Annotated in this window: 45 protein-coding genes and 1 pseudogene (1 of these 46 cut by a window edge); 22 read left to right on the top strand and 24 right to left on the bottom strand. The window is 70.8% G+C overall.

The window, feature by feature from the left end; genetic code table 11:
• Positions 1-93 precede the first annotated feature (93 nt).
• Positions 94-1284 (top strand): helix-turn-helix transcriptional regulator, encoded by a 1191-nt coding sequence (locus ACFMQL_RS18440; RefSeq protein ID WP_364059636.1) that lies wholly within the window; start codon positions 94-96, stop codon positions 1282-1284.
• A 121-nt stretch (positions 1285-1405) separates the two neighbouring features.
• On the top strand, positions 1406-1708 hold the full coding sequence (locus ACFMQL_RS18435; protein WP_378786220.1) for a hypothetical protein: 303 nt from the start codon (positions 1406-1408) through the stop codon (positions 1706-1708).
• Between the two features lie 71 nt (positions 1709-1779).
• Here the strand turns inward: ACFMQL_RS18435 and trpS are convergent, their stop codons facing one another.
• Complete coding sequence (trpS, locus tag ACFMQL_RS18430) at positions 1780-2778, bottom strand: tryptophan--tRNA ligase (RefSeq protein ID WP_364059630.1); 999 nt, start codon at positions 2776-2778, stop codon at positions 1780-1782.
• Positions 2779-2792: 14 nt separating this feature from the next.
• Positions 2793-4106: a hemolysin family protein gene (locus ACFMQL_RS18425; protein WP_364059627.1), complete on the bottom strand. Its 1314-nt coding sequence runs from the start codon at positions 4104-4106 to the stop codon at positions 2793-2795.
• 86 nt (positions 4107-4192) lie between these two features.
• On the opposite strand from ACFMQL_RS18425, the gene galE (ACFMQL_RS18420) reads away from it, so the two are divergent.
• Together galE (ACFMQL_RS18420) and ACFMQL_RS18415 are read left to right on the top strand one after the other, a co-directional pair.
• Positions 4193-5140, top strand: coding sequence for a UDP-glucose 4-epimerase GalE (galE, locus tag ACFMQL_RS18420; RefSeq protein WP_364059624.1), 948 nt, complete (start codon positions 4193-4195; stop codon positions 5138-5140).
• Between the two features lie 67 nt (positions 5141-5207).
• Positions 5208-5330 (top strand): hypothetical protein, encoded by a 123-nt coding sequence (locus tag ACFMQL_RS18415; RefSeq protein WP_364059621.1) that lies wholly within the window; start codon positions 5208-5210, stop codon positions 5328-5330.
• Positions 5331-5445: 115 nt separating this feature from the next.
• On the opposite strand, the gene ACFMQL_RS18410 is transcribed toward ACFMQL_RS18415, so the two are convergent.
• From ACFMQL_RS18410 to ACFMQL_RS18380, 7 genes are all read right to left on the bottom strand, one after another.
• Entirely contained in the window at positions 5446-6432 is a 987-nt protein-coding gene (locus ACFMQL_RS18410) for a malate dehydrogenase (protein WP_364059618.1), read from the bottom strand.
• A 58-nt stretch (positions 6433-6490) separates the two neighbouring features.
• Positions 6491-7201 carry a transporter substrate-binding domain-containing protein gene (locus ACFMQL_RS18405; RefSeq protein ID WP_378786216.1) on the bottom strand — a complete coding sequence of 237 codons (711 nt, stop codon included), beginning with the start codon at positions 7199-7201 and terminating at the stop codon, positions 6491-6493.
• Positions 7168-8718: a protein kinase gene (locus tag ACFMQL_RS18400; protein ID WP_378786214.1), complete on the bottom strand. Its 1551-nt coding sequence runs from the start codon at positions 8716-8718 to the stop codon at positions 7168-7170. The genes ACFMQL_RS18405 and ACFMQL_RS18400 overlap by 34 nt, the downstream gene beginning before the upstream one ends.
• Positions 8719-8933: 215 nt before the next feature.
• Positions 8934-9962 carry a polysaccharide deacetylase family protein gene (locus tag ACFMQL_RS18395; RefSeq protein ID WP_364068392.1) on the bottom strand — a complete coding sequence of 343 codons (1029 nt, stop codon included), beginning with the start codon at positions 9960-9962 and terminating at the stop codon, positions 8934-8936.
• Positions 9963-10171: 209 nt separating this feature from the next.
• Positions 10172-11389, bottom strand: coding sequence for an NADP-dependent isocitrate dehydrogenase (locus tag ACFMQL_RS18390; RefSeq protein WP_364068393.1), 1218 nt, complete (start codon positions 11387-11389; stop codon positions 10172-10174).
• Positions 11390-11442: 53 nt separating this feature from the next.
• Positions 11443-11742, bottom strand: a complete 300-nt coding sequence (locus ACFMQL_RS18385; RefSeq protein WP_364068395.1) for a DUF3017 domain-containing protein — start codon at positions 11740-11742, stop codon at positions 11443-11445.
• Positions 11739-12860, bottom strand: a complete 1122-nt coding sequence (locus tag ACFMQL_RS18380; RefSeq protein ID WP_364068397.1) for a citrate/2-methylcitrate synthase — start codon at positions 12858-12860, stop codon at positions 11739-11741. Before ACFMQL_RS18380 ends, ACFMQL_RS18385 begins: the two co-directional genes overlap by 4 nt.
• Positions 12861-13041: 181 nt before the next feature.
• Between ACFMQL_RS18380 and ACFMQL_RS18375 the strand changes: the two genes are divergently transcribed.
• Complete coding sequence (locus ACFMQL_RS18375) at positions 13042-13689, top strand: FHA domain-containing protein (RefSeq protein WP_345396031.1); 648 nt, start codon at positions 13042-13044, stop codon at positions 13687-13689.
• A 225-nt stretch (positions 13690-13914) separates the two neighbouring features.
• On the opposite strand, the gene ACFMQL_RS18370 is transcribed toward ACFMQL_RS18375, so the two are convergent.
• A complete protein-coding gene (locus ACFMQL_RS18370; protein WP_364068399.1) occupies positions 13915-15444 on the bottom strand; it encodes a family 10 glycosylhydrolase in 1530 nt (509 codons plus the stop codon).
• A gap of 85 nt (positions 15445-15529) precedes the next feature.
• Here ACFMQL_RS18370 and ACFMQL_RS18365 point away from each other — a divergent pair, with 85 nt between their 5' ends.
• Both ACFMQL_RS18365 and ACFMQL_RS18360 read left to right on the top strand, forming a co-directional pair.
• Positions 15530-16960 carry a glycoside hydrolase family 3 N-terminal domain-containing protein gene (locus tag ACFMQL_RS18365; RefSeq protein ID WP_364068401.1) on the top strand — a complete coding sequence of 477 codons (1431 nt, stop codon included), beginning with the start codon at positions 15530-15532 and terminating at the stop codon, positions 16958-16960.
• Positions 16957-17826 (top strand): MurR/RpiR family transcriptional regulator, encoded by an 870-nt coding sequence (locus ACFMQL_RS18360; RefSeq protein WP_364068403.1) that lies wholly within the window; start codon positions 16957-16959, stop codon positions 17824-17826. Before ACFMQL_RS18365 ends, ACFMQL_RS18360 begins: the two co-directional genes overlap by 4 nt.
• A 4-nt stretch (positions 17827-17830) precedes the next feature.
• Here the strand turns inward: ACFMQL_RS18360 and ACFMQL_RS18355 are convergent, their stop codons facing one another.
• The 3 genes from ACFMQL_RS18355 to ACFMQL_RS18345 form a co-directional block, all read right to left on the bottom strand.
• Positions 17831-19291, bottom strand: a complete 1461-nt coding sequence (locus tag ACFMQL_RS18355) for a benzaldehyde dehydrogenase (RefSeq protein ID WP_378786209.1) — start codon at positions 19289-19291, stop codon at positions 17831-17833.
• A gap of 21 nt (positions 19292-19312) precedes the next feature.
• A complete protein-coding gene (locus tag ACFMQL_RS18350; RefSeq protein WP_364068407.1) occupies positions 19313-20902 on the bottom strand; it encodes a thiamine pyrophosphate-dependent enzyme in 1590 nt (529 codons plus the stop codon).
• A gap of 509 nt (positions 20903-21411) precedes the next feature.
• Positions 21412-22263 carry a bifunctional methylenetetrahydrofolate dehydrogenase/methenyltetrahydrofolate cyclohydrolase gene (locus tag ACFMQL_RS18345; RefSeq protein WP_364068409.1) on the bottom strand — a complete coding sequence of 284 codons (852 nt, stop codon included), beginning with the start codon at positions 22261-22263 and terminating at the stop codon, positions 21412-21414.
• 222 nt (positions 22264-22485) lie between these two features.
• Between ACFMQL_RS18345 and ACFMQL_RS18340 the strand changes: the two genes are divergently transcribed.
• The 3 genes from ACFMQL_RS18340 (at position 22486) to ACFMQL_RS18330 (ending at position 29659) form a co-directional block, all read left to right on the top strand.
• Positions 22486-26988 carry an NEW3 domain-containing protein gene (locus ACFMQL_RS18340; protein ID WP_378786205.1) on the top strand — a complete coding sequence of 1501 codons (4503 nt, stop codon included), beginning with the start codon at positions 22486-22488 and terminating at the stop codon, positions 26986-26988.
• A gap of 641 nt (positions 26989-27629) precedes the next feature.
• Positions 27630-28502: a hypothetical protein gene (locus ACFMQL_RS18335; protein WP_378786203.1), complete on the top strand. Its 873-nt coding sequence runs from the start codon at positions 27630-27632 to the stop codon at positions 28500-28502.
• Positions 28502-29659: an ROK family protein gene (locus tag ACFMQL_RS18330; protein WP_364068415.1), complete on the top strand. Its 1158-nt coding sequence runs from the start codon at positions 28502-28504 to the stop codon at positions 29657-29659. The genes ACFMQL_RS18335 and ACFMQL_RS18330 overlap by 1 nt, the downstream gene beginning before the upstream one ends.
• A gap of 209 nt (positions 29660-29868) precedes the next feature.
• Here ACFMQL_RS18330 and ACFMQL_RS18325 read toward each other — a convergent pair whose 3' ends face one another.
• From ACFMQL_RS18325 to purN, 3 genes are all read right to left on the bottom strand, one after another.
• On the bottom strand, positions 29869-30048 hold the full coding sequence (locus ACFMQL_RS18325) for a hypothetical protein (RefSeq protein WP_364068417.1): 180 nt from the start codon (positions 30046-30048) through the stop codon (positions 29869-29871).
• 1148 nt (positions 30049-31196) lie between these two features.
• Entirely contained in the window at positions 31197-32738 is a 1542-nt protein-coding gene (gene purH / locus ACFMQL_RS18320) for a bifunctional phosphoribosylaminoimidazolecarboxamide formyltransferase/IMP cyclohydrolase (RefSeq protein WP_378786201.1), read from the bottom strand.
• Positions 32735-33364 (bottom strand): phosphoribosylglycinamide formyltransferase, encoded by a 630-nt coding sequence (gene purN, locus ACFMQL_RS18315; RefSeq protein ID WP_364068421.1) that lies wholly within the window; start codon positions 33362-33364, stop codon positions 32735-32737. The genes purH and purN overlap by 4 nt, the downstream gene beginning before the upstream one ends.
• Positions 33365-33439: 75 nt before the next feature.
• Here purN and ACFMQL_RS18310 point away from each other — a divergent pair, with 75 nt between their 5' ends.
• Positions 33440-33859: a hypothetical protein gene (locus ACFMQL_RS18310; RefSeq protein WP_378786198.1), complete on the top strand. Its 420-nt coding sequence runs from the start codon at positions 33440-33442 to the stop codon at positions 33857-33859.
• Positions 33860-34016: 157 nt separating this feature from the next.
• Here the strand turns inward: ACFMQL_RS18310 and ACFMQL_RS18305 are convergent, their stop codons facing one another.
• The 3 genes from ACFMQL_RS18305 to sucC all read right to left on the bottom strand — a co-directional run bounded on the left by ACFMQL_RS18305 (position 34017) and on the right by sucC (position 37881).
• Positions 34017-35654: a DUF6350 family protein gene (locus tag ACFMQL_RS18305; RefSeq protein ID WP_378786196.1), complete on the bottom strand. Its 1638-nt coding sequence runs from the start codon at positions 35652-35654 to the stop codon at positions 34017-34019.
• 166 nt (positions 35655-35820) lie between these two features.
• Entirely contained in the window at positions 35821-36696 is an 876-nt protein-coding gene (gene sucD, locus ACFMQL_RS18300; RefSeq protein WP_364068427.1) for a succinate--CoA ligase subunit alpha, read from the bottom strand.
• 3 nt (positions 36697-36699) lie between these two features.
• Positions 36700-37881, bottom strand: coding sequence for an ADP-forming succinate--CoA ligase subunit beta (gene sucC / locus ACFMQL_RS18295; protein ID WP_364068429.1), 1182 nt, complete (start codon positions 37879-37881; stop codon positions 36700-36702).
• A gap of 358 nt (positions 37882-38239) precedes the next feature.
• Between sucC and ACFMQL_RS18290 the strand changes: the two genes are divergently transcribed.
• A complete protein-coding gene (locus ACFMQL_RS18290; RefSeq protein ID WP_378786193.1) occupies positions 38240-39046 on the top strand; it encodes a hypothetical protein in 807 nt (268 codons plus the stop codon).
• 370 nt (positions 39047-39416) lie between these two features.
• Here ACFMQL_RS18290 and galE (ACFMQL_RS18285) read toward each other — a convergent pair whose 3' ends face one another.
• Positions 39417-40418, bottom strand: a complete 1002-nt coding sequence (galE, locus tag ACFMQL_RS18285) for a UDP-glucose 4-epimerase GalE (RefSeq protein ID WP_378786191.1) — start codon at positions 40416-40418, stop codon at positions 39417-39419.
• A 132-nt stretch (positions 40419-40550) separates the two neighbouring features.
• Between galE (ACFMQL_RS18285) and ACFMQL_RS18280 the strand changes: the two genes are divergently transcribed.
• The 4 genes from ACFMQL_RS18280 to ACFMQL_RS18265 all read left to right on the top strand — a co-directional run bounded on the left by ACFMQL_RS18280 (position 40551) and on the right by ACFMQL_RS18265 (position 45231).
• Positions 40551-42014, top strand: coding sequence for a glutamate--cysteine ligase (locus ACFMQL_RS18280; RefSeq protein ID WP_378786189.1), 1464 nt, complete (start codon positions 40551-40553; stop codon positions 42012-42014).
• Positions 42011-42667: a neutral zinc metallopeptidase gene (locus ACFMQL_RS18275; RefSeq protein ID WP_378786187.1), complete on the top strand. Its 657-nt coding sequence runs from the start codon at positions 42011-42013 to the stop codon at positions 42665-42667. Before ACFMQL_RS18280 ends, ACFMQL_RS18275 begins: the two co-directional genes overlap by 4 nt.
• 555 nt (positions 42668-43222) lie before the next feature.
• Complete coding sequence (locus ACFMQL_RS18270) at positions 43223-43507, top strand: WhiB family transcriptional regulator (RefSeq protein WP_378786185.1); 285 nt, start codon at positions 43223-43225, stop codon at positions 43505-43507.
• Between the two features lie 983 nt (positions 43508-44490).
• Positions 44491-45231, top strand: a complete 741-nt coding sequence (locus ACFMQL_RS18265; RefSeq protein ID WP_364068440.1) for a CPBP family intramembrane glutamic endopeptidase — start codon at positions 44491-44493, stop codon at positions 45229-45231.
• Between the two features lie 113 nt (positions 45232-45344).
• Here the strand turns inward: ACFMQL_RS18265 and ACFMQL_RS18260 are convergent, their stop codons facing one another.
• A complete protein-coding gene (locus ACFMQL_RS18260) occupies positions 45345-46064 on the bottom strand; it encodes a PIG-L deacetylase family protein (protein ID WP_364068442.1) in 720 nt (239 codons plus the stop codon).
• 124 nt (positions 46065-46188) lie between these two features.
• Here ACFMQL_RS18260 and pcrA point away from each other — a divergent pair, with 124 nt between their 5' ends.
• Positions 46189-48417, top strand: a complete 2229-nt coding sequence (gene pcrA / locus ACFMQL_RS18255; protein WP_378790175.1) for a DNA helicase PcrA — start codon at positions 46189-46191, stop codon at positions 48415-48417.
• Between the two features lie 250 nt (positions 48418-48667).
• On the opposite strand, the gene ACFMQL_RS18250 is transcribed toward pcrA, so the two are convergent.
• The 3 genes from ACFMQL_RS18250 to ACFMQL_RS18240 form a co-directional block, all read right to left on the bottom strand.
• A complete protein-coding gene (locus ACFMQL_RS18250; RefSeq protein WP_364068444.1) occupies positions 48668-49669 on the bottom strand; it encodes a L,D-transpeptidase in 1002 nt (333 codons plus the stop codon).
• A 1104-nt stretch (positions 49670-50773) separates the two neighbouring features.
• Entirely contained in the window at positions 50774-51406 is a 633-nt protein-coding gene (locus ACFMQL_RS18245; RefSeq protein WP_364068446.1) for a response regulator transcription factor, read from the bottom strand.
• Positions 51403-52611: a PspC domain-containing protein gene (locus ACFMQL_RS18240; protein WP_364068448.1), complete on the bottom strand. Its 1209-nt coding sequence runs from the start codon at positions 52609-52611 to the stop codon at positions 51403-51405. The genes ACFMQL_RS18245 and ACFMQL_RS18240 overlap by 4 nt, the downstream gene beginning before the upstream one ends.
• 17 nt (positions 52612-52628) lie before the next feature.
• On the opposite strand from ACFMQL_RS18240, the pseudogene ACFMQL_RS18235 reads away from it, so the two are divergent.
• The 5 genes and pseudogenes from ACFMQL_RS18235 to ACFMQL_RS18215 all read left to right on the top strand — a co-directional run.
• Positions 52629-52922 (top strand): annotated as a pseudogene (locus ACFMQL_RS18235) (PspC domain-containing protein); the annotation flags it as partial.
• Positions 52923-53440: 518 nt separating this feature from the next.
• Positions 53441-54898: a hypothetical protein gene (locus ACFMQL_RS18230; RefSeq protein ID WP_378786181.1), complete on the top strand. Its 1458-nt coding sequence runs from the start codon at positions 53441-53443 to the stop codon at positions 54896-54898.
• Complete coding sequence (locus ACFMQL_RS18225) at positions 54888-55094, top strand: hypothetical protein (RefSeq protein ID WP_364068451.1); 207 nt, start codon at positions 54888-54890, stop codon at positions 55092-55094. The genes ACFMQL_RS18230 and ACFMQL_RS18225 overlap by 11 nt, the downstream gene beginning before the upstream one ends.
• Positions 55095-55166: 72 nt before the next feature.
• On the top strand, positions 55167-55649 hold the full coding sequence (locus ACFMQL_RS18220) for a (2Fe-2S)-binding protein (RefSeq protein WP_364068453.1): 483 nt from the start codon (positions 55167-55169) through the stop codon (positions 55647-55649).
• Positions 55646-57418, top strand: the 5' portion of a protein-coding gene (locus ACFMQL_RS18215) for a xanthine dehydrogenase family protein molybdopterin-binding subunit (protein WP_378786178.1). Its footprint extends 576 nt past the window's final position; only the first 1773 of its 2349 coding nucleotides appear in the window; it begins with the start codon at positions 55646-55648; its stop codon lies off the right edge, out of view. The genes ACFMQL_RS18220 and ACFMQL_RS18215 overlap by 4 nt, the downstream gene beginning before the upstream one ends.

Genomic DNA, 57418 nt, shown 5'->3' with positions numbered 1-57418 from the left:
TATGTGCTCTGAGCAGGGCGGAAACCAGGACGTGCGGACTTCGCGCGCCCTAGCCTGTGCTGTGTTCCGACCGACCCAGGAGGCGTCACGCCCATGGCCGAAATCAGCACCGGGCACATGGTCAGGCTCCAGCGCGAGCGAAGGGGAATGAGCACCACCGCGCTGGCGACGCAGTCCGGCTGCACTCCCAGGCACATCGAGCTGATCGAGCACGGCAAGCGCACCCCGTCGCTCCCCCTGCTCAGAGAGATCGCCAAGGTGCTCGGCGTCCGTACGGCGGTGCTGCTCGGCGAGGCGCCGCGCGACTCGCACGAGCCCAGCAGGCCGCAGATCGGCGACATCGAGCGGGCCCTGTTCACCAGCCGCTCGCAGCGGCCCGACATCGAGCCGCCCGACGCCGAGCAGCTCTCAGAACGGGTGGCCGCCGCGCGCAACGCCTGGTTCACCTCCACGCGCCGCTACTCGATCCTCATGTCCGCGCTGCCGTCGCTGGTCACCGACGCCGAGAGCGTGGCGCTGGAGCGCACGCCGCGGGCCTGCGCGGCGGCGACGGACGCGTACCTGCTGGCCAGGGGCGTGCTCAAGCACCTGCGCAGGGTGGATCTCGCGCACCTCGCCGCCGACCGGGCCATGCGCTTCGCCGAGGAGTCGGAGGACCCGCTGATGACCGCGTGGGCGTACTGGAGCCTCGGCCAGTCGATGCTGTCGGACGACATGCACCAGATCGCCTACGACGTGGCCAGGCGCGGGCTCGAACTCCTCGAACCGCACGTCCCCGACGGCGACGAGCGGCACCTGAAGGCGCTGGGCGCGCTCCACCTGCTCGCCGCCATCGGCGAGGCCCGCAGGGGCGACGACGAGGCCGCCAAGGAGCGCCTGCGCGGCACCGCCGCCCGGCTGGCCGAGCGCGTGGACGACTCCTCCGACTGCTACGACCTCGCCTTCTTCGGCCCCACGAACGTCGCCATCCACATGGCCAGCATCGAGAACGACGTCGGCCGCCCCGAGAACGTGCTGCGCATCGCCGACGACATCGACCTGCGCCGCACGCCGTCCATCGAGCGGCGCACCGCCCACCTCGCCCAGGTCGCGCGCGCCTGCGAGGACCTCGGCGACGACGCGGCCAGCCTGCTCCACCTGCTGCGCATCGAGCGGGAGAGCCCCGAGGAGCTCGATCACAAGCTGTTGCTGCGGGAGATGGTCAGGTCGCTGGCGCGGCGGGCCCGCCCGTCATGGGCTCCCGAGGTGCGCCACCTGGCCGAGCGGCACGACATCACCGTCTGAACCCCCGCGAACCCCGCCGGATCGACCAGCCGGCCCGAACTCTCAGTTCGGTCCCTGCGAACGCGGAGATCTTTACCCCGAGTTCGTCACCGTCAGCCGCCGAGATGCCACGCTGCGTCCCATGACCAGAGCGCCGAGTGCCGATTTCGTCATGGACCACCTGCTCCAGGAGGCCGCGCGGGAGTTTCCTGGATGGTCGTTCGAACGCGACCGCTCGGGCTGGACCGCCACTCGCGACCAGACCCGCCTGCGCAGGCCCAGCCTGGCCGCCCTGCGCGCCATCCTGCGCCTGCACCGGGCCGTCCGGCACGACAGCACCCGTCCTGACAGCACCCGCCATGACAGCACCCGCCATGACGGCGCCCGTCTCGAAGGGGCCCGTCTCGAAGGGGCCCGCCGCGACAGCGAGCGCCCGCGCGTTTGACCGAGGGCCCGGCCGCGTCTCAAGCGGGCCGGGCCATCGAAACCGCAGAGCAGTCTGTCAGGGCAGGACTGTCAGACCAGGAAGCCGACGCGGTCGCGCACCTGCTCCATGGTCTGCTTGGCCACCGCCGACGCGCGCTCGGCGCCGATCGCGAGCAGCCGGTCGAGCTCCTTCTCGTCGGCGAGCAGCTTCTCCGTGCGCTCCCTGATCGGCGTGAACGTCTCGACCACCGCCTCGGCGACGTCCTTCTTGAACGTGCCGTAGCCCTGGCCCTCGTAGCGGGCCACCAGCTCGGGGATGGGCGTGCCGGTCAGCGCGGACTGGATGCGCAGCAGGTTGGAGATGCCCGGCTTGTTCTCCTCGTCGAAGAGCACCTCGGAGCCGGTGTCGGTGACCGCGCGCATGACCTTCTTGCGCAGCGGTCCCGGCTGCTCCAGCACGTCGAGGATGCCCGCGGGGCTGGAGGACGACTTCGACATCTTCGAGGTCGGGTCCTGGAGGTCGGTGATCTTCTCGACCTCCTTCAGGATGTGCGGCTCGGGCAGCGTGAACGTCTCGCCGAAGCGGTGGTTGAAGCGCTGCGCGAGGTCGCGGGTCAGCTCGAGGTGCTGCTTCTGGTCGGCGCCCACCGGCACCCGGTCGGCCTGGTAGAGCAGGATGTCGGCGGCCTGCAGGATCGGGTAGGTGAACAGACCCACGCTGGCCGCGCTCTCGCCGAACTTGGCCGCCTTGTCCTTGAACTGCGTCATCCTGCCGGCCTCGCCCATGCCGGTGAGGCAGATCAGGATCCACGCCAGCTCGGTGTGCTCGCGTACGTGCGACTGCACGAAAACCGTGGACTGCTCGGGGTCGAGACCGGCGGCGAAGAGCTGGGCGGCGGCCACGCGGGTGCGGCGGCGCAGCGCGGCGGGCTCGGTCGGCACCGTGATCGCGTGGAGATCGACCACGCAGTAGAACGCGTCGTGGGTCTCCTGCAACGTGACCCACTGACGGAGAGCACCCAGGTAGTTGCCCAGGTGGAATGAGTCCGCTGTGGGCTGGATGCCGGAGAGTACACGAGGTCTGGCCATAGCAGGCAATTGTGTCAGGAATCCTGCTCGGGTGCCGACTCGGCGGGCGGTCGGCGTTTCACTCTGACGCGAGCGATCCTGCGGCCGTCGAGCTCGGTCACGATCAGCTCGAAGCCGGAGAACTCCACGCGCTCCCCAATCTCCGGCATGTGGCCGAGCATGGCCATGACGAAGCCGGCCAGCGTCTCGTACGGGCCGTCCGGCAGGCGGATGCCGGTCTCGGTGGCGAAGTCGTTGAGGTTCGTCAGGCCGTCGATCTCGATCTCACCGGCGGGCAGGACGACGACCTCCTCCTCGATGTCGTACTCGTCCCTGATGTCGCCGATCAGCTCCTCGACCAGGTCCTCCATGGTGACGATGCCGGCCGTGCCGCCGTACTCGTCCACCACGATCGCGAGGTGCTGGCCCTCGTCGCGCATCTCGTTGAGCGTGGTGAGCAGGCGCTTGGACGCGGGCACGAACTTGACCGGCCTGATCGGCACCACGGCGCTGATCGGCTCGGTGCGCCCGATCAGCCCGGGATCCAGCAGATCGCGTACGTGGACGAAGCCCACCACCTCGTCGTACGACTCGCGGTAGACGGGGAACCGGGAGTGCGGCAGCGTCGCGGCCAGGCGGGCGGCCTCGTTCAGCGGCGTGTCGGCGTCCATGAACTCCACCTCCGTACGCGGCAGCATCACCTCCCTGAGCTGCCGTTTGCCGGCGGCGAAGACCTCGACGATGAGCTTGCGCTCGTCGGCGGTGAGGTCGGTGTGTCCCACCACCATGTCGCGCAGCTCCTCGGTGGTGACCTCCTCCCTGTCGGCCGCCGGGTTGCCGCCGAGCAGCCGGACCACGAGGTCGGTGGACTTCGACAGCATCCAGATGACCGGGCGCGACAGCGAGGCGATGCGGTCGAGGAACGGGGCGACGAAGAGCGAGAGCCCCTCGGTGCGCTGCAGCGCGAGGCGCTTGGGGGCCAGCTCGCCGAGGACCAGGGAGACGTACGAGATCGCCAGCGTCACCAGCACCAGCGCAAGCACCTCCGCCACGGCCTCCGGCACCCCCCAGCCCACCAGGACGGGCGCGAACTGCGCGGCGAGCCGGTCGGCACCGAACGCGGCCGACAGCATGGTGGCCACGGTCACCCCGATCTGCACGGCCGACAGGAACCTGTTGGGGTCCTGCGCCAGCTTGGCCACCCGCTCACCGCGCTTGCCCTGCTGGGAGAGCTTGCGGACCTGGCTGTCGCGCAGGGACACCATGGCGATCTCGGCGGCGGCGAAGAAGCCCCCGATCAGGATGAAGAGCAGGACCAGGGCGATGTTGGCCGCGACGGTGTCAAACATGGTGGTTGGCAGCGTACTCGCCGCCTTTCCGGCGTATGCTGAACCGCGAGCCTTACAAAATCAAACATATTTCCACAGGGGTACACATGAGGCTACTGGTCACCGGAGGGGCCGGATACATCGGCAGCGTCGTCGCGGCCCAGCTCATCGAGGCCGGGCACGAGGTGACCGTGCTCGACGACCTGTCCACCGGGCACGAGGACGCGGTGCCCGAGGGCGCCCGGTTCGTCCGCGCCGACATCGCCGAGGCCGGGCAGGCGCTCGACGGCGTTGACGCGGTGCTGCACTTCGCCGCCAAGTCGCTGGTCGGCGAGTCGGTGCAGCAGCCCGAGCGCTACTGGGCCAACAACCTGGGCGGCACGCTGGCGCTGCTCGACGCCATGCGGGAGCACGACGTGCACCGGATCGTGTTCTCCTCGACGGCGGCCACGTACGGCGAGCCCGAGCGCACGCCCATCGAGGAGACCGATCCCACGCGGCCCACCAACCCGTACGGCGCGACGAAGCTCGCCGTGGACAGCGCGCTCACCGCGTACGCCGAGCAGCGCGGCCTGGGCGCGGTGAGCCTGCGCTACTTCAACGTGGCCGGCGCCTACGGCCGCTACCGCGAGCGGCACGCGGTCGAGACCCACCTCATCCCCAACGTGCTCAAGGTCGCGACCGGCGAGCGGGAGTCGGTGAGCGTGTTCGGCACCGACTACCCCACGCCCGACGGCACCTGCATCCGCGACTACATCCACGTCGCCGACCTGGCCAGGGCCCACCTGCTGGCGCTTGACGCGGTCACGCCCGGCCGGCACGAGATCTACAACCTGGGCAACGGCACCGGCTTCTCCGTGCAGGAGGTCATCGACGTCTGCCGCGAGGTCACCGGCCACGAGATCCCCGCGGTGGTGGGCGAGCGGCGGCCCGGCGACCCGGCCGTGCTGGTGGCATCGTCCGCGAAAATCCAGCGTGAGCTGGGGTGGAAGGCCGAGCGGGCGGCGCTGCGCGACATCGTCGCCGACGCCTGGGGAGCGCTTTCTCGGAAATGACCCCTCGCGGGGGCGATCTGTGCTGTGATACCGAAATGTGAGGAGCTTTTCACCAAGGGTCACGAGGGTGCTCTTCGTCGCCCTCGTCGTGGTGGGCAGCCTCCTGACCGCCGCCGGCGTGGTCATCGCCACGCCGGAGCCCGTACCGGCCGCCGGCACGGTGCCGTGCGTCGAGGCGAGCCCTACATGACCGGCCCTTCATGACCGGCCCTTCATGACCGGCACGCACGCGACCGGCTCGAACGCGAACGCGCGCCCCCGCCGAGGCGGAAGGCGCGCGTGCCGCAGATGAAACCGGACGCTGCTCAGATGAGGCCGAGCTCCTTGACCGCCCGGCGCTCCTCCTCCAGCTCGCGCACGCTGGCGTCGATGCGCTCGCGGGAGAAGGCGTCGATCTCCAGGCCCTGGATGATCTCGTAACGGCCGTCCACCGCGCGCACCGGGAAGGACGAGATGAGGCCCTCCGGCACGCCGTAGGAGCCGTCGGACACCACGGCGGCCGAGGTCCACTCGGTGCCGTGGACCCAGTCGTAGACGTGGTCGATCGCGGCGTTGGCGGCGGAGGCGGCAGAGGACGCGCCGCGCGCCTCGATGATGGCCGCGCCGCGCTTGGCCACGGTCGGGATGAACGTGTCGCGCAGCCACTCCTCCTCGACCAGCTCGGCCGCGGTCTTGCCGCCGACCTCGGCGTGGAACAGGTCGGGGTACTGCGTCGCGGAGTGGTTGCCCCAGATCGTCATGTGCTTGATCTCGGTGACCGGCACCTGGAGCTTGGCCGCGAGCTGCGAGATCGCGCGGTTGTGGTCGAGGCGGGTCATCGCGGTGAAGCGCTCGGCCGGCACGTCGGGAGCGTGCTGCTGGGCGATGAGCGCGTTGGTGTTGGCCGGGTTGCCCACGACCAGGACCTTGATGTCGTCGGCGGCGTGGTCGTTGATCGCCTTGCCCTGCGGGCCGAAGATGCCGCCGTTGGCGCCGAGCAGGTCGCCGCGCTCCATGCCGGCCTTACGCGGCATGGCACCGACAAGCAGCGCGATGTTGGCACCGTCGAAGGCGACATTGGGGTCATCGGTGATCTCGATGCCGGACAGCAGCGGGAACGCGCAGTCGTCCAGCTCCATCGCGGTGCCCTCGGCAGCCTTCACCGCCGCCGGGATCTCCAGCAGGCTCAGCTTCACCGGCGTGTCGGCACCGAGCAGCTGCCCGGACGCGATGCGAAACAGCAATGCGTAGCCGATCTGGCCGGCGGCTCCGGTAACGGTCACCTTGACGGGCTCAGTGGCTGACGACGCCATGGCCTTCCCCTAACTCGCTGCGTGGTTCATTGACGTTCGGGATGTTACCCGCTCGTCATCAGCAGGTTTCCATCGCGGGCACCTTCAGCTCCTCGTTGAAGTCGACCTTGCTGAAATAGCTGGTCAGGAGCTGCTTGATGACGCCCTTGGCGTACATGTCGGCGATGATGCCGGACACGGCCTTGCAGGTCTTGACGTCGCCCTTCTTGATGCCGACCGCGTAGCGCTCGTTGCTGAGCTTGAGTCCGAGGACCTTGTAGCGGATGTTCTCGCGGGCCGCGAACCCGGCCAGGATGAGGTCCTCGCCGGGCACCGCGTCCACCTGGCCGGTGCGCAGCATGTCCATGCAGGCGGCGTAGTCGCTGGCCGCGACCGGCTTGACCGGCACGCGGTCCTGGACGACGCCGACCGACGGGGTGTTGGGCGCGCAGATGGCCTTGCCCTTCAGGTCGCCGATGTCGTCGATGTCGCCCTTGCGCACCAGGACGTCCTGGTGCGCAAGGTAGTACGGCCCGGCGAACTGCGTGTCGCTGTCGTCGATCGAGTACGTGGCCACGACGAGATCGACCCGCCCCTCGGCCAGCGCGGACGCGCGGTCGAAGCGGCCGACCCTGACGAACGTCGTCTGCCTCGCGCCCAGCTCCGCCGCGATGCGCTTGGCGACATCGACGTCGAAGCCCTGGAAGGAGTCGCCGTTCTGCAGCCCGATACCGGGAAGGTCGCCCTTGACACCGATCACGATCTTCCCGGTCTCGGCCACCTTGTCCACGACCGAGGTGTATCTGGTCTTCCCCCTGACCCCTTGCGCGGCGGCGTCGGGTCGGTCTGCTCACCGAAGGCCAGCGGGTTCCAGCCGTTCGCTAACAGGGCGAGCGCCGCGGCGGCGAGCAGCACGAGCACCGTGACCACCGCGATCCACAGCCGGGCCCGCCGACGCCGGGCGGGCGCGGCGGGCTCGACCGGCCCGTACGGCACCGCACCTCCGTCCGGCGGCGCCACGCCACCGGTGTGCCCGGGGCCGGTCGGCGGATGCTGAATCCCGGAGGCCGCGGTGGGAGCCGTGGGAAGCCCCGTGGGCGCGACGGCGTGCGGGCCGCTGTGCGGCACCGGCGTGCCGCCATGGGGGACCCCGGTCTGAGGTGTCCGGGCACCCGCCGGAGGCGCTGACGTGCCGCTCTGCGGGGCCTGGGCACCGGTCTGAGGCGCTGACGTGCCGGAATGGGTGCCGGACACCGCCTGCCCACCGGTACGGCCGCTCTGCGCGACCTGGGAGCCGGTGCGCGCGCCCGGCACGACGGAAGAGCCGGACGAAGACTGCGCCCCCGTCGCCCCGGTCGCCCCGGTCGCGCCCGTCGCGCCCGTCGCGCCCGGACGGTCGGTGATCGACTTCGCCGACACCCGCAGGAACGGCGTGGTGTCGTCGCTCGCCACCTCGGCGCCCTTGGTCAGCACCGCCGTCGAGGCACCCTTGGCCGAGGAGGACTGGCCGAGCAGCCGCAGCAGGATCTGGTCGGCGGACGGCCGGTCGGCGGGGTTCTTCGCCAGCGCCGAGCGCACCACGCTGCGCAGCGGCTCGTCCATCATGGTGACGTCGACTTCGTGGTTGAGTATGCGGTTGAGCACGACCGCGATCGACTTGCCCTCGAAGGCCACCTTCCCGGTGGCGGCGAACGCGATGGTCGCGCCCCACGAGAACACGTCGGTGTACGGCCCGATGTCGTCGCCGGCGATCTGCTCGGGCGCCATGTAGGCGGGCGTGCCGATGGCGCGGCTGGTGATCGTGCCGGTGGAGTCGATGATCCGGGCGATGCCGAAGTCGACCACGCGCGGCCCGTCGGCGGCGATCAGCACGTTGTCGGGCTTGAAGTCGCGGTGGATGATCGAGGCGTGGTGGATGGCGGTCAGCGCGGTGGCCGTGCCGATGGCCAGCCGGTCGAGCACGGTGCCGGTGAGCGGCCCGTCGGTCTCGACGATCTCGCGCAGCGGCCGGCCGTCGATGTACTCGCTCGCGATGTACGGCGTGTCGCCGTCGAGGTCGGCCTCGATCACCCGGGCCGTGCAGAACGACGCGACCCGCTGCGCCGCCTTCAGCTCCCTCGCAAAGCGCGAGCGCGCGATCTGGTCACCGCTGAACTTGACGTGCAGCAGCTTGATCGCGGCCCGCTCGCCCTGGCCGTTGACCCCCAGGTAGACGATGCCCTGCCCGCCCTCACCGATCCGTCCTGACAGCCGGAAGGACCCCAGCTCGGTGGGATCGCCGGCGACCAGCGGCGAGATCTGCGGCATTCGTCATCCCCACGTGTACTGAACCCATCGACGCAAACTTTACGACGCTCGGCAACTTCTCAGGGATCGGTTGAGGCTTAGGCACGTCACGGGTTCGCCTCTTTCCGGCCCCGGCGCGCACTGCCGGGAGCCGGGACGGGTGAAGCCGCGAAAAGCCGTCCGCCGCGGCCCGGGCACGGGCCGCGGCGGACGGCGGAAGGGCCGTACGGGACCGTTCAGTAGGGCAGGCTCCAGGCGGCGAACGCCTTGCGCAGCGAGGGCGCCTTGAACTTCGGATACGCCACCGTGCTCACGTCACCGTCGGAGGTGTAGCGCATGTCCGGGTTCTTCTTCAGCCAGTCGAGCCACGCCTCGGAGCAGAACTGCGCGCAGTCGCCCTTCTTCTCCATGACCTTGATCCTCGGGATGCCTGCCGGGTCGAACGCCTTGCTGAACGGCGACTGCGCCGGGGTGTAGCCGGCCAGGAACGCGCCGGCGTGCTTGTACGACTTGCCGCGCAGCGCCCACTGCTTCTTGTTCGGCTGGTTGCCGTACGGCAGGGCGATGGTGACCGGCTTGATGTACGACAGCTCCTGGATCTGCTTGCCGATGGTGCCGATCTGCTCCTCGACCTCCTTCTGCGAGCGGCCGCGCAGGTTGAGGTGGTCGCGGGTGTGGTTGCCGATGTCGAAGCCGTTGTCCTTGAGCCAGAGCAGCGCCTGCGCCTGCTCCTCGCGGACGGTCCTGCCGAACATGTCGCGCGTCACGTAGAAGGTGGCCTTCGGCTTCCAGCCCGGGTGCTTGGCGGCGACCTCTTTGAGTATCGCGACCGCGGTGTCCTTCTGGGGCACGCCGAGCGCGTTCAGCGTGAGCTGGGAGGGGGATGAGTCGTCGAACGTGAGCACCACGGGGTGCTTGCCCGCGGGGATGTCGATCTTGCCGGTGACCAGCTCGGCCGCCGAGATGGGCACGTAGTCCTCTTTCACCAGCCGTTCCAGGTCGGCCCTGAACTGCGCGGGCGTCCGGTCGTCGGTGGTCTGCGGCTTGGGCACGATACGGTGGAACATCAGCACCGGGATCTGCCCGAGCTCGTTGGCCTTGACCGCGGCGGCGCGCTTGATCTTGGCCGCCCTCTCCGCCTTGGCCTTGGCGACGGCGTCCACCTTGTTGCCGGCCATCTTGGCGGTCTCGGGCTGTGAGCCGCAGCCCGTCAGGATGGCGGCGGCGATGAGCGCCCCCAGCCCACTCAGAATTCGCAGTCGCATCCTAACCCCCCGAAACGCGTACGACTGTTCTGAGCTGGCTCTTACCCACGTGATCAACTACGCCACGCCGTCGCGGCGGTCAAGACCTGGGAAAACGCCGCGATCAAGGCCGCCAAGACACGCCCGGGGACATCGATGGCGAAGGGCCGGTGACAAGAGAACGGCCCCTGCCGGAGGGCAGAGGCCGTCGCGGAGAACGAAGGTCCTGTTCAGGCGGACATCTTCTTCTTGAGGTTCTCGTCCAGAGCGGCGAGGAATTCCTGCGTGGTGAGCCACTTGGCGTCGCCGCCGACGAGGAGCGCGAGGTCCTTGGTCATCTGGCCGCCCTCGACGGTCTCGATGCAGACCTGCTCGAGCTTCTCGGCGAACTCGGTGACCGCGGGGGTGTTGTCGAGCTTGCCGCGGTGGGCGAGGCCGCGGGTCCACGCGAAGATCGAGGCGATCGGGTTGGTGGAGGTGGGCTTGCCCTGCTGGTGCTGGCGGTAGTGGCGGGTCACGGTGCCGTGGGCGGCCTCGGCCTCGACGGTCTTGCCGTCGGGGGTCATCAGGACCGAGGTCATCAGGCCGAGGGAGCCGAAGCCCTGGGCGACGGTGTCGGACTGGACGTCGCCGTCGTAGTTCTTCGCGGCCCAGACGTAGCCGCCCTCCCACTTGAGCGCCGCGGCGACCATGTCGTCGATGAGGCGGTGCTCGTAGGTCAGGCCGGCCTTCTCGAACTCCTCCTTGAACTCGGTCTCGTAGACCTCGGCGAAGATGTCCTTGAAGCGGCCGTCGTACGCCTTGAGGATCGTGTTCTTCGTGGAGAGGTAGACCGGGTAGTTGCGGGCCAGGCCGTACCGCATGGAGGCGCGGGCGAAGTCGCGGATCGACTCGTCCAGGTTGTACATCGCCATCGCGACGCCGGGGCCGGGGAAGTCGTAGACGTCGAGCTCGATCGGCTCGGAGCCGTCCTTCGGCGTGTACGTCAGGGTCAGCGTGCCCTCGCCGGGGATCTTCAGGTCGGTGGCGCGGTACTGGTCACCGAAGGCGTGACGGCCGACCACGATGGGCTTCTTCCAGCCGGGCACGAGCCGGGGCACGTTGCTCATGATGATCGGCTCACGGAAGATCACGCCGCCGAGGATGTTGCGGATGGTCCCGTTGGGGGACTTCCACATCTTCTTGAGCCCGAACTCCTCGACCCGCGCCTCGTCCGGGGTGATGGTGGCGCACTTCACACCGACGCCGTACTTCTTGATGGCGTTCGCGGCGTCGATGGTGACCTGGTCGTCAGTCGCGTCTCGGTTCTCGATGCCGAGGTCGTAGTACTTCAGGTCGATGTCGAGGTAGGGAAGGATCAGCTGGTCCTTGATGAACTGCCAGATGATCCGGGTCATCTCGTCGCCGTCGAGCTCGACGACGGGGCCCTCCACCTTGATCTTGGGCATGCGAATGGTTCCCCTTCAATGAATGGATGCGTTGAGGCTATCGGACCGTCAGGTCACGGGGCGAAAAGGGACAGGATGATCGCTTTCAGCTCGTTGTTACCGAGCAGGAGCGAGGTCAGCACGAGTACGAATCCGGATACGGACATGGTTATGACGTCGACCTTCTTGCTCCTGATCGCGAGCTGACCGCCGTATCCGGCGAAGCGCAGAGCGCCGGCGATCATGATGACGGCCCCCAGCACGAACCCGCCCCAGCGCGGGTCGGCCATGAACATGGTGAGCACACCGGCGGCCGCACCCACCAGGATCAGCGGGTACGGCCCCCAGGTCTCGCGTTCGGTCCCGTTGCTCAACGCTCTTCTATCGGCTTCCACTTCTGGTCGGTCTCACCGATGTACTCACTGTCGGGGCGGATCAGCCGGTTGTCGGCGTGCTGCTCGATCACGTGAGCCGTCCAGCCGGACATGCGGCTGACGGAGAAGACCGGCGTGAACAGGTCTGTCGGAATGCCAAGGTAGTGGTAGACGGAGGCGGCGTAGAAATCGACGTTCGGATAAAGACCCTTGGCCTCGAAGACGACCTCCTCCATCTCCTTCGACATCCGGTAGTAGGTGTCGTCTCCGCTGGCCTCGGCGAGCTCGGCGGACATGCGGCGCAGGTGCGTGGCGCGGGGGTCCTCGGTCTTGTAGACGCGGTGGCCGAAGCCCATGATCTTCTCGCCGCGGGCGAGCTTGTCGCGTACGGCCTGGGCGACGCCGCTGGGCGAGATCGACTCCAGCGTCTTCATGACCTGCTCGTTCGCCCCGCCGTGCAGCGGGCCCTTGAGGGTGCCGATGGCGGCGACGATGGCGGAGTGCATGTCCGACAGCGTCGCGGCGCACACCCGGGCGGCGAACGTGGAGGCGTTCATGGTGTGGTCGGCGTGCAGCACCAGGCACTCGTCGAAGATCTCGACCTCGCGCGGGTCGGGGGTGCGGCCGGTGACCTGGAGCAGGAAGTTCGCGGCGATGCTCAGTGACGGGTCGGGGTCGGGGAGCTCGGCGCCGGTGCGTGCGGCGTGGTAGCGGGCCACGAGCAGCGGCTGCTGCGCCACCAGGCGGGCGGCCTTGCGCAGATTGGCCTCGTGTTCGACGGAGTCCTTGTCGGGGTCGTCGGCGCCGGCGAGGGAGACGAGGGAGCGCAGCGCCTCCATCGGTTTCTGTTTCTCGGCGATTTCGGCGATGTTCGCGGACACCAGGGCGCCCAGCTCGCGGCCCCGCGCCAGCTCCTCGCGGTAGGCGTCGAGCTCTGAGCGGGTGGGCAGCTTGCCACGTTGGAGCAGGTGTGCGGTCTCCTCGAACGTCGCGCGGCCGGCCAGATCGTGGATGTCGTATCCACGGTAGAAGAGGCGACCGGCCTTTCCGTCGATGTCGCTCAGCGCGGTGGACGCGGCGACGACATCGGCCAGACCTTTCGTGGGCTTGTCCGCCATGAGTGTTTCCTCCGCTTATCTCCGCCCGAAGTCTACCCGTGAGCAGGCAAAACCGGCTGTAAAGGTCCAGACCAATTTCACGACGGATTCTCCTTACGGCAAAGGCGATTCCGCATCCCCTCGGTTGGGTAAGCCGGAGCTGTAGTAATAGTTACGGCGGGCTACCTGGGGAGGAACTGCCGTGGAGGGGCCGTTCATACGCATCGAGGACACTGGCGAGGTGGTCCCGTTGCGCCCCGAGATCACGACGGTCGGAAGGGGCCGGGGTGTCGACATCCGGCTCACCGACCCCAGCGTGTCTCGACTCCATGCCGAGTTCGTCAGACGAGGACCGTACCTGTATGTCGTCGACCTGGGGCTGTCCAGGAACGGCACGCGGGTGAACGGCAGGCCGATCGCCCGGAGGGTCCTCGACGACGGCGACGTCGTGTCCTTCGGCGCGGCGCGTGGCCGGATCGGTGGAGTCCCCCGTGAGGACTTCACCCCGGAGGTCGAGCTGCGCAGGGCGGCGGCACCCGAGCTGACCAGGCGCGAGGTCGATGTGCTGACCTCGCTCTGCAGGCCGGCGCTGTCCGACGAGGCGTTCGTCGCTCCGGCGACGGCACGCGAGATCGCCGACGACCTGGTCGTGACCGAGGCCGCGGTCAAGCAGCATCTGCTGCGGCTCTACCAGAAGTTCAGGATTCCCGAGGGCACCAACCGGCGCACGCGCCTCGCCAACGAGGTCGTGGCGCTCGGTCTGGTCCGCCCGACCCCCGTGGTGCCACCGCAGAGGTCGTCGGGAGCCGCCCCCGAGCAGGCTTCGGCCGCCGGGCGCAGGGCTTCGTAGTCTCGGAGTCTCAGGATCGCGACCTTCCTTCGCGACCGGGGCCACGGCGAGGGGTTCCGGCAGCGTCGGAACCTGAACATCCGACACCGTGCCCCTTTTCCCAAGGGGCACGGGCGCGGGCATCGGCGTACGCCTGCGGGCAGGGGGCGCACGCCGCGGCCCGCCGCCGGCATGGCCGGCGACGTGGCCGGGCTCAGCGCGCCCTGAAACAGGGCGGACGCCGCGTCAGATCACCCGGAAGCCGTTGCTCGGCTTGCTGGTCCGGTTGGCCCGGTCCACCGCGAGCGCGTAGTAGTGGTGTCCGCGCCTGCCGTCGGGGTCTACCCAGCGGACCTGCCGGTCGCCCGGCACGATCGCGACCAGGTTGCGGGCGTCGTCGAAGGCGCCGGGGCCCGCGGGCCGGTCGAAGCGGAAGACGGCGTACAGGAAGGGCTCTTCCCTGCCGGTCGCCACCATCCGCACCTCGACCCCGCCGTGGCGGTGCAGCGCGTACGCCACCACCGGCCGCGACGGCGCCTTGCCGCGCGCGAGCCTGGGCAGCACGGGCGCGAGCGCGGGCCGCTGGTAGTGGTCGGCGACCGCGGTGGAGATGGAGCCGATCCTGTCCACCTTGACGTCGTTGGCGTTGTACCAGATGTCGCCGCTGATCTCGGGGTGGTCGCGGTTGAGCGTCAGGTGCCTGGACAGCTCGTCCGGCTGCTGCCACTCGGGCGCCTGCGCGGGATCGCCCGCCTTGTACGCCGCCTGCCCGATCCACAGCAGCGTCTCGGTGCCCGCGGCGACGTCGGCCCACCACGGCACGAGCTTGGAGTAGTCGGCCGGCGGCTGCCCGATGTACCAGTAGAGCTGCGGCGCGATGTAGTCGAGCCAGCCCTTCTTGACCCAGCCGCGGGTGTCGGCGTGCAGGTTGTCGTACGACTGGCCGCCGTTGGTGTCGGAGCCGAGCGGGTCGCTGGCCTTGTTGCGCCAGATGCCCGACGGGCTGATGCCCCAGGCGATCTCCGGCTTGGCCTCGAGCACGCGCTGCTGCATCTCCTGGACCATGAGGTCCACGTTGTTGCGCCGCCAGGCGGCGAGGTCGGGGAAGCCGGCCCCGTACTTGGCGAACTCCTCGGCGTCGTCGAAGTCAGTGGTGTTGGTCGGGTAGAAGTAGTCGTCGAAGTGCAGGCCGTCGATGTCGTAGCGGAGCACCGCGTCCATCATCGCGTCCTGGCAGAACTTCCTGACCTCGGGCATGCCGGGGTTGTAGTAGAGCTTGCCGCCGTAGGCCACGATCCAGTCCGGGTGCTTGCGCCCGGGGTGGTCGGGGTGCAGCTGCGCGGGGTCGGCCTGCATCGAGACGCGGTACGGGTTGAACCACGCGTGGAAGGCCAGGCCGCGCTTGTGCGTCTCCTCGACGGCGAACTTCAGCGGGTCGTAACCGGGGTCCTTGCCCTGCTCGCCGGTGAGGTACTGCGACCACGGCTCGTACGGTGACGGCCAGAACGCGTCGGCGGTGGGCCTGATCTGCACGAAGACCGAGTTGAGCTTGCGCTGCACGGCCACGTCCAGCCAGGCGAGGTATTCCGCCTTCTGCTGCTCGGCGCTGAGCCCCGGCTTCGACGGCCAGTTGATGTTGACCACCGACGCGATCCACATGCCGCGCATCTGGCGCAGCGGGGGCACGTACCCGGGCTGTGCGAAGGCCGGGAGGGGAACGGCCGATGCGGCGGCGGCGAGGGCGAGACCCTTCAGGAGAGTCCTTCTGCTGGGCATGGGGGGGCCTCTCGGAAGTGGTTGTATCGAAGGCGACGATGACAGAAAATTACCTTCAGATCAACAACCGTGAAGGAAAATGCCGATGAGCGGTGACCTGTACAGACTGGCGAGGACGGTGCTGCATCCGGGGTTCGAGGGGACCTCTGCTCCCGACTGGCTGCGCCGCGCGCTGGGCGAGGGTCTGGGCGGCGTGGTGCTGTTCGCCCGCAACGCCATCGGCGCCGGCCTGATACGCGAGCTCCGGGCCGAGAACCCTGACGTCGTCATCGCCATCGACGAGGAGGGCGGCACCGTTACCCGGCTGGAGGCGGAGGACGGCAGCTCCTTCCCCGGCAACCGGGCGCTCGGCGTGGTGGACGACGTGCGGCTCACCGAGCGGGTGGGCCGCCAGATCGGCAGGATGCTCGCCGACCTGGACATCACGCTCGACTACGCGCCCTCCGCGGATGTGAACGCCGACCCGGCCAACCCGGTGATCGGCGTTCGCTCGTTCGGGCCCACGGCCGAGCTGGTCTCCCGCCACACCGCCGCGTACGTGCGGGGCGTGCAGGGCGCGGGGGTGGCCGCCTGCGCCAAGCACTTCCCCGGGCACGGCGACACGGTCACCGACTCCCACCTGGCGCTGCCCACCGTGCACGCCTCGCGGGAGCTGATCCAGGAGCGCGACCTGCCGCCGTTCCGCGCCGCGATCGAGGCCGGGGTGCGCTCGATCATGTCCGGCCACCTGCTCGTCCCCGCGCTCGATCCGTCGCTGCCCGCGACGCTCAGCCGTACCGTGATGACCGAGCTCCTGAGGGGCGAGCTCGGTTTCGACGGGATGCTGGTCACCGACGCGATCGAGATGCGGGCGGTGGCCGCCATGTTCCCGCCGGGCGAGATCGCCGTGCGCGCGCTCGACGCCGGCGTGGACGCGATCTGCGCCGGGCTGATCGACGAGGACGGCCTGCGCGCGATCGTCGAGGCGATCGTCGCGGCCGTGCGCGAGGGCCGGCTGGCCGAGGACCGGCTGGCGCAGGCCGCCGCGCGAGTGCGGGAGCTGTCCTCCTGGTACGCGGGCCAGGCCGAGCTGCGCGCCAAGGTCCACGGCGACGTGGACGATGAGGTGGGCCTGGACGCCGCCCGCCGCGCGCTCACCACGACCGGCACCGGCAGGCTGGAGCGCCCCCCGCTGGTCGTCGAGGTCAACACCCGGCTCAACAGGGCCATCGACGCCGACACGCCGACCGGCGTCTCGGCAGCGCTGACCGCCCTGCTGCCGGGCACCGCGAGGATGCGGCTCGAGCAGGACGGCGAGCTGCCGCCGTTCGACGACCGGCCGGTGGTGCTGGTGGTGCACGACGCGGCCAGGCACCCCTGGGTGCGCGAGACGGTCGCCAGAGCCCAGGCCGCGCGGCCGGATGCGATCGTGGTGGACACGGGCGTGCCCGCACCTGCCGGATCCGGGACGCACGTTCACACGCACGGCGTCTCCCGGGTGTCGGCGCAGGCCGCGGCCGAGTGGCTGGTCCGATGAGCGTCGAACCGGCGAACCCCGTGGCGGCCGTACGCGCCGTCCTGCCCTCGCTCACCCCTGCCGCGCAGTCGATCGCCCGCCTCATCGTGGACGACCCCGGCCTCGTCGTGCGCAGCACCATCACCGAGTTCAGCGCCGTGTCGGGGACGAGCGAGGCGACGATCGTGCGCACCGCGCGGGCGCTCGGCTTCGCGGGCTACTCGCAGATGCGCTTCGCGCTGGCCGCCGCCGTCGCCAAGGAGCCGGAGCGCCTGGTGCCCGGCGACCTCGCGCCCGACGACCCGCTCACCGACGTGATCGCCAAGGTGGCGCGGGCCGAGTCCGAGGCGCTCGCCGACACCGCCGCCCAGCTCGACCCCGACCGGCTCGGCGAGGTCGTCAAGGCCATCTCGGAGGCGCGGCGCATCGACGTGTACGGCGTCGCCGCATCGGGCCTGGTGGCCGCCGACATGTCGCAGAAGCTGCTGCGGATCGGGCTGTCCAGCCACCCGTTCAGCGACGCCCACCTGGCGCTGACCAGCGCGGCCCTGCTGCGCGAAGGCGACGTCGTGGTGGCGGTGAGCTGCAGCGGCGAGACGCCCGACGTGCTGGTGCCGGCCCGCACCGCCTCGGAGGCGGGCGCGCTGGTGGTGGCCATCACCGACAACCCGCGCTCGTCGCTGGCGGGGCTGGCCGACCACACGCTGGTCTCGGCGGGCCGCGAGACGGCCTTCCGCCCGGCCGCGCTGGCCAGCCGGATCAGCCAGCTCCTCATCGTGGACTGCATCTTCGTCGGGCTGGCGCAGCGGCGGTACGAGACGGCGGAGGCCGCCATCCGCGTCACCCGTGAGGCGACCGACCGCTATCGCAGCCGGCAGTCCCGCTGACCGCTTAGAACGGATATTTCGCGATATCGCCCTGCATCGTGACCCACTGGGTCTCGGTGAAGGCGTCGAGGTTCGCGCGCGTACCGCCGAAGCGGCTGCCGGTGCCCGAGGCGCCCACGCCGCCGAACGGCGCCACGGCCTCGTCGTCCACGGTCTGGTCGTTGATGTGCACGATGCCGGTCGGCACCTGCTCGGCCAGCGCGAGGCCCTTCATGACGTCCTTGGTGAGGATGCCGAGCGACAGGCCGTACTCGGAGTCGGCCGCCAGCGCCGCCGCCTCCTCCAGGGTGGAGAACGTGGTGACCGGCGCGACCGGGCCGAACACCTCCTCGGCGTACGCGGGCGCCTGTCTCGGCACCTCGGCCAGCACCGTCGGACGGTAGAACAGCCCCTCGTACGAGCCGCCCGCCGCGAGCCTGGCCCCGGCCTCCACGCTCTCGGTGACCAGGCGGTGCACCCGGTCGCGCTGCCCGGCGTCGATGAGCGGGCCCAGCGCGACCTGCCCGGTGGCCGGGTCGCCGACCGGCAGGCCGTCGGCCTTGGCGGCCAGGCGCTCGACGTACTCGCGCGCCACCGACTCGTGCACGATGTGCCGCCCTGAGGTCATGCAGATCTGGCCCTGGTGGAAGAACGAGGCCCACGCGCCCGCCGAGACCGCCGCGTCCAGGTCGGCGTCGTCGAAGATCACTAACGCCGAGTTGCCGCCCAGCTCCAGGTGCACCCGCTTGAGCGCGCGGGCGGCCGCCTCGCCGACCTTGCGGCCGGCCGCCGTCGAGCCGGTGAAGGAGATGACGGGGACGTTCGGGTCGGCGACCAGCGCCTGCCCGGCCTCGGGGCCTCCGGGCAGCACATGCAGCAGCCCAGGCGGCAGGCCGGCCTCCTCGAAGACGCGGGCGATGGCGTATCCGCCGCAGACGGCGGTGCGCTGGTCCGGCTTGAACACCACCGCGTTGCCCAGCGCCAGCGCAGGGGCGACCGACCTGATGCCGAGGATGAGCGGGAAGTTGAACGGCGCGATCACCCCGACCACGCCGACCGGCACCCTGCGGGCGAAGCTGAGCCGCTTGCGCGCCGTGGGCAGCACCTCGCCGGCCGGCTGGCCGGCCAGCGCCGCCGCCTCGTAGCACTCCTGGGCGGCCACGTGCGTCTCGAACGCGGCCTTGCCCGGCACCCCGCCCGACTCCCTGACGATCCAGTCCTGGATCTCCTGGGCGTGCTCTTCGAACAGCCGCCCGGCGCGGCGCAGCAGCGCGGCACGCTCCTCGTACGGGGTCGCCGCCCAGGCTTGCTGCTCCCGCCCGGCCGTCTCGGCGGCGGCCGCCACGTCGCCGGCGCCGGCCGTGCCCGCCCGGCCGAGCTCGTTGCCGGTCGCGGGCTCGATGACGGGCGCCTCGCCGGCCCGTGACGCGGTCCAGCTCCCGTCGAAGATCATCCCGGTCCATGTCTTCGGGTCAAGGAACGTCATTGTCGCGCCTCCTCAGGGGCTTCAGGGCTGGAAACGCTCGTCCACCGCCACGGCCACGTCGAGCAGCAAGGGGCTGTCGCGGTCCGGCAGCACGGGCATGATGTCGTCGAGTACGGCGGTCAGCTCGGCGTGCGAGCCGACCTTGACGGCCGGGCAGCCGAGCGACCCCGCCAGCGCGGCCATGTCGATCTCGGTGAACGCGGGCCACGGCGCCTTGCCGCCACCGTGCCGCTCGGCCAGCCGGTCCATGATCGCGTACCTGCCGTTGGCGAGCACCACGAACAGCGCGCCGACGCGGTAGTGCGCGGCGCTCCACAGGGCGTGCAGGCCGTAGAGCGCGGAGCCGTCGCCGGTGACGGCCACCACGGGCCGGTCGGGCAGCGCCATCTTCAGTCCCACGGCGGCGGGCAGCGCGAACCCGAGCCCGCCCATCGCCGCCGACAGGAAGCCGAGCGAGCTCCTGGCGGGGACGAGGCGGTGCAGGTCGGGGCGGGCGGACGGGGTCTCCTCGATCAGCGCGGCGTCGGCGGGCAGCCGCGCCGCCAGCTCGCGCAGCACGTCGGCGGGCCGAAGGGGCCCTTCCGCCGTACCGACCTGCGGCTCTTCTGACGGCCTGCGCTCCAGGCGCGGGCGCTGCGGGAGCAGGGCGGCCAGGCGGGCGCAGACGGCGGACGGCGCGGCCAGGACCGCGAGGCCGGCCGGGCTGCGGTGGGCTTCTGCGGGGTCGTCGGTGACCAGCGCGACGGCGGTGCCCTGCGGCACCAGCGGCCCCGGCACGTACGGGTACTGGCGGAACACCGGCGCCCCCACGGCGAGCACCACGTCGTAGGCCGCGAGCACCTCGCGCAGCCTGGCCCTGTCGGCGGGCAGCACCCCGGCGTACTGGGGATGGTCCTGGGGGAACCCGGCCCGCCCGCCGAACGGCTCCTGGTGCACCGGGCAGCCCAGCCGCTCGGCCAGCTCCACGAGCGCGTCCCACCCCTCGCGGACGCCCGCGCCCGCCACGATCGCCGGCCTGCGCGCCCCGGACAGCAGCTCCAGCAGCGGGGCCAGCTCGGCGTCCGAGACCGCGGTGGGCCGCACCAGCCGGGCCGGGGCCGCGACGATCTCGCCGTCGAACGGCGCGGCCCAGTCGTCCATCGGCACCACGACCAGCGCGGGCCCCCGGTGGGTGCGCGCCTCGTGGACGGCCCTGGCGACCGCTCCCGGCACGTCCTGGGGACGTACGGGCTGATCCACCCGGACCGGGTAGTCACCGGCCAGCCCCGCGAGCCGCCCGGCCAGGAACGGCTCAAGCGCGAGGTGCCGCCGGTCCTGCTGGCCGACGAGGACGACCAGCGGCACCCGGTTCTCGCGCGCGGTCGCGAGCGCGCCGACGGCGTTGCCCAGCCCCGCCGTGGTGTGCAGGACGGCCGTCGCGGGCGCGTCGCGGCCGATCGCCCAGCCCGTCGCCATGCCGACCACCGAGCCCTCGTGCAGACCGAGCACGAAGCGCAGGTCGTCGGGGAGCCCGGTGAGCAGCGGCACCTCGGTCGAGCCCGGATTGCAGAACAGCGTGGTCAGCCCGTGGCGGCGCAGCACGTCGAACACGGCGTCCTTGACGGTGGTCATCGGTTCCCCCTCGCCCGCTGGATCCGCCGGTAGACGTGCCCGCGCAGCGCGCCGAAACGCGGCAGCGACCGGGTGGTGAGGATCGCGAGAGCGCGACGCACGGGCCGCTCCCCTTTCGTTCGCTCTGCGCACAGGTGTTCTCGTGCCGAACACCCCCGTATCGCGGAAGCTACGCTCCTGCAGGCCGCTGTCAAGGGGGCATCCCATGGCCGACCACGTGCAGTCGCTCACCCGCGGGCTCGCCGCGATCTCTCCACAGCACACGACGCTGCCATCGCCTCGCGCTCTGCCAGCAGTCCCGCCATGGCGGCGTGCCCCCGCCGCTTCTCCGGCGTCCGGCGCGTGCGCCGGGGCCGGAGAGCCGTCCGCGGGCATGACGAAGCCGGCGCCTCACGTGTGGCGGGGCGCCGGCTGGAACCGCCCGCTCACCGCTCCCGACGCGGCCGGCGCCCACAGGCGTTGGGACGCCGGCGTGAGCTCGGCGGGAGCCGCCAGAGGCGGCGCGGAGGTCAGGGGTTGAGGCGTTCGGCGGCTTCGACGACGTTGGCCAGGAGCAGGGCGCGGGTCATCGGGCCGACGCCGCCCGGGTTGGGCGTGAGGTAGCCGGCGACCTCCTCGACGTCAGCGGCGACGTCCCCGGCGATCTTGCCGTCCACCCGGGAGACCCCGACGTCGAGCACGGCGGCGCCGGGCTTGACCATGTCGCGGGTGATCAGCTCGGGCACGCCGGCCGCCGCCACCACGATGTCGGCGCGGCGCACGTGCGCGGCGAGGTCGCGGGTGCCGGTGTGGCAGAGGGTCACGGTGGCGTTCTCGCTGCGCCGGGTGAGCAGCAGCCCGAGCGAGCGGCCCACCGTGATGCCGCGCCCGACCACGGTGACCTCGGCGCCCTTGATCGGTACGCCGTACTCGCGAAGAAGCAGCACGATGCCGTGCGGGGTGCAGGGCAGCGGCGCGTCGACCATGTGGACGAGACGCCCCAGGTTGACCGGGTGCAGCCCGTCGGCGTCCTTGGCCGGGTCGATGCGCTCAAGCAGCGCCATCGTGTCGAGGTGCTTGGGCAGCGGAAGCTGGACGATGTAGCCGGTGCACTCCGGGGAGGCGTTGAGCTCGTCGATGGCCGCTTCGACGTCGGCCTGGGTCGCGGTGGCAGGCAGGTCGACGCGGATGGAGGCGATGCCCACCTCCGCGCAGTCGCGATGCTTGCCCGCGACGTAGATCTGGCTGCCGGGGTCGTCCCCCACCAGAATGGTGCCCAGGCCGGGCGTGATCCCGCGTTCCTTGAGCGCGGCCACCCGCTTGGTGAGATCTGCCTTGATCTTTGCGGCGGTGGCCTTGCCATCGAGTTTCACAGCGCTCATGCGGCAATCCTGTCATGCCCTCCGACCTCTCCCGCACCGCCCCGCACCCCTGTTGAGTCGTCCGTACGCGGTGCATCGGTTGCGATCATCGGCGGCCGGTTATCCACAGGCAGCAGGCAGCCGATCCCGGTTATCCACAGCCAACGGCTGACATCGTTGTCATAGATTCGGCGAAGGCTTAGTGTTTTCGGCGCCAGCATCACGCGCGCCCGGAGGTCCCCCTTGTCGTTCCGCCTCTTGTCCGCCGAGTCCACCGACCTGTTCGTCGGCTCGCCCGAGGAGCCGCACCAAGTCCTGCGCGTCACCGTGGCGGCGGGCGAGCGCGAGTCCTCGCTGGAGCTGCGCGGCGCCGGCGTGCGCCTCGCCGGTCCTGTGACGATCCCGGCCGCCGAGGGAGTCCACGAGGTCCCGCTGGCGGTGTCGGTCCCGCCGGGCACGACCGTGCCCTGCCTGCTCACCCTCGACGGCGAGTCGCTGGAAGTGGAGGTCACGGCCGAGGAGCCGGGCTGGACGATGTTCATGGTGTCCCACTTCCACTACGACCCGGTGTGGTGGAACACCCAGGCCGCCTACACCAGCCCGTGGGAGCTGCTGTCGGCCGACGCCACCACCAGGCCGCTCTGGGAGGGCAACGCGTTCGCCCTGGTCGAGGCCCACATCGACCTGGCGCTGCGCGACCCCGACTACCGCTTCGTGCTGGCCGAGGTCGACTATCTCAAGCCGTTCTTCGACACCCATCCCGAGCGCAGGGCCGACCTGCGCGCGCTCCTGGCCGAAGGCCGGGTCGAGCTGGTCGGCGGCACGTACAACGAGCCCAACACCAACCTCACCGGCGCCGAGACCACGATCCGCAACCTCGTCTACGGCATCGGCTACCAGCGCGACATCCTCGGCGGCGATCCGCGCACGGCGTGGCAGCTCGACGTGTTCGGCCACGACCCGCAGTTCCCCGGCTACCTCGCGGCGGCCGGGCTGACCGCGAGCGCGTGGGCGCGCGGGCCGTTCCACCAGTGGGGCCCGATCAGTAAGAACTTCAAAGAGGCCAAGAACGACGCGGCGCTGATGCAGTTCCCCAGCGAGTTCGAGTGGATCGCGCCGTCCGGGCAGGGCGTGCTGACCCACTACATGCCGGCCCACTACTCCGCGGGCTGGTGGATGGACTCCTCGGCCTCGCTCGACGAGGCCTGCAAGGCGGTCTACGACCTCTACCGCTCGCTCAAGCCGGTCGCCGCGACGAAGAACATCCTGCTTCCCGTCGGCACCGACTACACCCCGCCCAACAAGTGGGTGACCGACATCCACCGCACGTGGGCCGCCCGCTACGTCTGGCCCCGATTCGTCTGCGCCACGCCGCGCGACTTCCTCGACGCCGTACGCGCCGGGCTGTCGTCGTTCAGCCCGCAGACGCGGGACATGAACCCCATCTACACCGGCAAAGACGTCTCCTACATCGACACCAAGCAGGCACAGCGCGCGGCCGAGGTGGCGGCGCTGGACGCCGAGCGGCTGGCCACGTTCGCCCACCTGCTGGGGCTGGGCGGCTACCCGCACACGGCGCTCGACAAGGTGTGGCGGCAGCTCGCCTACGGCGCGCACCACGACGCCATCACCGGCTCCGAGTCCGACCAGGTCTACATCGACCTGCTGACCGGCTGGCGCGAGGCGTACGACCTGGCCGCCGAGGCCCGCGACAACGCGCTGTCGGCCCTGTCCGGCCAGATCGCGACCGAGGCGCCTGGAGTGGTGGTCGCCAACACGCTGCCGTTCACCCGCGACGGCCTGGCCTCGGCCGTCCTGCCCGAGGGTCACGTGCCCGCCGACGCGTCGGGCGCCCCGCTCCCGGCCGTGGCGGAGAACGGCACGCTCACGTTCCTGGCCCGCGACGTGCCCTCGGTGGGCTGGCGCACGTACGACGTGGTGCCCGGCACCCCCGAGACGTGGCAACCCGTCCCCGGCGTCACCATCGAGAACGACCGCTGGCAGGTCACCGCCGATCCCGCCAAGGGCGGCACGCTCGCCTCGATCCGCGACCGCGCCACCGGCCAGGAGCTCCTCACCGGCCCCGGCAACGAGCTGCGCCTCTACGACGAATACCCCCAGCATCCCGACATGGGCGAGGGTCCCTGGCACCTCATCCCGACCGGCCACGTCGTGGGCTCGTCGGAGGCGGCGTCCACCGGTGTCCGCGCCGAGGCCAGCCCGGTCGGTCAGCGGCTGATCGTCACGGGGCAGGTCGGCGAGATCACGTACGAGCAGGTCATCACCCTGCCGGCCGGCTCCGACCGCATCGACTTCACCACCCGCGTCATCGACCACACCGGCGCCGACCGGCTGCTGCGAGTGCGCTTCCCGGCCCGCGTGGAGGGGGCGCTGCCGGTGTCCGACGTCTCGGGCGCGGTGGTGGGGCGCGGCTTCGCGCTGCCCGACGTCGACACCGCCGAGCATCCGTGGACGCTCGACAACCCGGCCAACACCTGGTTCGGCCTCTCCGCCACCGCGAAGGTCGATCTGGGCGCGGCGGGCGCACGCGCGCTCGGCGTGGCCGAGGTCGTGGTGCCCGCCCTCGAGGACGCCCCGCAGGCCCGCGACCTGGTGGTGGCGCTGGCCAGGGCCGGCGTCACCGCGACCACGTCATCGGCCGCCGGCACCCGCTACGGCTGGCTCGACGTCGACTCCAACCTGCCCGACGTACGCCTCGTGCTGGGCGGCCCCGACACCAACCCGGTGGCCGCCGAGCTGCTCGCCAGGTCCGACGAGGCGTACGCCAAAGCGCTGAGCGAAGGGGCCGCCCGCGTCTGGATCCCCGCCGAGCGCCCGCTGGCCGAGACCTGGCAGCCCAGCGCCGACCTGCGCGACCTGCGCGCCCTCCCGGCCCTCATCGTCACCGACCCCATCGCCGACCTCGTGGCCGACCTGGCCGACGCGACCATCGAGGCCGTGTGCCCGCTGGGGGCCGAGCGGCTCGAAGACCGTACGGTGGCGCTGATCGCGTACGGGCTGCCCGGGTTCGCCGTCGATCCGTCCGGCGCCCTCCACCTGTCGCTCATGCGATCCTGCACCGGCTGGCCGTCCGGCATCTGGCTCGACCCGCCCCGCCGCACCACCCCCGACGGCTCCGCCTTCCAGCTCCAGCACTGGACGCACGAGTTCTCCTACTCCCTGGTCTCCGGGCCCGGCGACTGGCGCGCCCTGCGCCTGCCCGCCGCCGCCCAGGAACACATCACCCCGCTCCACACCCGCGTCCTCGACGCGCCCCAATCAGGCTCCCTGCCGCCCGTCCACTCCCTGCTCACCGTCTCTCCGGAGCGCGACGTCCTGCTGAGCACCCTCAAGGCCACCGGCAACCCGCACGCCCACGGCCTGTCCACCGCGGAGCAGGACGGGCTCGCCATCGCGGAGCAGGACGGGCTCGCCATCGCGGAGCGGGGCGGGCTCGACGAGCGGACCGGTGACGGGGCCGGGCAGGTGACCGGTGGCGGGGCCGGGCGCGAGACCGGCCAGGCGGGCGAGCGCGACTCCGCTCGTTCCTCGGCCCGTTCCTCGGTGACCATCCGCCTGATCGAGTCCACCGGCCTGGGCTCCCGCGCCGAGCTGACCTCCCCCGTGCTCCCCCTCGACACCCTCACCCCCGCCACCCTCCTCGAAGACCCCATCTCCCCCGCGTCCACGCCGACAGGGCTGCCCGGGGCTCCGGCCACCACCTTGGAGGCACCCGGGGCTCCGGCCACCACCTTGGGGGCACCCGGGGCTCCGGCCACCACCTTGGGGGCACCCGGGGCTCCGGCCACCGCCTCGGGGGCACCCGGGGCTCCGGCCACCACCTTGGGGGCACCCGGGGCTCCGGTCACCACCTCGGGGGCGAGCATCGAGCTGGGCGGGTTCGAGGTGGCCACGTACCTCGCCTCCGCCCCGCTCCCGCCCACGGCACCCGAGCTCGCCCGTACGACGGAGCAGGCCCAGCCCGTCTACAGCCGCTACTGGCTGCACAACAAGGGCCCGGCACCGCTCGGCTACCTGCCGGTCTCCATCGCCGTCTCGCCGGGCCTCGTGGAGTCGCCGGAAGGGCCGTTCGAGGTGGAGGTCGTCCTGGCCTCCCATCTCACGGACGCCCCCCACGAGGGCATCGTGGACATCCGCGTCCCGGAGGGCTGGACGGCCACCCCGTCGGCCCGCCCGTTCCGTCTCGCCCCCGGCGGGCACGTCCGCTTCCCCGTCACGGTGGCGCCGCCTGCCGAGCCCGCGCCCGGCCTGCACTTCATCGCCGCGCGCACCCGTACGAACGGGCAGCTCATCGAAGACATCACCACCGTGGCCATCGGCCCGGCCCCCGAGCTGCCGGTCTCCGGCGCGTGGCCCGAGCAGTCCGTCGCCACCAAGGGCACCACCTCTGACACGGCACGTCCCACGGGCCTGTCCGTCACCCCGGTCACCGGCGCCCTCACGCTGCGGCCGGGCGACCGGGCCCGGCTCACCTTGCGGCTCGCCAACACCACATCCGACGAGATCCGCGGCGAGGCCCAGCTGGCCTCTCCGTGGGGCACCTGGGCCATGCTTCCTGAGGTCATCCAGGGCTTCACCGTGGCGGCCGGGGCCACCACCGAGCTGTCGTTCCCGGTGGAGGTCCCCCGCGACCACGCGGCCGGCCACGCGTGGGCCCTGGCCAAGGTCATGTGGTTCGGCCGCTGCCAGTACGCACCGGCAGTACGGCTGGAGGTGACCCGATGACCCCGCCACACCGCCTGGACACGGACACCCGAACCCCGCCGGCCGTCGTGCCGTCAGGAGACGACACGACGACACCGGCCGGCGGGCTGGCCGGAGACGACACCACCACACCGAACAGCGGGCGGACCGAAGACGACACCACCACACCGAACAGCGGGTGGGCCGCTGACGACACCACCACACCGGCCGACGGGCCGACCAAAGACGGCACGACGTCGGTGATCGGCTGGGTGGATGGTCGCCCGGTCCCCCGCGAGCGCCTCGACGCTCGCCTCGCCGCTCTGCGGAACGGCCCCCTCAAGGCTGCCCTTCCCACGCCCGGCACCTCGGAGGACCGTCAGCTCGCCCGCTGGCTCACCCAGGTCATCCTCACCGAGATCCTGTGCGAGTCCACGGCAGCCGACCTCGGCCTGACCCCAGGACCGCAACCGACCTCCGCCTCCTCGCCACTGCCGACCTCGGCCTCCCCGTCAGCACCCGCCCCTGCCCTGGCCTCGCCGCCAGCACCCGCTCCAGCCCCGGCCTCGCCGCCAGCACCCGCTCCAGCCCCGGCCTCGCCGCCAGCCTCGCCGTCGGCGCCGGGCGCTGCCTTGGGAGACCCGGGCGTAAGGGGCGGGACGGAAGCCCTTACCCTCGATCGGGTGGCCGCAGTAGAACTTGGTTCGATCAACGCGGCTGCCTACAACGGCAGCCCCTGGGTGCGGGCCGTGTTCGAGCACGTCACGGCCACGGTGACCGTTCCTGAGGAATGGCGTCGTCCACCGGCTCCCGAACAACCGGCCCGTCACTACGTACGCCACCGCCTCTTCGACACCCTCGCGGAGGCGCAGGCGGCGACGCCGTCCGACCTCGAACCCCTCGGCCCGATCACGCTCGACTCCCTGCCCACCGCGATCGCCGAAGCCCTGCAGAGCCACCCGTACGACACCCTGGTCGGCCCCGTCCGCGACACCCTCGGCTGGCACGTGGCAACCGCCACACCCACGCCACCCCAGGCGAACGACCCTGCCCCTCAGGCGACCAGCCCCGCCTCCGAGACGACCAGCCCCGCCCCTCAGACGAACAGCCCCGCCTCCGAGACGACCGGCCCCGCCGCGCGGACGACTGGACCCACGGCCTTCACCCAAGCGGCCACCACTACGCCGCCGACCCCAATGTCCCCCTCCGCACCACCGACTCAGACAGTCCTCACCTCGTCACCGACCCGAACGGTCCCCGCCACGCCACCAATCCAGGCGGCCCACACCGCTGCACAGCCTCCGGCAGCCGTCGCCTCATCACCCTCCCCGGCGGCCGAGGCCACAGCGCAGCCCTACGTACCGGAAGGAACCGTGCAGACACTGACTCGACACACCTCCCGGCCGACCGGCCCCGACGCCGACCTGCTCGCCGCAGCTCGGCGGAAAGCGTTCGCGCGCTGGCTCGACGACATGCGGGCCAGGAAGGTCACCCTCGTACCCGGCCTGGAGCATCCCGGCGACCCTCGCCAGCCCGACAACCACCACAAACACTGATGAACTGCGTACTTGCCATTGACATCGGAGGGACCAAGCTCGCCGCCGCGCTGGTGGACGAGCAGGGGGCCATCCTGCGCTCCGCGACCCGGCCGACCCCGCGTACGGAGGTCATGTCGGCCCTCGCCGCCCTCATCGCGGAGGTGACGGCCGGCGGTCCCGAGCCGCAGGCGGTCGGCATCGGCTGTGCCGGCCCGCTGGACCTGGCGACCGGCACCGTGAGCCCTGTCAACATGCCGAGCTGGCGCGGGTTCCCGCTGCGAGACGAAGTGCACAAGCTCACCGGGCTGCCGACGCTGCTGGCGGGCGACGCGCAGTGCTTCGCGCTCGGGGAGCACTGGCTGGGCGCCGGACGCGGGTGTTCGTCGCTCTTGGGCATCGTGGTGTCGACCGGCATCGGCGGCGGTCTGGTCATCGACGGCGCCCCGCTCCTCGGCCCCACAGGCAATGCCGGGCATGTCGGGCATATGAGCATCGACCCGTACGGCGAACGCTGCGAGTGCGGCGGTCGTGGCTGCGTGGAGCGTTATGCCAGCGGGCCGAACATGACGCGCTGGGCCCTGGAGAACGGCTGGTCCCCCTCCCTGAACGGCTCCGCAGACTCCCCCGTCGACGAAGGCGTGCAAAGGGAAGGGCTCCCCGAGGCACGCGATCATGGCGGAGAGCGGCAGGCCCAGGGCGGAGAGGGGCAGGCCCAGGGCGGAGAGGGGCAGGCCCAGGGCGGAGAGGGGCAGGCCCGAGGCGGAGAGGGGCAGGCCCAGGGTGAGAAGAGCCGGGGTCAGGGCGGACGGAGGCAAGCCCAGGGTGAAGAGGGCCAGGCTCAGGGCGACGGGCAGCGGCCGGACGCGCGGGCGCTGGCTCGGGACGCCGCCGCCGGGGACGAGATCGCGGTCAAGGCGTTCGAGCGGGGTGCGAGGGCGCTGGCCGGCATGATCGCGTCCACGGCCGCCGCCGCCGAGGTCACGATGGTGGTGATCGGCGGCGGGGTGTCGGCGGCGGGCCCTGTGCTGTTCGATCCGCTGGAGCGGGCGCTCGATGACGTGGCCGGGCTCGCGTTCGTACGGGCTGTCCAGGTGAAGCAGAGCACGCTGGGGGTCCGCGCCGGGCTGGCCGGGGCCGCGAACCTGGCCTGGCAGGCACTCGCGTCAACGACCTGACCGGTGGACGGGCGTTCGCACCCCTCGGTGGTGTCGTTGTGCGTCTAGCGCAGCGCATCACGGCCGCGGGCACGAAGAGGGGTGCTCCGTCTACGGAGATCGCACCGAGGTGGGGTTCGAGTGCCGCTCGATGCCTACTCGGGCGAGTCGATGGGCTCGGGCGAGTCGATGGGCTCGGGCAGGTCGACGGGGCGTCTGCGCGGGGCCGTCTACTCGCGTTCGGCGAGCTGGGCTTCGCGGCGCTCGATGATGCGGCGGGTGTACGGGATGAGTTCCACGACGCGTCCGCCCAGGTATGCACCGATGAGGGCGAGCACCACGAGGACCACGGGGTTCGTGGCGAGGCCGTTCAGGGTGATGAATGCCTGCAGGAACGTGTCGAGGGCCATAGAGGAACTCCGAAGGACGGGTGGGGAGGAGGAGTTCAGGCTAACCGCCGTTAGCGACTGATCGCCAATTAAACGGATAAAAGCGACAAGATTGAGCAAAGTTCCTTGGCGCTCGTGGAGCGGTTCTCCCGGGTTCGCGCGTCGCCCCCGGCCCTGCTCTACTCCTCCGGCACTCAACGCACCCCACGTTCGGCGTCCCGAACGCTGAACGCGCCCGACGCGCGTTCGGGTTACGTCCCGACGTTCGGCGTCCCCACGGTGCGCGCCCGACGTTCGGCGTCCCGAACGCTGACGCACCCAACGCTCGGCGTCCCGCGGTGCGCGCATGACGTTCGGCGTTCCGACGCTGAACGCACCCAACGCTCGGCGTCCGTTCCGTGCACGCCCGACGTTCGGCGTTTCGACGCTGAACGCACCCAGCGTTCGGCGTCCCTTCGGTGAATGCGCCCGACGCGCCGCGCGCACCTCAGCGCTGAGACGTTCCGATACGCCAGAACGCGCCTTAGCGCCCGAGCCATACACGCGCCGCACAAGGCCAGCCGCGCCTGCACGCACCGGAGGCACTCACACACCGGACGCGCCTCACGCACCGGAGGCGCTCACGCACCAGGCGCCCACGCACGCCACGGCGCTCCACGCATCTGACCGCGCCGGAAGGCACCCGAACCACCTGCCCTCACGCCACGCGGCCCTGCGCGCCGCAGAGAAGCTAGACACTCCTGAGCTTGCTCCGTTTTGGCGGACACCGTCGTTGTGGTGGTCAGGTAGCGGCAATGGTCTCGTAGTCGGCGGGGCTGCGGTAGCCCAGGCTGCTGTGGAGGCGCTCACGCACCGGGCGGATCCCTGCACGCCACGGCGCAAGCCCCCGGACGTCACGGCCACGCCCAAGCCACCCACGCAAGCCCGAACGCCCGCACAGGCCCAAGCGACCCGCGCAGGCCCGGGGCGTCATGCGTATGCCCGGACGCCCGGCCAGGACCCGCTCGACCGGCACGCGGCGGGCGTGGACGGTCAGACGCGCGTCACGGTGGGGCATGACGCCTCCGAGCGGTGCAGATTCGACACCTTCACCACATCGGAGGCTTCTTCGATGATCAAGCCCCACTGTCAACAACGCTCGTGGTCAATACTCCAGCGGCGTTCGGCCGTCAGTGGAAGAAGTGGCGGGTGCCGGTGAAGTACAGGGTGACGCCGGCCTTCTCGGCCGCCTCGATGACCTCCGCGTCACGTACCGACCCACCGGGCTCCACGATCGCCCGTACGCCGGACTCAGCCAGCACCTCCAGCCCGTCCGGGAACGGGAAGAACGCGTCGGAGGCGGCGACGGAGCCCGCGACGCGCTCGCCGGCCCTGGTGACGGCGAGGCGGCAGGAGTCGACGCGGTTGACCTGGCCCATGCCGACGCCCACGGTGGCGCCGCCGCTGGCGAGGAGGATGGCGTTGGACTTCACCGAGCGGCAGGCCCGCCAGGCGAACTCGAGGTCGGCGAGCACCTCGGGCGAGGCGGGTGCGCCGGTCTTGAGCTCCCACTGGGCGGCGGAGTCGCCGGAGGCGTCGACGCGGTCGGTGGTCTGGACGAGCAGGCCGCCGTCGATCCTGCGGAACTCGGTGGCGTTGGCGGGGCCTTCGGGGCAGCGCAGCAGGCGGAGGTTCTTCTTGCCGCGCAGCACCTCAAGGGCCTCGGCGTCGAAGTCTGGCGCGATGACCACTTCGGTGAAGACGTCGAAGATCTGCCTGGCCAGCTCTTCGGTGACGGGCCGGTTGACGGCGATGACGCCGCCGTACGCGGAGACGGGGTCGCACGCGTGCGCCTTGCGGTGGGCGTCGGCCACGTCGGCGCCGATGGCGATGCCGCACGGGTTCTGGTGCTTGATGATGGCGACGCAGGGGTCGGAGAAGTCCCACGCGGCCCGCCAGGCGGCGTCGGCGTCGAGGTAGTTGTTGTAGGACATCTCCTTGCCGTGCAGCTGCTCGGCGCCTGCGAGCCCGCCCTCGCCCGCGGTGTAGAGTGCGGCGCGCTGGTGCGGGTTCTCGCCGTAGCGCAGGGTGGCCTTGCGCTCGTACGCGGACCCGGTGAAGCTCGGGAACTCCTCCTCGCCCGCGTACGTGCCGGCGAACCAGTTGGCCACGGCCACGTCGTAGGAGGCGGTGTGGGCGTAGGCGATGCCGGCGAGACGGCGGCGCTCGGTGAGCGTGAAGCCGCCCGCGTCGAGCGCGTTGCGGACATCGCCGTAGAAGGAGGGATCGACGACGACGGCGCAGGTGTTGTGGTTCTTGGCCGCGCCGCGGATCATCGCGGGCCCGCCGATGTCGATCTGTTCGACGCACTCGGCGTCGGACGCGCCGGAGGCCACCGTCTGCTGGAACGGGTAGAGGTTGACGACGACGAGCTGGAACGGGTCGATCTCCAGCTCTTCGAGCTGGGCGACGTGGTTCGGCTTGGTGACGTCGGCGAGCAGCCCGGCGTGTACGCGCGGGTGCAGCGTCTTGACCCGCCCGTCGAGGCACTCGGGGAACCCGGTGAGCTGCTCCACCTTCGTCACCGGGATGCCGTAGGAGGAGATCGCGGCGGCGGTGCCGCCGGTCGAGACGATCTCCACCCCGGCAGCGTCGAGGGCTCTGGCCAGCTCTTCGAGCCCGGACTTGTCGTATACGGCGATCAACGCGCGCCGGATGGCGATACGAGTCACGTGGTTTCCCCTCCTGTGTTGTTGCCGATGCGGACCATACGTCCGCTGACCGTCCAGCCCTCGCGGGCCATCCGGCCGACGGTTTCGACGAGCAGGCGCCGCTCGACCTGCTTGATGCGCTCGTGCAGGACCGCCTCGTCGTCGCCGGGAAGCACGGGCACGGCCGCCTGCGCCACGATGGGCCCGGTGTCGACGCCCTCGTCGGCGAGCATCACCGTGCAGCCGGTGATCTTGACGCCGTAGGCGAGCGCGTCGCGCACGCCGTGGGCCCCGGGGAACGACGGCAGCAGCGCCGGGTGGGTATTGAGCACGGGGAACGCGTCGAGGGTGGGCGCGCCCAAGATCTTCATGAAGCCCGCGGACACGACGAGGTCGGGCTCGTACGCGGCGATACGCGCCGCGATCGCGCGATCCCATTCATCTCGGGTCGCGTAATCACCCAATTTCTCGACAAAAGTCGGGACCTGCGCCCGTTCGGCCCTGACCAGCCCTTCTATGCCATCCCTGTCCGCACCTACCGCGACCACGCGGGCGCCGTACGACGGATCGGCGGAGGCGTCCAGCAGGGCCTGTAGGTTGGTTCCAGAGCCGGAGACGAGGACGACGAGCCGCCCAGCCTTAGACACGCACACTCCAAGTGAGGAAACAGGGTGGGGGTCACAGGGTATCTGTTCATCGTCCGGCGACGCAGAGGAGGTCAGGTGTCGACACCGGTGAAGGCACCGGCAGGCCAGCAGCCCGCGGAGTCAGCGGGCCGCCGAGCGATCTGGTTGGCCATCGCAGCGCTGGCCATGACGTTCATGCTGCCCCTTGCGGGCCTGGTCATGGCGTTGTTCGCGCTGATGGCGGGGATCCGGGCGCTGCCGTTGCTCAAGAGCGAGGGCAAGCCCACGGGCGTGGCGGTCGGCGGCATCACCGTCTCCTCGCTCGCGCTGGTGCTGTCGGCCATGGCCACGGCCATGCAGCTTTATCTCGCGGACGAATACGCCGCCTACCAGGAGTGCATGAAGGGCGCAGGCACGGTGGCCTCGCAGGGCGAGTGCTTCGCCGAGTTCAAGGAGGCGGCGCAGCGCAAGCTTCCCGCCGACGTCCTGCAGATGCTCGGGGCGATGCAGCCGTAACGTGCGCTCCAGGCGATGCGGCCGTGATGGCCGCTGGCCGTGACGGCCGCTGTTCGCGGTCCCAGCCGTACGTGCGCGAGTCGCGGTCCCAGCCGTACGTGCGCGAGTCGCGGTCCCAGCCGTACGTGCGTTAGTCGCGGTCCCATGCGTACGGGCGTTAGTCGCGGTCCCAGGCGTACGGGTCGACGTAGATCACGTGGCCTCCCTTGTCGTCCGACTCGTCCACGATGTCCTTGCGCGGCGGCCGGGGCACCGACGGGTCCGGCCCCGCGGGCCGCGGCCTGGCCTGGGCCAGCGTCTCGGCCTCCGCGGACGCGTGCTCGTCCTGCCAGTCGTCCCTGATGACGGGGATCTCCTGGGTGTCGGCCTCGGTGGCGTCGAGCCAGTGACCGGGCAGCGGGCGCGGGTCGCTCTCGGCGAGCCCGACCTTGCTCGCCGCCCTGGCCAGCGCGGCGCCGGCCTTCCGTACGGGAGCCGCGGCCTTGTCCAGCGGCTTCCTGGCCCGCTTGTTGAGCAGCAGCAGGTTCGTCACACCCGCGGAGATGCCGGCCGCCACGCCGACCTCCAGCGCCACCGACAGCGCCACCTCCCAGGGCGACGGCCCGACCGTGGCCAGCCGCGCGCCGCCGATCGGCCCGCCCGACAGCGCCGCGAGCACCCCGGCCACCAGCCCGCTGGTGATGCCGGTCAGGAACCCCCACAGCGGCGCCGCCTCGTACGACGGAGACGGCGAGATGCGAGCCACCATCACGCCCGCCACCGCGCCCGCCGCGAACGGCACCGCGATCACGGCCATCATCCACGCGGGCACCGGACCGCTCTCGGGCAGGGCGCCCAGCATCGGCAGGCTGGGCACGGTGCCGAGCTGCACGCCCGTGGGCGCGACCAGGGTGTCCGCGCCGATCGCGAACCCGGGCCCGGCGATGTAGGAGAACGCCCAGATGACGGCGTTCAGCAGGTAGAGCAGCTGGAGCAGGATGAGCAGCAGCCCGCCGACGAACCCCGGCGAGAGCACCTCCGACAGCTGCCTGACCTGGCCGAAGTTGAGCACGACAGCGAGCAGCACCAGCGCCAGCCCGGCCACCAGCAGCACCGCCGTGGCCACCGCCGTGCCGACGGTGAGGGCGCGGACGCGCTCGGGCAGCAGCCGCAGCATGACCCGCCACGGCCCGATCATCCTGGCCGTGGCCAGCGAACCGGCCAGGAACGCCAGCAGGAAGTGGCTGAGCAGCGCCTCGCCGATGAACGGCTGGGTGATCTCGTTCCTGGCCACGAGCGCGATCAGGCCGGCCAGCATCGCGTACGGGGCCGCCAGCGACACCCCCGCCTGCACGACGAGCACGAGCTGGGCCCGCCGCCGCGCGCCGGCCTGCTCCTTGGGGCTGTTCTTGGGCAGCCGGGCGGGCAGGCGCAGCCGCAGGTCGGCGTCGCGGGCCATCCACCGCGCCGCGCGGTAGAGCAGGATGGCGGGCAGGATCACCAGGCCGAGCGGCAGCAGACCGACCCGGCCGCCGGGAATCGCGAAGCCCGCGTGGTGCGCGGCCAGCCAGAGCTGCGCCGCCGTACGGAAGACTCCGGGCAGCCCGGCGCCCAGGGTGCCGCGCGGCGCGGCTATCCAGCCGACGAGCGTGAGCGTGGTGAGCACGGCGAGGCCGACACCGAGGGTGCAGGCGGCGGCCAGCATTCCCGACACCGGCAGCGGCCGCCGCGTCTCGTCGTCGTCGCTCGGGGCTCCGGGGAGCTTGCCGAGTACTGACCGGGGGGCAGTACGCAACTGGTCGAGGATCGCCGTCACAGTAGGCGATTTTCTCAATCTTTCCCGACCGAAGCTTGGTTGACGCGCCGGGCATCGCCTTGTTCTGTTCCGCCGTCGCTTCCGGCACAGGCGGCACCCGTCCGGCACCCGGACACGCGCAGGGCTTCGCATGGCGGCATACCACGCGAAGCCCTGTGGGAAACGATCAGCGAGCCTGCATGATCTCGCGCATGAGGCGGGCCGTCTCGGAGGGGGTCTTGCCGACGCGGACGCCGACCTTCTCCAGCGCCTCCTTCTTGGCCTGGGCGGTGCCGGCCGAGCCGGACACGATGGCGCCCGCGTGGCCCATCGTCTTGCCCTCGGGGGCGGTGAAGCCCGCGACGTAGGCGACGACCGGCTTGGTGACGTGCTGCTCGATGTAGGCGGCGGCCCGCTCCTCGGCGTCGCCGCCGATCTCGCCGATCATCACGATCGCGTCGGTGCCCGGATCCTCCTGGAACGCCTGCAGCGCATCGATGTGGGTGGTGCCGATGACCGGGTCACCGCCGATGCCGACGGCCGTGGAGAAGCCGAAGTCGCGCAGCTCGTACATGAGCTGGTAGGTCAGCGTGCCGGACTTCGAGACCAGGCCGATGCGGCCGGCCGTGGTGATGTCGGCGGGGATGATGCCGGCGTTGGAGGCGCCGGGCGAGGCGATGCCCGGGCAGTTGGGGCCGATGATGCGGGTCTTGTTGCCCTTGGCCACCGCGTACGCCCAGAACTCCGTCGAGTCGTGCACCGGCACGCCCTCGGTGATCACCACGCAGAGCGGGATCTCGGCGTCGATGGCCTCCTTCACCGCGTCCTTGGTGAACTTCGGCGGCACGAACACGACCGACACGTCCGCGCCGGTCTTCTCGATGGCCTCCTTGACCGTGCCGAACACGGGCAGGCCCTCGTGGACGGTGCCCGCCTTGCGGGCGTTCACGCCGCCCACGACCTTGGCGCCGGCGGCCAGCATGCGGCGGGTGTGCTTGGTGCCCTCACCACCGGTCATGCCCTGAACGATGATCTTGCTGTTCTCCGTCAACCAGATGGCCATGGGTCACGCACCTACCGCAGCGAGCTGGGCGGCGCGCTTGGCCGCCTCGTCCATCGTGTCAACCAGCTCGACGCCGGGAAGCGCGGCGTCGGCCAGGATCTGCCGCCCGAGCTGGGCGTTGTTGCCGTCGAGCCGGACCACCAGCGGGCGGGTCACGGCCTCGCCGCGGCTCTCCAGCAGCTTGAACGCCGCGACGATGCCGTTGGCGACCGCGTCGCAGGCGGTGATGCCGCCGAAGACGTTCACGAAAATCGACTTCACGTCGGGGTCGGAGAGGATGATCTCCAGGCCGGCCGCCATGACCTCGGCGGACGCGCCACCGCCGATGTCGAGGAAGTTCGCGGGCCTCGGCTTGCCGGGGAACTCCTCACCGGCGTAGGCCACCACGTCGAGCGTGGACATGACCAGGCCGGCGCCGTTGCCGATGATGCCGACGCTGCCGTCGAGCTTGACGTAGTTGAGGTCCTTCTCCTTGGCCCTGGCCTCGAGCGGGTCCTCGGCGGCCTTGTCGGCGAGCGCCTCGTGGTCGGGCTGGCGGAACGCGGCGTTGTCATCGAGCGTGACCTTGCCGTCGAGCGCCTTCACCTGGCCGTCGGCCGACAGGATCATCGGGTTGACCTCGACCAGCGTGGCGTCCTCGTCGACGAAGCAGCACCAGAGCTTCTCGATGAGCTCGGCGGCGCCGTCGAGGGCCTTCTCCGGCAGACCGCCGGCCACCGCGATCTCGCGGGCCTTGGCGCGGTCGACGCCGGTCAGCGCCGAGACGGGGACCTTGGCGACCTTCTCCGGCGTGGCGTGCGCGACCTCTTCGATGTCCATGCCGCCCGAGGCCGAGCAGATGGCGAGGAAGGTGCGGTTGGCCCGGTCGAGCAGGAAGGAGAAGTAGTATTCCTCGGCGATATCGCTGGCCTCTTCGACCAGTACCTTGTGGACCGTGTGGCCCTTGATGTCCATGCCCAGGATCGCCTGAGCCTTGGCCACGGCGTCGGCGGCGTCGTCGGCCACCTTCACACCGCCGGCCTTGCCCCGGCCGCCGGTCTTGACCTGGGCCTTGACGACAACGCGGCCGGTCAGCTGCTCGGCCGCCGACCGCACCTCCTCCACGTTGTGGGCGACGATGCCGCGTGGCACCGGGATGCCGTAGTCAGCGAAGAGCTCCTTCGCCTGATGTTCGAACAGGTCCACGAGGGTCCGTCCTTGCTTATCCGACTGATGTTCGACGGCCCGGGCATCTGTGCTGATGGTCGCGTGCGCTTCGCCGTGCGCGGCTTCGTTCCTCGCTCTGCTCTGTCACGGCGAGCTCCTACGCTCAGGGGTCGTGCCGGGCGTTTCCGCCAGTGAAGCCTAGCCCGAAGCTTGACCTGCCCAGGTCATCGGGTCGCGGTTCTTCCGCTATGTGACGGTGATCTCACTTCTTCAGGGCGGGCGTCAGATCTCAATTGCATCATTTAGCCGACATAAGACCCGCCGCGCGATATATCTTCGTGATCTTCCAATGTCAGGCTTGCTCCCCGCTCTTGCCTTAAATGCTGAAGGAAACTCTATGAAGCGAATTCTCGCGGGCCTGGCGCTGGCGTCGGCGGCCACGCTCGTGACCGCAACGCCCGCGCAGGCCGCGCCCGCGGACCCGGTGAAGGCGCTGAAGAAGCAGTACGCCGCCGGTAAGGGCGTGCGGATCTCCGAGTCCGCCGTCACCAAGGTCTCGGGCACGAAGACCGACGGAACCGTCACCACGAACGGCACCCTCGCTTTCGGCAAGTCCGGAATCGTGGCGTCGGACCTGCGTAGCGGCGGGAAAGGCGCGAGCTTGCTCAGTGCGGCGCCGCCGCGGTCGATCACGGTCGGTAAATACACGTACGCGCAAGGCGGGTTGTTCAGCCAGCAACTTCCCGACGGCAAGAAGTGGGTGCGCTACCCGAACACCGGCATCCCGCGCACCGGCAACCAGCCGCTGGACATCTTCCGGCCCAAGGTGCTCAAGGAGCTCGTGAGCGAGGCCAAGAGCGTCAAGGGCGGCTCGTACCGGGGAGCCATCACCTTCGGACGGCTCGCCAAGCTCTACGGCGAGAAGGTCGACAAGCGGCTCGGCAAGGTCGCCATCAGCTACGTGCTCGACGTCAACTCCAAGGGCCTGGTCAGCCGGCTGCGCAGCCAGTACGCGTTCGACTTCGGCCTGCTCGGCAAGACCACGTCCACCGTGAACACCCGCTACACCGGCTGGGGCAGCAAGGTCACGGTCAAGGCCCCGCCGGCGGACCAGGTCATCGACTACAGCGAGCTCGGCGAGGACAGCGGCGTGCCGCAGGAGATCCCTGACAGTTCGCTGGACGCGCTCAACCCGGTCGAGTAACGACCCCCTTGCGCCGGGTCCCGCTCTTCGCGGAGCCCGGCGTTACGTCTTGTGGGGCCCGCGTTACGCCTTGAGGGCCCGGCGTCAGGCCAACCGACCGCCTCCGAGAGGCCGTTCTGCCCTGCTCCGGCGCCCTTGCCGGGGCAGACCCCCACCCACACGGCCTCACCCAGTGCGTATGGCTTCGCCCTCGTCCGTACAGCTTCGCTCCGTCCGTACGGCCTCACCCCGACCCGCACAGGCGACCGCGCCCTGCCCCCCCCGGAAAGCTCACCAGCCGCCTCGTCGGGGCGACCGCACCCCCGTGCTTTCCAAGCAGCCTCACCAAGCCGGCCCGTACCGGCGACCCCGCCCCCGGCCGGAGGTTCCCTCACCCCGCCACGGCCTCCGCAGGGTCGGGGAGGCGGGTGGGGCGGAGGGCGGCCCATTGGAGGGAGTGGCGGATGCCGTCCTCCAGCGAGTAGCGGGCCTGCCACCCCAGCAGCTCACGAGCCCGGTCGCTGCGGGTGTAGGCGCCGGCCACGTCGCCGGGGCGCGCGGGCGCATCGACGGTCTCGATCGGCCGGTCCGCCACCCGGTTGAAGGCTTCCACCAGCTCGCGGACGGTGGTGCCGGCGCCGGTGCCGAGGTTGATCGCGCCGGTCTCCAGCGAGTCGAACCGCCGCAGCGCCGCCACGTGGGCCTCGGCGAGGTCCCAGACGTGGATGTAGTCGCGGATGCCGGTGCCGTCGCGGGTGGGGTAGCGGGTGCCGGTGATCTGGAACGGCACGCCCTCCTCGTACGCCTCGATCATCTTGCCCAGCGCGTGACTGGGCCGGCGGAGCTGCAGGCCGGTGCGCATGCGCGGGTCGGCCCCGACGGGGTTGAAGTAGCGCAACGACAGGATCTTGATGGGCCGGCTCGCGGCGATGTCGGCGAACATGCCCTCGCAGACCGCCTTCGTCCGCGCGTACGGGCTCTGCGGGGCGAGCGGCGACTCCTCGGTCACCGTGTGGTCGTCGCCCGCCTGGTAGATCGACGCCGAAGAGCTGAAGATCATGCGCGTGCATCCGTTGCGGATGAGGTGTTCGACGAGGTCGAGGCTCTTGGCGACGTTGGCGCGGTAGTAGCCGATGGGGTCGGACACGGAGTCGGGGACGACGATGAGCGCGGCGCAGTGGACGACGGCTGATATGTCGGGATGTTCGGCGAAAATCTTGTCGATGAGCGGCCCGTCGCTGATATCCCCCTCGTAGAACACCCGCCCCTCGGTGAACTCCCGCCGCCCCCTGACGAGGCTGTCGAGGATCACGGGGTCGATCCCCGCATCGAGGCACGCCGAGGCGATCGTGCTCCCGATGTAACCGGCGCCGCCGGTGATCAGTACGCGCATGCCTGAACCCTAGCCAGCCCCGCGACCCCCGCGAGCCGTCCTGTGGACAACACCGCCGAGCCTGTGGAAAACCGGCGTTCCTTTGCCTTCGCGGTATGGCCTAGTGGGCTTCGACGTGCGACATTTCGAGATATGGGCAGGGATGTGCCGGTCGTCGTGTTCAGCAGGGACGACCGCCGGCAATACCGGGAAAAGGTGCACCGCTGCCTCGACGTGTTCGCCACGATGCTGCGCGAGTCCCGTTTCGCGTTCGACCGCCCGCTCGCCGGCCTGGAGATCGAGCTGAACATCGTGGACGCGCGGGGCGAGGCAGCCATGCGCAACGCCGAGGTGCTCGCCGCCATCGCGCAGCCGGACTGGGCCACCGAGCTGGGGCAGTTCAACGTCGAGATCAACATCGAGCCCCAGGACCTGGCGGGTGACGGCGTCCCGAGTCTGGAGAACGACGTACGGGCCCGGCTCAACCACGCCGAGTCCCGGGCGCGTTCCGTGGGCGCGCACCTCGTACTGGTCGGAATCCTGCCCACGCTGCGCGAACAGGACATCGGCGAGGGCACGCTCTCGGCGAACCCCCGCTTCCGCCTGCTCAACGAGCAGATCTTCGCCGCCAGGGGCGAGGACCTGCACCTGCTCATCGAGGGCGTCGAACGGCTCGACACCCACGCCGACAGCGTCACCCCCGAGGCGGCGTGCACGAGCGTCCAGCTGCACCTCCAGGTCAGCCCCGACATGTTCGCCGCGCACTGGAACGCCGCCCAGGCCATCGCGGGCGCGCAGGTGGCGGTCGCGGCGAACTCGCCGTACCTGTTCGGCAAGGAACTGCACAGGGAGACCAGGATCGCGCTGTTCGAGCAGGCGACGGACACGCGGCCGGCGGAGCTGAAGGCGCAGGGCGTACGGCCGCGGGTGTGGTTCGGCGAACGGTGGATCACCAGCGTCTTCGACCTGTTCGAGGAGAACGTCAGCTACTACCCCGCGCTGCTGCCCCTGTGCGCGGACGAGGACCCGCGCGCTGAGCTGGAACGGGGCCGCACCCCAGAGCTGCACGAGCTGACCCTGCACAACGGCACCATCTACCGCTGGAACCGGCCGGTGTACGCGGTCGTTGACGGAGTACCGCATCTGCGCGTGGAGAACCGCGTGTTGCCAGCGGGGCCCTCCGTGGCCGACATCGCGGCCAACGCGGCGTTCTACTACGGGTTGATGCAGGTGCTGCCGTACGACGAGCGTCCGGTGTGGAGCCGGATGTCGTTCCAGGCGGCGGCGGACAATCTGGCCGCTGCCGCACGATACGGTCTTGACGCGCGGCTGTACTGGCCGGGAGTGGGCGAGGTGCCGGCCGCCGAGCTGATCTTGCGGCGGCTGCTGCCGCTGGCGCGTGAAGGGCTTGCCGAGTGGGGTGTGGACGGGGTCGTGGCGGACCGGTTGCTGGGGATCATCGAGGGGCGGTGCCTGACGGGGCGTACGGGGGCGAGCTGGCAGGTGGAGCAGGTGCGCGCGCGGGGCGGCGACAGGCACTCGGCGCTGCGGGCCATGACCTTGGAGTACATCGAACGCATGCACACCAACGAACCCGTGCACACGTGGGACGCGTGACGCCCGTGGCGCGCGCGCTGGTCGCCGCCGTCCTGACGCTGGTGCTGGTCGCGGTCTCCGGTTGCGGGGCGGTCCGCCGGTCGTCCACGGATCGGGCGGGGGACGACACGTTCGAGGGGGACGTACGGACGGCGCGCACGCTGACCGAGCAGTTCTGGCGGGCACAGTTCGAGGAGTCCGGGCGGATCTATCGGCCTATCGCTGACTTCATCCCCTACTCGGGGCGGTTCGGGCCGAGTTGCGGTGATGAGCCTGCCGTGCCCAACAACGCCTTCTACTGCCCGATCGGGCACTTCATCGCGTTCGACCAGGACTGGCTGGAGTCCTTGTGGAGCGAAATGGGGGACGGATCCGTCTATGTCATCATTCCGCATGAGTTCGGGCATGCCGTTCAGGCGCAGCTCCGGACCGGCTTCGAGCTGAACGTCCAGATGGAGCTGCAGGCCGACTGCTACGCGGGCGCCACCCTGGCCGGCCTGGTCAACTCGGGCGCCCTGGCCGCCGAGGAGGGCGACGAGGAGGAGCTGCTCCTCAGCCTCGCGGCGGCCGGCGACCCCACGGACGACTGGCTCGACCCGTCCGCCCATGGGACGGCGGAGCAGCGGCAGGCGTCGTTCGCCACCGGGTACCAGGAGGGCGTGGGCGCCTGCTGATCGGGCGGGTCGCGTCGCCGGACCCGCGGTCGGGCTGGGCCTTGCGCAGTGAGCTCAGATGGCGAGCGTCGCGTCGGCCGACATCACGGCGACGAACGTCACGTCGGTGTGTCAGGACCAGGCGACATGCGAGACGAACGTGACGACAGGGACACGCCACCAGGCCCTGGTAACACGCGACGCTCCAGCGGCCCCTGGTGTACAAGCGACGCGCAGCGGACCCGAGCGCACAAGCGACGCGCAGCGGACCCGCATGGACAAGCGACGCGGCAGCAGACCCAGGCTGCAGGAATCGACGATCGGCCTGATGACCATCGACGACATTGCGGAGGACCGTTGGGGCGCGGACGTCGCACCACCCGCGGTCTGGGATGCCCGCGGTCTCGGACGCCCGGGATATGGGACACCCGGGATCTGAAACGCCCGGGATCTGGGACACCCGGGATCTGAAACGCCCGGGATCTGGGACACCCAGGATCTGGAACGTCGGGTCTGCGACACCCGGGATCTGGGACGCATCACCACCTGGTCGTACACCACAGTTCAACCCACAGGATGATGCCGCCGATCTTCCTTTGGGCCTACCGTTGCTGCATGCCACTGGAGGAGATCGGCTGGTTGCGCAGGGGGGCGTGCCGCACCAGCGACCCTGACCTCTTCTTCCCCCTCGCCCCCACCCCCATACAGGAGGCCCAGGCCAAGGCGATCTGCGCCGGCTGCCAGGTGCTGGAGGAGTGCCGAGCATACGCATTAGACGCCGGAGAGGCGGAGGGCATCTGGGGCGGCCTCACCCCCGCAGAACGCCGCCGCACCCGCCTAGCCCGCCCCACCGCCTCCTGACCCAGGCGACCAAACAGCGCACGTGAAGCCGTGCCCACGCCCGCAGCTCACAACGGCGACAACTCCACGACCGGCACCCCAGCACGTGGACTTCGCCGGGGCGAGCGACCCCGCGGCCCAAGCGGCAGTGGGAGTAGGTCAGGTCGTGGGCCTGGGGGCGCGTGCGGGACAGGCTCTGTGCGGGACAGGATGCCCGTGCGATCCGCGGGATGCCCGTGCGGTACGCGGGTTGCCGTGCGGGGCTCGGCTCGCCGTGTAAGACGCAGGGCGGCCGCGCGGGGCTCAGTAAGCCGCGCGAAGCGCGGCTGGCGGCGCAGGCCCGCCCAGCCGTGCGGACGCGCAGAACGGCTACGCGAGTCGCGCGGGCAGCAAGGCGAGACGCGGGACGACCGAGCGCAGCCGCGAGCCGCGCAACGTGAGCAGAGGACGCGCACGCTGTCCGAGAGACGCGGAGCGACTGCGCAAACGACGCGCGCGGCCGTGTGGAGACGACCAGACGGCTGCACAAACCGCACGGGCAACCACGGCCGTGCAAAGACGATGGGACGGCTGCGCGAACCGCATGGGCACCGCGGAAGGCACGAGACGGTCGACCATGACACGGGACACTGCCGGGGGCGCAGGGCAGCCACCCAGGGCTCGGGAGCGCAAGGCGCCGGGGTGGCCGTCCAGGGATCGGTGGGCTGCGCGAGGCTCGCGTGGCCGTGCGGCACTCGCGTGGCTCATTGGGCTCGCGTAGCCGTGCGGCGCGGGACTTCGGATGGCCGTGCAGGACTCGGATGACCGTGCAGGACTCGGATGGCCGTGCGGGACTTCGGATGGCCGTGCGGGACTCGGATGACCGTGCAGGACTCGGATGGCCGTGCGGGACTTCGGATGGCCGTGCGGGACTTCGGATGGCCGTGCGGGACTTCGGATGGCCGTGCGGGACTCGGATGGCCGTACAGGGCAAGGGGCGGGAAGCAGGGACGTAGCCTGCAAGGGTGCTGCTTCGCTCGATGGCCGTGCTGGCCGCCGCCAACGTGCTCAACAACAAGGTCGCTCCGCGCCTCGGGCCCCTGACGTCCACGGTCGCCACCGGCGCGCTCGTGGCCATGGCGCGCAGGTCCGGGCTGACGTGGGAGGAGATCGGGTTCGAGCAGGGGCGGCGGGGGGCGGTCGCCGGGGGTGTGCTGGCGGCGGCGGTGGCCGCGGTGTACACCGTGGGCGTCGCGTCGCCGCGTACGAGGCCGCTCTTCCACGACGAGCGGGCGCTGTCGTTGTCGCGCGCCCGGGTCGTCGAGGAGGCGCTGCTTCAGGTTCCTCTCGGGACGGTGCTGCTGGAGGAGGTGGGTTTCCGAGGGGCGCTGTACGGCATGCTGCGCAAGCGTCACGGCACGGTCGCCGCCACGGCCGTTTCCTCCGGGCTGTTCGGGCTGTGGCACATCCTGCCGTCCATCGACATGGCCAGGGCCAACCCGGCGCTGGGCGCGCTGACGGCCGGGGAGTCGCCGGGTCGGCTCGACGCGGCCCGGGTGGTCGTGGGCAGCGTCGTGTCCACGGCGGCCGCCGGGGTGCTCTTCTGCGAGCTACGCCGGCACCGTGGGCTCCTCACCCCCGCCATGCTCCACCTGGCCACGAACTCCCTCGGCTACCTCTTCGCCCGCGTCTCCGCCTCGCTTGCCACCCTCGACCGTCGGTCCGTGCCAGAACGTTCTCCAGCGTCAGGCCGGATGGCGGGCTGAAGTTCTCGTCGGCGACGTAAGACGTAAGCGGCAGAGGAACACGTGCGCCGGGGTTACGGGAGGGGCGGGGCGGTGAGCGGAGGATCAAGGACCTGGGGAGCGGGGCGAGGGGGTCAGGCAGTGGGAACTACCTGGAAGCCTTCGGCGTAGTGGTCTGGGCCGAAGCCGGCCTGTTCGGCCCACGCCGCGAAGCGGCTCCTGACGAAGTCGGTGAAGCCTTCGACGTGGGAGACCTGGCTCACGTGGGACTGCAGGGCCGCGAGCTTGCGCTCCATGGTGGCGGTGATGTCCACCCAGTGGTCGGGGGTGGGCCCGCCGGTGAGCCAGACCTCGCGTACGGTCCACGCCTCCAAGCCTTCCTCCTTGAGCAGCTCGGGGAACGCGTACGGGTTGCGCGCGTCCGGATAGACGGCGTCGAGGGCGGCACCGCCGACGGCGCGGTGGTCGGGGTGGCTGGGGGCGATGAACTTGTAGTTGCGGTCGGGGTGGTGGGTGATGACCAGGTCGGGTTTGACCTGGCGGATGACGCGGGCGATGTCGCGGCGGAGCTCCAGCGTGGGGGTCACCCGGCCGTCGGAGTAGCCGAGGAAGCGTACGTCGGTCACGCCTACGGCCTTGGCGGCGGCGAGCTGTTCGGAGCGGCGGAGCTGGGCCATGCCGGAGTTGTCGAGTGCGCGCTCGTTGCCACCCGCGTCGCCGTCGGTGACGAGCAGGTACGTGACCTGTACGCCCCGATCGACGAACAGCGCCACCGTCCCCGCCGCGCCGAAGTCGACGTCGTCGGGGTGTGCGGTCACCACGAGCACGCGGTTGATCTCGCTTTCAGCCAGCATGATCCCTCTTTCCTGACGCACTCGGGGGCCGACCGGAGCGCCCGTCGCCGGCATCCGGGCGTCTTTTGTCGGTGAAGCGTCTTACCCTGGGTGGGTGCCGACCCAAGTCTCTGTTGACCACCCCTTGCTCGATGGCCTCAACGCACAGCAGCGCGAGGCCGTGATCCATCATGGCAGTCCCCTGCTCATCGTGGCCGGGGCGGGCTCGGGGAAGACGCGGGTGCTCACGCACCGCATCGCCTACCTGCTGGCCGAGCGCGAGGTGCATCCCGGCGAGATCCTCGCCATCACCTTCACCAACAAGGCCGCCAAGGAGATGAAGGAGCGCATCGACAAGCTCGTCGGTCCGCGTTCCCGGGCGATGTGGATCATGACGTTCCACAGTGCCTGCATGCGGATCCTGCGGCGTGAGGCGAAGCGGCTGGGGTTCCCGTCCAGCTTCTCCATCTACGACCAGGCCGACTCGCAGCGGCTGATGGCCATGGTGTGCCGGGAGATGGATCTCGACCCCAAGCGCTATCCGCCGCGCTCGTTCTCCGCGCAGGTGAGCAACTTCAAGAACGAGCTGGTCGACTACGAGACCGCGCTCGACCGGGCGGGCTCGCATCTGGAGAAGACGCTCGCGCAGGCGTACAAGGCCTATCAGCTCAAGCTGACCGAGGCCGGCGCGATGGACTTCGACGACATCATCATGAACACGGTGACGTTGTTCCAGCTCTTCCCCGACGTCGCCGAGCACTACCGGATGCGGTTCAGGCACGTGCTGGTCGACGAGTACCAGGACACCAACCACGCCCAATACGTCCTGATCAGGGAGCTGGTGGGGCATCCTGAGCTGCGCACCGACGACGGCGAGCTGGTGCGTTCGGGCAGTGACATGTCCGAGCTGTGCGTGGTGGGCGACGCCGACCAGTCGATCTACGCCTTCCGCGGCGCGACGATCCGCAACATCCTGGAGTTCGAGCGCGACTACCCCGACGCCCGCACGATCCTGCTGGAGCAGAACTACCGCTCGACCCAGAACATCCTGGCCGCCGCCAACGCCGTCATCTCCCGCAACGAGTCGCGCAAGCCGAAGAACCTCTGGTCCGACCAGGGCGACGGCCCCAAGATCGTCGGGTACGTCGCCGACAACGAGCACGACGAGGCCATGTTCGTCGCCCAGGAGGTCGACCGGCTCAGCGACGAGGAGGGCGTCAAGCCCGGCGACGTGGCGGTCTTCTACCGCACCAACGCGGCCTCCCGCGTGTTCGAAGAGATCTTCATCCGCACCGGCCTGCCCTACAAGGTGGTCGGCGGCGTGCGCTTCTACGAGCGCAAAGAGGTCAAGGACCTGCTGGCCTACCTGCGGGTGCTGGCCAACCCCAACGACGTGGTCTCGCTGCGGCGGATACTCAACGTGCCCAAGCGCGGCATCGGCGAGCGGGCCGAGGCGATGATCGAGGCGCTGTCGTCGCGCGAGCGCATCTCGTTCTGGGACGCGCTGCGCCGCGCCGACGAGGCCCACGGGATGGCCACGCGCTCGCTCAACGCCGTACGCGAGTTCGTGGCGCTCATCGAGGAGCTGACCGGCAAGGCCGAGGGCATGCCGCCGTCGGCGCTGGCCGAGGAGGTGCTGGTCGCCACCGGCTACCGCGCCGAGCTGGAGGCCTCGGAGGACCCGCAGGACGAGTCCCGCCTGGAAAACCTCAACGAGCTGATCTCGGTGGCCCAGGAGTTCGAGGAGGCCAACCCGGAGGGCACGCTGGTCGAGTTCCTGGAGCAGGTGTCGCTGGTGGCCGACGCCGACCAGATCCCCGACAACGACGGCGGGCAGGGCGTGGTGACGCTGATGACCCTCCACACCGCCAAGGGCCTGGAGTTCCCGGTCGTGTTCCTGACGGCCATGGAGGACGGGGTGTTCCCCCACGTGCGGTCGCTCGGCGAGCCCAAGGAGCTGGAGGAGGAGCGGCGGCTGGCCTACGTCGGCATCACCAGGGCCCAGCAGCGGCTCTACCTGACCCGGGCGGCCGTGCGCAGCTCGTGGGGCGCACCGTCGTTCAACCCCGCGTCCCGGTTCGTCAACGAGGTGCCGGCCAAGCTCATCGAGTGGCGTACCGACCCGGAGAAGTCCGCCTGGAGCGCGGCCACGCGGCGCGAGCCGGCCGCGCGCCCGGCCCCTGCCAAGAAGGGCGGGGGCGGCCGATCGGTGCCGTCGCTGGCGCCCGGCGACCGGGTCTCGCACGACGCGTTCGGGCTGGGCACGGTGGTGTCCGTGGACGGGGTCGCGGAGAAGACCAAGGTGAAGATCGACTTCGGTAGTGGCGGGGAGAAGACGCTGTTGCTGGCGTACGCGCCGCTGGAGAAGCTCTGAGCCGCACTTCTTCTGAAGCTCTGAGCCGGATCTTCTGCTGCAGCCGGCGGTACGGGCCGGCGGTACGGCGCTGCGCCGCGCCGCCGCTCCTGAAGGGCTGTCGCCCCGCCTTTCCTGAAGGGCCGGCCGTACGACGGTAGAGCCGCGCCGACCGCCGGGATTCCGCTGGTTCGGGCGTTCACGTACCAACGGCGCAGGGCCGCTCCCCGGTGCGGGGTGAGCGGCCCTGCGGCGGAACTCCAGAGGCAGGTCAGCTGCTCTTGAGCGCGCTGCCCTTCTTCCACTGGGTCCAGTTGAGCTGCCAGTAGCTCCAGCCGTTGTTCCACTGGAGCTTGCGCTTGGTGCCGGTGATCTTCACGACGTCGCCGCGCTGGGTGATCTTGTAGAACCACTTGGCGCCGGCCGGGGTGGCGCGGACGCAGCCGTGGCTCTGGTTGGAGCGGCCGAGGTACTGGTAGTAGCCGGCGCTCTGGTGGACGTACTCACCGCTGTCGGAGATCCGCACCGCCCACGGGATCTCCTCCTTGTAGTAGCGGGGATCCTTCGGGTCGGTGACGCCCATCCAGGAGGACGTCATGGTCTCCACGGCCTTCTTGCCCATGGTGAGGTGAACGCCGCTGGTGGTGAGGTAGACGTCCACGCCGTTGCGGATGAGGCCGCCCTTGCCCGCGCTGATCGGGATCTTCTTCGCGAGCTTGCCGTTGCGGTACACCTTCATCTGGTGCGTCCGGGTGTTCACGACGGAGATGTTCTTCGCGCCCACCGCGAACGTGCGCGAGACGTCCTTGGCGCCGGTGTTGCCGGGCAGCTCGGACAGTCGCGCGGTGAAGCGCACCTTCTGATACGGCTTCCAGTACGTCTTCGTCCGGTAGATCACCTTGCGCTTCGACACCCAGCGCCAGGCCCCCTCGACCGGCTTTTCAGGCTGCACGTCGAGCAGCGCCTCGACCTGTGCCTTGTTCTTCACGTCGCGGTCGAAGGTGACGATGATCGGAAACCCGACCCCGACCTTCTCCGTCTTCTCCCCCATCGGGGTGATGTCGGCGATGCCCAGCTTGACCTTCTTCGCCGTACGGGCCACGCCGGACCCGGAGGTCGGAGTGGCCTTCGGAGCGGCGGTGGGGCTGGTCGTGACGGCCGCCGGGACGACGACCGCGCTCTGGGCTTGGAAGGCGGGGGCGCTCTGCGCCGCGCAGGCCGACGCGGCGGCGAGCGCGACCAGGGCCGGAAGCATCCGGGTGACGCGCTTCAAGGGGGTACTCCTGGACTAAGTGCTTTCGACTACCTCCTTATCTGACAAACTGGGCAACCGATTCGACTGCCTAATGCGGGTAACTTTCTCGTAACGTCCAAAACTGAACAAAAACCTGCAAGATGGGTGGCCTTCAGAGGGAGGTCAGACGCGCCAGTGCCCCACCGCACGGGGGAACGGCCCAGGTGGGCAGCAGGTAGGCAGCAGGTGGCCACACGGAACGACGAGCACGCGGCCAGTGCGCGACCTCCGGGGAAAGCGGCCAGGGGCCGGTGGTCAGTGTGCGGCCTCCTGGGGAAGGACCCGGTGGCCGGTGCGCGACCTCCAGGGAAGGACCCGATGGCCAGCGCGCGACCTCCAGGGAAGGACCCGGTCGCCAGCGCGCGACCTCCAGGGAAGGACCCGGTCGCCAGCGCGCGACCTCCAGGGAAGGACCCGGTCGCCAGCGCGCAACTGCCGGGAGCAAACCCGGTGGCCCGTGCGCACGACCCCTCGGGAAGGGCCGGGTGGCCGACGTGCGACCGGCGGGGCCGGGCCAGGCGGTCTGGGAGCAAGCCCGTTCTCGCGCCCGGAGGGCTGCCGGAGCAGGCGGCTGGGGGCTGTGAGGGAGGGCCGAAGCGACCGGGGCGCTCAGGCAGGTGAGCAGGCACCCACTGGCGGAGCCGCTCACGGGGCCACGTAGGTGGCGGCAGGCTGCCGCCGTCGCCAGGGTGACGAGCAGGCGGGCCTGCGAGCGGCAGCTTGCACAAGAGGACCGTGCGGGGGGCGCAGGGCTGACGCCCAGCGAGGCAGCGGACGAGCCCACGGACGGCCGTCCAGCCGCGCTGCCGAGCGATCCGATGGGCGGCCGCTCAGCGGGACTGCCGGGGGCGCGGCGGAATCGTGCCGGCGCGGCGGAATCTGGCCGGCGCGCGGGGCCCGGGCGGCGCGCGGCCCGGGCGGCGCGGCGAGCCGCCGTTCAACAGACGGCAGGTCGCCGATCACACGAGACGGCTGGGCGGCGCGGCGAGCCGCCGTGCAGCGGAGCGGCCGGACGAGCCCACCGGCGGCCGTTCTGAACGGACGATCAGAGCGGGACGGCGAGCCGCCGTTCGAAGGCGAGGGTCAGACGAGGCGGCGGGCGGTGGCCCAGCGGGAGAGTTCGTGGCGGTTCGAGAGCTGGAGCTTGCGCAGCACCGACGACACGTGCGTCTCGACGGTCTTGACCGAGATGAACAACTCCTTCGCGATCTCCTTGTACGCGTACCCGCGCGCGATCAGCCGCAGCACCTCGCGCTCCCGCTGGGTGAGCGAGTCGAGCTCGGGGTCGATGGACGGCGCCTCGGAGGAGGCGAACGCGTCGAGCACGAACCCGGCGAGCCGCGGTGAGAAGACCGCGTCGCCCTCGGCGACCCGCTTGATGGCGTCGGTCAGCTCCTTGCCGCTGATGTTCTTGGTGACGTAGCCGCGAGCCCCGCCCCGGATGACGCCGATGACGTCCTCGGCCGCGTCGGACACCGACAATGCCAGGAACCGCACCTGCGACCCGGACCCGAGCACCCGCCGCAGCACCTCCTGGCCGCCGCCGCCCGGCATGTGCACGTCAAGCAGGACCACGTCGGGCTGGTGCTCGGCGATCGCCTGGACCGCCGACTCGACGTCCTCGGCCTCGCCTACCACCTCGATCGAGTCGCCCAGCTCGGCGCGCACGCCCGATCGGAACAACCGGTGGTCATCGACGATCAGTACGCGCGTCATGCCTTCTCCACCTTCATCGTCAACATCACTTCCGTGCCCTCACCCGGCGCGGTGCGGATGCGGGCGGTGCCGCCGTGCCGCTCCATTCTGCCGATGATGGACTCCCTGATGCCCATCCGGTCGACCGGGATCGCGTCGAGGTCGAACCCCTTGCCACGATCCTTCACGAAAATCGTGACTTCTTCACCCTCGACCTCCGCGTACACCGAGATGGACGGACTTTCAGAGTATTTCGCCGCGTTGACCATCGCCTGGCGGGACGCCTTCAGCATGGCGGCGAGCTTGCCGCCCGGGTCGAGGTCGATGTCGCCCACGCAGACCACCTCGATGGGCACGCCGTGCGCGTCCTCCTCCTCGGCGGCGATCCTGCGTACGGCCGCCGCCACCGTCGCGTCGGCGTCCTGCGCCGGCTGGTAGAGCCAGTTGCGCAGCTCGCGCTCCTGGGAGCGGGCCAGCCGCGTGACCTCGCGCGGGTCGTGCGCCACCCGCTGGATCAGGGTGAGGGTGTGCAGCACGGAGTCGTGCACCATGGCCGCGACCTCGGCGCGTTCCTCCTGGCGGATGCGCTCGCGCCGTTCGAGCTGGAGCTCCTTCCACAGGCCGGCCAGCCAGGGGGCGGCGATCACCGCGAGGCCGCCCACCACCACGACCGTGAACAGCAGCCCCTGGCTGGCCTGCACCAGCTCGCCCTGGGAGTACAGGAAGCCCGCCGCACCGATCACCACCAGCGCGACGCCGAGGAGCGTGCGCACGCGGTTCTTCCTGATGCTCTTGGTCGCGCCGCTCATCCAGCTCCGGCGCCGCTCCGGGTCGGCCTGCTGCCACAGGATCAGCGCGCCGATCCCGCCCACCGCGAACGGCAGCATGCCGATGCCGCCCTGCGAGGCCCCCGTCAGCCAGCCGAACGCCAGCAGCGCCACCCCGATCGCGCAGAACGCGGCGAGCTGGCTCCAGTCGCGCGGCGGGATCTGCCCCTCATGCGGCTCGCGCGGCGTCACCATCCACAGCACCGCGTACGCCACCGCGCCCACCCCGCCCACGACGGAGAGCAGCACGAACATCAGCCTGATCACGACCGGATCGAGCTTGAGCTGTGCCGCGAGCCCCTGGGCGACACCACCGAGCAGGCGGCCCTCCATGGGGCGCAGCATCCGGCGATAAGGCGTGTCGCCGCTCTGCTCGGCGAGTGTCTTCTGGTCAGCCATAACATGGCCATGGTCACATGCCTTGGGGTGAAGAGGCATCAGGGAACGGCCCCAGGGTCCGGTCAGGGGTCTCCCGGATGCGGGCAAGGCTCGCGCGCGCCACGATGGGGTACATGACGCAAGCACCGCCAAGGCAACCGGCCTCGCCCCCCTCCCAGCTGCGACGCAGCAGCGAGGGACGCTTCCTCATGGGAGTCTGCGCCGGGCTCGGGCGGTACACCCGCATCGATCCCGTGGTCTTCCGCGTCGCCTTCGCGGTGCTGCTGCTCGGGTCCGGTATCGGGCTGTTTCTGTATCTGGCGGCGTACTTGCTGATGAAGGAGCCGAACGGGCGGCCGGGGATCATCGAGCAGTGGACGCGGCGCGACTTCGACGCCGAGACCGTGATGGCGCTGCTGACGGCGGTTCTGGCGTTCGGGCTGGCGATCAATCTGGCCACCGTGTGGCTGGACATGGGCTCGCTGGTGGTCGGGGTGTTCCTGGCCGTGTCGCTGCTGGCGGCGCACACGCACGGCGTCGATCTGGTGGCGCTGGTCCGGTCGATGCCGGAACGTCTGAGCCGCCGGCGCCCGGCCGGGTCCGCCGCGTTCGACTCCGGCCACAACCCCGCCTTCCCGGTCTCCGCGCCGGGCTTCGGCGCTCCCGCCGGTGCGGCTCCCCCACCACTGCGGTACGCCGCCCGTCCCCGGTTACCGAGCCGGGCCGCGACCGGGCGGACTCCCCCGTCGGCCCGCCTCCCACTGCGGGCGTCCCGGAAACATCCGGTACGAGTACGCCGGAGACGACGGCTCCCGGCGCGGCGGACGCGCCTCAGGAACGTGCGGCGGCCATGCGCCAGGAAGCGGTGCCCGTCGAGGAGGCCGTCAGCGACCCGCCCGGCAAGACCAGCCCGGCCACGGCCATCGAGGGCCTGCGCCAGGCCGCGGCGGGCGTACGCGACGCCGCCTACCGAGCCAGCCGCCACCGCCAGGGCGACCGCGACACGGCGACCCCGGCTGTGAACGCGCCGGACGCGCAGACTCCTTACGCTGCCGGGCAGGCGGCACAGGACGACGCAGGAGCGCAGCCACCGCACGCAGGCGCGACGTCTGAGGACGCGGCCGCGCAGGCTTCCCACGCGAGCGCACAGGCCCAGGACACGGACGCAGCACACGCCCAGGACGCGAGCGCGCACGCCCAGGACACGGACGCAGCACACGCCCAGGACGCGAGCGCGCACGCCCAGGACACGGACGCAGCACACGCCCCGGACGCGAGCGCGCAGGCCCAGGACACGGGCGCGCAGACGCAGGACGCGAGCGGGCAGGCGGAGGACACGGACCCCGCCGCAGCGCCGGAAACACCACGCCCCACCTCCCGGGACTGGGAGGAGCGGCAGTACTGGCGGGAGCAGTTCGAGGGCCCGGCGTCACCGGAGGCGGTGACGGCCGAGCACCCGGTGCCGCCGTACGCGCAGGAGGGCTCGTACGCGCAGCAGGGCTACCGCCCCGACCCGCCGACGGCGGTGGATCACGGGCAGGGCGAGCCGTTCGCCCCGCACGGCCCGTACCGCCCGCTGGATCCGGCCAGGCGGGCGGCCGCCTACTCGCCGTACGATCCGGCGCTCTACCGGCGTCCGATGCCCGCGCCGGGACCGCACCCGCGGCCGCCGCATCGGCCGCAGCGCGCGCCGCAGCCGAAGTCCTACATCGGCGCGATAACCATTCTGCTCGCCATCATCGTTGGAGGGATCGTCGTGGTCGCACAAGCCCGGTCGGCCGCCGGGGTGAGCCCGACCATCGTCGGCGGCGCCATGCTCATCACCATCGGCGCGGGCCTGCTCGTGGCCGCCTGGTGGGGCAGGGGCGCCGGTCTGGTGGCGGGCGGCACGGCGGTGGCGCTGGTCGTGGGCATGGGGTTCGTGCTCGGAGGCATGCCGAAGAACATCGGCCCGGCGGAGTGGGTGCCGACGAGCGTGGCGGAGGCCGGCAGGCTGTACGACGTGGGAGTGGGCGACGGCAAGCTGGACCTGTCGGAGCTGGAGCTGCCACCGGGGTCGAAGGTCACGTTCAACGCGGCGGTGCAGGCGGGCGAGCTGGAGGTGATCGTGCCGCCGACGGTCAGGGTCGAGGTGCACGCGACGAACAAGGTCGGCGACATCGTGATCGGCCAGTCGCTGCGCGGCGGCGTGGACCTGAAGGTGAACAAGGTGCTGGAGCCTGAGGTCGATCCGGAGGGCAAGGTCTCGACGATCGTGCTGAACCTCAAGGGCGGCCTCGGCGACATGACGGTGCGCCATGCGGCGTGATCTCGAGGAGCGGCCGCGCCGCGTGCACAGAACGGACTGGATGGCGCTGCTGAGCGGTGTCCTGTTCATAGTTTTGGGAATTTTGACGGTGACCCGCGCGCTCACGGATCCGCTGGTCCTGGTGGGCGTGCTGGTGCTGGGACTGGCCTTCGCGGGGCTGGTGGCGATCATCTCGAAGGCCGTCCGCGGTAAGTGACCCTTGACCGGGCAAGACACCGGCGTAGGTTCGGAGTGTCCGCTTTTCCCCCTGCTAAGTGAGGGAGGACGTATGCCCCGAATCACCGTCACCGTCGACGGGGTCAAGTACGAGGAGGACGTCGAGCCGCGGCTTCTCCTCGTTCACCTGCTACGAGAGCGGCTGGGCAAGACCGGCACGCCCGTCGGTTGCGACACGAGCAACTGCGGGGCCTGCACGGTCATGCTCGACGGCAAGAGCGTCAAGAGCTGTTCGGTGCTGGCCGTGCAGGCCGACGGCTGCGACGTCGTCACCATCGAGGGCCTGGGCGCGAACGGCCAGATGCATCCGATGCAGCGGGCCTTCCACGAGGAGCACGCGCTGCAGTGCGGCTACTGCACGCCGGGCATGGTCATGGCGGCGATCGACCTGCTCAGGGAGGATCCCGAGCCGTCGGAGGAGACGATCAGGCAGGGCCTGGAGGGCAACCTCTGCCGCTGCACCGGCTACTGCAACATCGTGCGGGCCGTCCGCAAGGGCGCCCAGGAGATGGGGCAGGCGGTGAGCACGTCATGACCGTCCAGGAGATCGGCCGTCCGCGCAGGCGGAAAGAGGACACCAAGCTGCTGACGGGGCGCACGCAGTGGACGGACAACCTTTCCCGGCCCGGCATGCTGCACGTGATGTTCCTGCGCAGCCCGATGGCGCACGCGAGGATCACGCGGGTCGACGTTTCCGGGGCGCGCGACCTGCCAGGAGTGGTGGCCGCGTTCAGCGGCCAGGACCTCGCGGATGAGCAGGGCAGCCTGCCGTGCGCGTGGCCGGTGACCGAGGACATCGTGATCCCGGACCATCCGCCGATGGCGGTGTCGGAGGTCCGGTACGTCGGCGAGGCCGTGGCCTGCGTGATCGCGACCGACCGGTACCGCGCGGCCGACGCGCTGGACGCGATCGAGGTCGACTACGAGCCACTGCCGGCGGTGCTCGACATGGAGGAGGCGCTCGCGCCGGACAGCCCGAAGGTGCACGAGGCGGGCAACAAGGCGTACAGCATGAAGACCGTCTCGGGCGACATCGAGACGGCGTTCAGGGACGCGCCGGTCGTCATCGAGCGGACGTTCCGGCAGCAGCGGCTCATCCCGACCGCGATGGAGCCGCGCGCGGTGCTGGCCGACACCGACGGCGAGTCGTTCACCGTCTACTCGTCCACGCAGATCCCGCATGTGCTGCGGGTCATGCTGGCCGTGGTGACCGGCATCCCCGAGCACAAGCTGCGGGTGATCGCGCCCGACGTGGGCGGCGGGTTCGGCTCGAAGCTGCAGGTCACCGCGGAGGAAGTGCTCTGCCTGGTGCTGGCGCGCAAGCTCGGCAGGCCGGTGAAGTGGACGGAGTCGCGCTCCGAGGGCAACCTGACCGTGCATCACGGCCGCGACCAGATCCAGCGCCTCCGCCTCGCGGCCGACGCCGACGGGCGTATCCGCGGGCTGAAGGTGGAGCTGCTCGCGGACATGGGTGCGTACCTGCTGCTGCTGACGCCGGGCGTGCCGCTGCTCGGCGCGTCGATGTTCAACGCGATCTACAAGATGGACGCGTACGAGTTCGCCTGCACGGGCGTGTTCACCACGAAGATGCCCACGGACGCCTACCGGGGCGCGGGCCGGCCTGAGGCCACGTTCGGCATCGAGCGGATGATGGACGAGCTGGCCGCCGAGCTGAACCTGGACCCGCTGGAGGTGCGCAGGCGCAACTGGATCAAGCACGAGGAGTTCCCGTACACCACGATCTCGGGCCTGACGTACGACTCGGGCAACTACGAGGCGGCGACCGAGCGTGCGCTTTCGCTCTTCGGCTACGACAAGCTGCGCGCCGAGCAGGCCGACCGGCGTGACAGGGGCGACCCGGTGCAGCTCGGCATCGGGGTCAGCACGTACACGGAGATGTGCGGGCTGGCGCCGTCGCGGCTGCTGGCCGAGGCCAGGTTCGGCGCGGGCGGCTGGGAGCACGGCGCGGTGCGCATGCTGCCCACCGGCAAGGTCGAGGTCGTCACCGGCAGCTCGCCGCACGGTCAGGGCCACGTGACGTCGTGGAGCCAGATCGTGGCCGACGCGCTGGGCGTGCCGTTCGAGGACGTCACGGTGCTGCACGGCGACACGGCGATCGCGCCGAAGGGCATGGACACCTACGGCTCGCGCTCGCTGGTGGTCGGCGGCATCGCGGTGCTCAAGGCGTGCGAGAAGGTCAAGGACAAGGCGCGTACGCTGGCGGCGCACCTGCTGGAGTGCTCGCCGGACGACCTGGAGTTCGAGGCCGGGACGTTCAAGGTGCGCGGCACCGACTCGGCCAAG

This window comes from Nonomuraea fastidiosa (genome assembly GCF_042751225.1).
GTDB lineage: Bacteria > Actinomycetota > Actinomycetes > Streptosporangiales > Streptosporangiaceae > Nonomuraea > Nonomuraea fastidiosa.
The sequence above is the reverse complement of the archived record's forward strand: the minus strand, read 5'-3'. Positions and strand labels throughout refer to the sequence as shown.

Bases quoted from the DNA above. Each gene is read 5' to 3' on its own strand.
- ACFMQL_RS18440 (WP_364059636.1), top strand. From the start codon at position 94: ATGGCCGAAATCAGCACCGGGCACATGGTCAGGCTCCAGCGCGAGCGA.
- ACFMQL_RS18435 (WP_378786220.1), top strand. From the start codon at position 1,406: ATGACCAGAGCGCCGAGTGCCGATTTCGTCATGGACCACCTGCTCCAG.
- trpS (WP_364059630.1), bottom strand. From the start codon at position 2,778: ATGGCCAGACCTCGTGTACTCTCCGGCATCCAGCCCACAGCGGACTCA.
- ACFMQL_RS18425 (WP_364059627.1), bottom strand. From the start codon at position 4,106: ATGTTTGACACCGTCGCGGCCAACATCGCCCTGGTCCTGCTCTTCATC.
- galE (WP_364059624.1), top strand. From the start codon at position 4,193: ATGAGGCTACTGGTCACCGGAGGGGCCGGATACATCGGCAGCGTCGTC.
- ACFMQL_RS18410 (WP_364059618.1), bottom strand. From the start codon at position 6,432: ATGGCGTCGTCAGCCACTGAGCCCGTCAAGGTGACCGTTACCGGAGCC.
- ACFMQL_RS18400 (WP_378786214.1), bottom strand. From the start codon at position 8,718: ATGCCGCAGATCTCGCCGCTGGTCGCCGGCGATCCCACCGAGCTGGGG.
- ACFMQL_RS18395 (WP_364068392.1), bottom strand. From the start codon at position 9,962: ATGCGACTGCGAATTCTGAGTGGGCTGGGGGCGCTCATCGCCGCCGCC.
- ACFMQL_RS18390 (WP_364068393.1), bottom strand. From the start codon at position 11,389: ATGCCCAAGATCAAGGTGGAGGGCCCCGTCGTCGAGCTCGACGGCGAC.
- ACFMQL_RS18380 (WP_364068397.1), bottom strand. From the start codon at position 12,860: ATGGCGGACAAGCCCACGAAAGGTCTGGCCGATGTCGTCGCCGCGTCC.
- ACFMQL_RS18370 (WP_364068399.1), bottom strand. From the start codon at position 15,444: ATGCCCAGCAGAAGGACTCTCCTGAAGGGTCTCGCCCTCGCCGCCGCC.
- ACFMQL_RS18365 (WP_364068401.1), top strand. From the start codon at position 15,530: ATGAGCGGTGACCTGTACAGACTGGCGAGGACGGTGCTGCATCCGGGG.
- ACFMQL_RS18360 (WP_364068403.1), top strand. From the start codon at position 16,957: ATGAGCGTCGAACCGGCGAACCCCGTGGCGGCCGTACGCGCCGTCCTG.
- ACFMQL_RS18355 (WP_378786209.1), bottom strand. From the start codon at position 19,291: ATGACGTTCCTTGACCCGAAGACATGGACCGGGATGATCTTCGACGGG.
- ACFMQL_RS18350 (WP_364068407.1), bottom strand. From the start codon at position 20,902: ATGACCACCGTCAAGGACGCCGTGTTCGACGTGCTGCGCCGCCACGGG.
- ACFMQL_RS18345 (WP_364068409.1), bottom strand. From the start codon at position 22,263: ATGAGCGCTGTGAAACTCGATGGCAAGGCCACCGCCGCAAAGATCAAG.
- ACFMQL_RS18330 (WP_364068415.1), top strand. From the start codon at position 28,502: ATGAACTGCGTACTTGCCATTGACATCGGAGGGACCAAGCTCGCCGCC.
- ACFMQL_RS18325 (WP_364068417.1), bottom strand. From the start codon at position 30,048: ATGGCCCTCGACACGTTCCTGCAGGCATTCATCACCCTGAACGGCCTC.
- sucD (WP_364068427.1), bottom strand. From the start codon at position 36,696: ATGGCCATCTGGTTGACGGAGAACAGCAAGATCATCGTTCAGGGCATG.
- ACFMQL_RS18290 (WP_378786193.1), top strand. From the start codon at position 38,240: ATGAAGCGAATTCTCGCGGGCCTGGCGCTGGCGTCGGCGGCCACGCTC.
- galE (WP_378786191.1), bottom strand. From the start codon at position 40,418: ATGCGCGTACTGATCACCGGCGGCGCCGGTTACATCGGGAGCACGATC.
- ACFMQL_RS18280 (WP_378786189.1), top strand. From the start codon at position 40,551: ATGGGCAGGGATGTGCCGGTCGTCGTGTTCAGCAGGGACGACCGCCGG.
- ACFMQL_RS18270 (WP_378786185.1), top strand. From the start codon at position 43,223: ATGATGCCGCCGATCTTCCTTTGGGCCTACCGTTGCTGCATGCCACTG.
- ACFMQL_RS18260 (WP_364068442.1), bottom strand. From the start codon at position 46,064: ATGCTGGCTGAAAGCGAGATCAACCGCGTGCTCGTGGTGACCGCACAC.
- ACFMQL_RS18245 (WP_364068446.1), bottom strand. From the start codon at position 51,406: ATGACGCGCGTACTGATCGTCGATGACCACCGGTTGTTCCGATCGGGC.
- ACFMQL_RS18240 (WP_364068448.1), bottom strand. From the start codon at position 52,611: ATGGCTGACCAGAAGACACTCGCCGAGCAGAGCGGCGACACGCCTTAT.
- ACFMQL_RS18230 (WP_378786181.1), top strand. From the start codon at position 53,441: ATGCGCCAGGAAGCGGTGCCCGTCGAGGAGGCCGTCAGCGACCCGCCC.
- ACFMQL_RS18225 (WP_364068451.1), top strand. From the start codon at position 54,888: ATGCGGCGTGATCTCGAGGAGCGGCCGCGCCGCGTGCACAGAACGGAC.
- ACFMQL_RS18220 (WP_364068453.1), top strand. From the start codon at position 55,167: ATGCCCCGAATCACCGTCACCGTCGACGGGGTCAAGTACGAGGAGGAC.